Consider the following 46,542-nt stretch of genomic DNA (forward strand, 5'->3'; position numbering starts at 1 on the left):
CAGTCGACGGTCACGGCGCCGTCTTCGTCGTTGCGGAAGCTTTTGATCAGGTTGAAGAGTTTCATGATAGTCCCCTCGAAATTGAGTTGCTCGTTTCGCGTCACCGCTTCGGGTCTTTGTCGGCCGCCCTCTGCATGGCCTCCCGCTTCGGCATGACTGCATAAGGCCCGCGAATCGTGGCGACACTAGGGCGCCAGTCGTACATTTTCTGGGGGTGGCAAGAGGCCGGGGAGCCTGTTCGCAAGCAGTTGATTACTATTGAGGATGCGCCGTTCTCGGGCGGCTTGACGCGGGGCGTGCGCGGTGCCGATGGCGGGCTGGCCGGGGGCGGGTGGGGAAATTGTGGTATTTCGGTCGGATTCCTGAGATAGCTTGAACAGAGATCCGAGGCAGGCGGGACCGCATGAAGAGGCATCTGGGGCTGGCGATGATTCTGGCGACGGCGCTGGCAGGCGCGGCCGGGGCGCAGAGCGCGGCCGAGGGTGCCGTGGCGCCGGCGCCGGGTCAGGTCGCCGCCGATCGCCCGCCGGGCGGGTTCACCTTCCACATGGTCAAGCCGCCCAAACCCGGGGCCACGCGCCGGATCATGGTCCAGGTCGATCCCGAGGTCCAGCGCCGGTGGATCGAGAACGCGCCCGACGTGGCGACCCACAAGACGAAGGACCCGACCCAGACGCCGGTGACGACGCCCGACCAGGCTCCGGCGGGCGCGGTCGCCAAGACCGAGACCGTGCCGGCACCGCAGCGCTACGGCTGGTTCTGGCAGGCGATCTCGCCCAAGATGGGCCAGGGCAACGGCCGCCTGCAGAAGGCGCTCGACGTGCTGTCGGGGCCGCCGGGCGGCAACAGGGTCGCGGCGCCCCGGCTGCAGCACATGCAGGACATGGCGCGCAAATGGGGGCAGAAGATCCTCAAGGCGACGCTGGGCACCCGGGTGTCGCCGGCGCTGGTGCTGGCGGTGATGGGGGTCGAATCGGGCGGCCGGCCGCAGGCGGTCAGCCCAAAGGGCGCCCACGGCCTGATGCAGCTGATCCCGGCCACCGCCGACCGCTTCGGCGTCGACGCCACCGATCCCAAGCAGAACATCCAGGGCGCGGTGGCCTATCTCGACTGGCTGATGGGCGAGTTCAACAACGATCCGCTGATGGTGCTGGCGGCCTACAATGCCGGCGAGAACGCGGTGAAGGCGGCCAGCGGCGTGCCGGACTACGCCGAGACCCGCGATTACGTGCCCAAGGTGCTGGCGGCGTGGAAAGTGGCGCGCGGCCTCTGCGCGACGCCGCCCGACCTGATCTCGGACGGCTGCGTCTTCAAGGTGATCGCCGCCGGCGACAAGCAGGCCGGGGCGGACGGAACCGGGGCGGCCGCGGACGGCGCCCCGATTCGCAAGGTCAATTGACGATCGTCGCCTGCGTTGCGGCGCGAATCTCGTCCTCGGTCACGCCGTCGGCGCATTCGACGATCTTCAGCCCGCCCTCGACCACGTCGAGCACGCCGAGATTGGTGATGATGCGGTCGACCACGCCGGCGCCGGTCAGCGGCAGGGTGCAGGCCTTCAGCACCTTGCTGTCACCGTGCTTGTTGGTGTGGTCCATCACCACGATGACGCGGCCGACGCCGGCGACGAGGTCCATCGCCCCGCCCATGCCCTTGACCAGCTTGCCGGGGATCATCCAGTTCGCCAGGTCGCCGTTCTCGGCCACTTCCATCGCCCCCAGGATCGCCGCCGCGATCTTGCCGCCGCGGATCATCGCGAAGCTCTGGGCGCTGTCGAAATAGGCGGTGCGCGGCAGCTCGGTGATGGTCTGCTTGCCGGCGTTGATCAGGTCCGGGTCCTCGTCGCCCTCGAAGGGGAAGGGGCCCATGCCCAGCATGCCGTTTTCCGACTGCAGGGTGATGTCCTTGTCGCCGACATAGTTCGCCACCAGCGTCGGGATGCCGATGCCGAGGTTGACATACATGCCGTCTTCCAGCTCTTGCGCCGCCCGCGCGGCCATCTGGTTGCGGTCCCAAGCCATCAGAGATCCTCCCCTTGCGCGGACGAGCCGGTGGCGGCCGGCCGCGTGGTGCGCTGTTCGATACGCTTCTCGTGCTCGCCCTGGATCAGGCGGTGGACATAGATGCCGGGCAGGTGGATGTGATCGGGATCGAGGCTGCCGGTCGGCACGATTTCCTCGACCTCGACGACGCAGACCTTGCCGCAGGTCGCCGCCGGCGGATTGAAGTTGCGCGCGGTCTTGCGGAACACCAGGTTGCCGGTCTCGTCGGCCTTCCAGGCCTTGACGATGCTGAGGTCGGCGAAGATCCCCTGTTCGAGGATATAGGTCTCGCCGTTGAACTCCTTGTGCTCCTTGCCCTCGGCGATCACCGTGCCGACGCCGGTCTTGGTGTAGAAGCCCGGGATGCCCGCGCCGGCGGCGCGCATGCGCTCGGCCAGGGTGCCCTGCGGGTTGAACTCGAGCTCGAGCTCGCCCGACAGGTACTGGCGCATGAACTCGGCATTCTCGCCGACATAGGACGAGATCATCTTCTTGACCTGCTTGGTCTCGAGCAACAGCCCGAGCCCGAAACCGTCGACGCCCGCATTGTTCGAGGCCACCGTCAGATCCTTGGTGCCCGCTTCGCGGATCGCCGCGATCAGCAATTCGGGAATGCCGCACAGGCCAAAGCCGCCCGCCGCGATCGTCATGCCGTCGAACAGAAGCCCGTCGAGCGCCTCCGCGGCACTGCCGTAGACCTTCTTCATGGGTTCTCCCCCTTTGTCGCGTTCGCAACGGTTTGTGACGCGGGCGGGGTGGGGAGTCAACGGCTGCGCCGCGCTGCGGCAAGGGCGCGGGCGCTAACAGGTATTTCCACCTATGCGCGCCGCGCGCCGCTCATCGTCTTGCGCCGGAAACTCTTCGCGGTCCCCGGCGAAGAGCACCCTCAGCCCAGCGTCACCAGCGCGTGGCGTTTCTTGCCGGCGGTCAGCTTGACCGGATTGGCCAGCCGGGCGGCGTCGATCATCAGCCCGGCATCGGTCAGCGGCGCGTCGTCGATCCGCGCCCCGCCATCGGCGATCAGCCGCTTGGCCTCCTTGCCCGACTTCGCCAGCCCCGAGCGCACGATGAGTTGAACCACCGAGATGCCGTCGCCGAGGTCGTCGGCGGTCAGTTCCAGCGTCGGCAGGTCGTCACCGACGCCGCCCTTCTCGAACACCTCGCGCGCTGTCGCCTCGGCATGCTCCGCCGCCGCGCGGCCGTGCAGCAGCGCCGTGACCTCGTTGGCCAGCACGATCTTGGCCTCGTTGATCTCCTGCCCCTCCAGCGCGCCCAGCCGCTCGCATTCCTCCAGCGGCAGCTCGGTATAGAGCTTGAGGAAACGGCCGACATCGGCGTCGGTGGTGTTGCGCCAGAACTGCCAGAACTCGTAGGAGCTCAGCATGTCGCCGTTGAGCCAGACCGCGCCGGACTGGCTCTTGCCCATCTTCTTGCCGTCCGAGGTGGTCAAGAGCGGCGAGGTCAGGCCGAAGATCTCGGTGTCCAGCACCCGCCGGGTCAGGTCGATGCCGTTGACGATGTTGCCCCACTGGTCCGAGCCGCCCATCTGCAGCAGGCAGCCGTAGCGCCGGTTCAGCTCGAGGAAATCGTAGGCCTGCAGGATCATGTAGTTGAATTCGAGGAAGCTGAGCGACTGCTCGCGGTCGAGCCGGCTTTTCACGCTCTCGAAGCTCAGCATCCGGTTGACGCTGAAATGGCGGCCGATATCGCGCAGGAAATCGAGGTATTTCAGGTCGTCCAGCCATTCGGCGTTGTTGACCATGATCGCGTCGCTCGCGCCGTCGCCGAACGAGACGTAGGAGGCGAACACCTGCTTGATGCCGGCGATGTTGGCGTCGATCTGTTCCGGCGTCAGCAGCGGCCGCTCGTCGGCGCGGAAGCTGGGGTCGCCCACCTTGGTAGTGCCGCCACCCATCAGCACGATCGGCTTGTGGCCGGTCTTCTGCAGCCAGCGCAGCATCATGATCTGGATCAGCGACCCGACATGCAGCGACGCCGCGGTGGCGTCGAAGCCGATATAGGCCGGAACGACACCCTTGACCAAAGCCTCGTCAAGCGCCTGATAGTCGGTGCAGTCGGCCAGGAAGCCGCGCTCGATCATCACGCGCAGGAAGTCGGATTTCGGATGGTAGGTCATCGGGATCTGGTCCATTCTTCGGCGGGTCATGCAACGCACGGCGCCTTCTATATCGGCGCAGGGGGGCAAGGGAAAGCGGGATGACGCAGTCTGAGGCAATCTGGGCGCTGGGCGCGATGTCGGGCACTTCGCTCGACGGCGTCGACGCGGCGCTGGTCGAGACCGATGGCGAGACGATCTTCGCCTTTGGCAATACCGATTACCGGCCCTATGGCGAGGACGAGCGCGAGGTGATCCGCGCCGCGCTGGGCCGCTGGCCGGGCGAGGACGGGGTGCAGGAAGCGGCCGAGGTGGTCGAGACCGCCCATGCCGAACTGCTGTCGCGCTACGAGTTCGAACTGGCCGAACTGGTCGGCTTCCACGGCCAGACCCTGGCCCACGATCCGCAGGGCCGCGGCACCCACCAGGCCGGCGACGGCGCGGTGATGGCCGAGGTGCTCGGCCTGCCGGTGGTGTGGGATTTCCGCTCTTCCGATGTCCAGCTCGGCGGCCAGGGCGCGCCGCTGGCGCCGTTCTTCCACTTCGCCTGCGCCCGCTACATCGGCGCCGAGGGGCCGATCGCCTTCCTCAATCTCGGCGGCGTCGGCAATCTGACCTGGGTCGATCCGACCAAGGCGAAGCCCGAGGCCGAGGGGGCGCTGCTGGCCTTCGACACCGGCCCCGCCAACGCCCCGGTCAACGACCTGATGCGGGCCCGGCGCGGCGCCTGCCATGACGAGAACGGCGCACTCGCTGCCGAGGGTGAGATCGACGAGCGGGTGCTGTCGAAATTCCTCGACCATCCCTATTTCTACCGCATGCCGCCCAAGTCGCTCGACCGCGACGCCTTCGCCGGCCTGTCCGCCGCCGTCGCCGAGCTGAGCGACGAGGACGCCGCCGCGACGCTCACCGCCGCCGCGGCCGCCGCCGTCGCCGCCGGAGTCGAGCATTTCCCCGCCCCGCCGGCCTTCCTGCTGGTTACCGGCGGCGGGCGCCACAACGCGACGCTGATGGACCTGCTCGCCGGGCAATTGCCGTTCCCGGTCAGGCCGGTCGAGGCGGTCGGGCTCGACGGCGACATGCTCGAGGCCCAGGCCTTCGCCCATCTCGCCGTCCGCGTGCTGCGCGGCTTGCCGACCTCCTGCCCGGCGACAACCGGCGTCGCCGCCGCGGCCGGCGGCGGCCGCATCAGCCGCCCGGAGGCCTGAGCCGGCGCTTCCGGTGGGAGGCTTTGGCAAAGAAGAAGCCGGCAACAGCTGTTTCATCTTCGCCGGAATATCCCGGGGTCCGGGGCAGCGCCCCGGCCATTTCCTCTATTGCGCGCGCGGGATGTCGAAACTGGGGACGGCCAGTTCGAAGCCCTCGAAACGGAAGCCGGGCGAGACGGTGCAGCCGACCAGCGTCCAGTCGCCCGTCGTCCGCGCCGCCTGCCAGTGGTCGGGCGGGACGATGCCCTGCGGGCTCTGCCCGGCATCGAGGTCGGGGCCCAGCAGCATGTCGCGGGCCGGCCCGGCCGCGGTCCCGGCGACCGACAGCACCAGCGGCGCGCCGGCGTGGAAATGCCAGATCTCGGTGGCGTCGACCCGGTGCCAGTGGCTGCGCTCGCCCGCCTTAAGCAGGAACAGGATCGCCGTGCCGCTCGGGCGCTCGCCCTCCGCGGCTTCGGCGCGCCAGGTCTCGCGGAACCAGCCGCCCTCGGGATGCGGCGCCAGATCCAGCGCGGCGATGATCTCTTCTGCGGTCATGTGCGGCCTTTCCCTGTCGCGATGCGCCGCCTAGGCTCGGGGGAAACGACAGGGAGTGCAAGGCGATGGCGGGGGTTCAGGGGCGCGTGGCGCTGGTGACGGGCGCGGGCAGCGAAAGCGGGATCGGTTTCGCCTGCGCGAAGCTCTTGCAGGCGGCGGGGGCGCGGGTGGCGATCACCTCGACCACCGGGCGGATCTTCGACCGGCAGAAGGAACTGGGCGGCAGCTGCCACGCCGCGACCGCCGACCTGACCCGGCCCGAGCAGGTGGCGGCGCTGGTCGCCGAGGTCGAGGCGGAGGTCGGTCCGATCGACATCGTCGTCAACAATGCCGGCATGGTCCAGACCGGCCACGACCTGCCGGGCACGCCTTTGCGCGAGACCAGCGACGAAGCGTGGAATTTCGGCCTCGCCATCAGCCTGACCTCGGCCTTCAACGTCACTCGGGCCGTGCTGCCGGGGATGCGGGCGCGGCGCTACGGCCGCATCGTCCAGATGTCGAGCGTCACCGGCCCGGTGGTCGGCATCGCCGGCAGCTCGACCTATGCCGCCGCCAAGGCCGGGATGCTGGGCATGACCCGGGCGCTGGCGATCGAGGAGGGCGGCCACGGCATCACCGCCAACTGCATCGGCCCGGGCTGGATCCAGACCGGTTCGAGCAGCGAGGACGAGATCACCGCCGGCCGCTACACCCCCGTCGGCCGCCCCGGCACGCCCGAGGAGATCGGCCATGTCGCCGTCTTCCTCGCCAGCGAGGAGGCGAGCTACCTCACCGGCCAGATGATCGTCGTCGATGGCGGTAACACGATCCAGGAATACAAGGTCGCGCTCTGATCTCAGCGCAGCGGTGCGCGGCTGCGGTCCGGGGTCAGGGCCAGCGCCGCCACCGCGACGGCGGCGGCGACGATCAGGTAGAGCGCCAGCGCCATCGCCGAGCCGGTGGCGGCGATCAGGCTGGTGGCGATCATCGGGGTCAGCCCGCCGAAGATGCCGACGCCGATATTGAAGGCGACCGAATAGCCCGACAGCCGGTCGGATTCGGGAAACATCTCGACGAACAGCGCCGGCCCCGAGCCGAGCGGCACCGACAGCAGCGCGAAGGCGATGGCGTGGCTGGTCAGGATCGAGACCAGCGAGCCGCCCGAGGCCAGCATCCAGTGATGCAGCGGCCAGGCGAGGGCGCCGAGCGCGAACAGCGCCAGCCCGATCCAGCTCCGCCGCGGCAGCAGCCGGTCGCCGACCAGCGCCGTCAGCGGCATCAGCGGGATGACGATGAAGGTCATCGCGGTGTTGATCGCCAGCGCGGGGCCGCGCGCCATCAGCCCCTGCGCCGACAGCCATTCGGGCAGGTAGACGAAAGCGATGTAGTAGCAGGTGCCGTAGGCGGCGGCGAAGCCGAGCGCCAGCAGGGTCTCGCGCCGGTTGGTGGTGAAGGCCTGCAACAGCGGCGAGCTGTCCTCGCGCCCCGCGTGATGCTGCTGGAAACGCTCGGAATTGTGCAGGTTGCGCCGGATCCAGATCGCCGTCGTCCCCAGCAGCGCGCCGCCGAGGAAGGGCAGGCGCCAGGCCCAGGCCGAGACGGCCTCGGGCGGGAAGAGGTTGGTGACCAGCGCCGCCGCGCCGACGCCGAGCAGCGAGCCCGACATCGAGCCGATATTGGCCCAGCTCCCGGTCAGGCCGCGCCGGCCCTGCGGCGCCGTCTCGACCAGGTAGGTGGCCGAGGACGAGAACTCGCCACCCACCGACAGGCCCTGCAGGATGCGCACCAGCACCAGCAGCACCGGCGCCAGCAGCCCGGCGGTGGCATAGGAGGGCAGCAGGCCGAGCAGCAGCGTCGGCAGCGCCATCATCGCCACCGATATCTGCATCGTCCGTGCCCGGCCGTAGCGGTCGCCGAACCAGCCGAAGACGGCAGCGCCCAGCGGCCGCATGAGGAAGCCGGCGGCGAAGATGCCGTAGGTGGCGATCAGCCCGGCGGTGGGATTGCCGGCGGGGAAGAAGACCGGGGCGATGACCCCGGCAAGGTAGCCGTAGAGGGCGAAGTCGTACCATTCGACCACGTTGCCGATGAACCCGGCCATGATCCGGTGGCGAAGTTCCGGCGCTGCGATCGCGGCTTCGGCCATCCTGTCCCCTCCCCTGGCTGCGGCTTCTCGCTGGATAGCCGCCGCCCGGGCCGCGCGGCAAGGCGTTGCGCGCGGGCCGGGGCGACTGGAGGACGTCTCGCGGACTGGCCGGCGTCAGGCCGCGCGCTACCTTCCTTCTTGTCGGATAAGGCCCTGCCGCGGTGTCGGAACGGCGTGCGGATTGAGGCAGATCAAGGCAGCTCGGGGTGGTGAGAGCGAGGCTTCTCACGTCATCGTGAAATCGGAAAGGAGCCGGCCATGCCAGTCACCGAACGTCAGGCGGAGCTGATCCGCGCGGGCTTTGCTCAGTTGCGCCAGCGCCTCGAGCCGGCCTCGGTCGAATTCTACGAGGCGCTGTTCCGGCGCCGCCCCGACCTGCGCGGCATGTTCCGCGAGGACCTGGCGGGACAGGGAATGAAGTTCATGACCACGCTCGACACCGTGGTCCAGAGCCTCGATGCGCCCGAGGCGCTGACCGAACCGATGAAGGTGCTCGGCCACACCCATGCTCAGCTCGGCGTCAAGGCCGAGCATTTCGCGCCGATGGCCGAGGCGCTGATCGAGGTTCTGAGGAGCAACCTGGGAGGCGAGTTCACCGCCGAGGCCGAAGCGGCCTGGCGCACCGCCTATGACGACCTTGCCAGGATGCTGATCGCCGGCGGGATCGACTAACCCGCGGCTGCGGGCGGCTCGGTTCCCGGGCTCAATTCCCGCTGCTGCTCCGCACCGCGCTTTGCATCTGCTTGACGGTCTGCGCCGCGTGCTTTTCGGCGGCGGGGCTGATGGTCGAGATCACCGCCCCGGTGATCGAGAGGACGGCCGCGGTCAACGCCACCCAGTTGACCGTCACCGCGCCCTCTTCCGATGCCTTGTGGTGGCGCCAGGCACGCCACAGAGCCTGCCGCCAGCCGGCCCCACTTTCCCAGGTCCCCATTCCATCGCCCCTTCGATCCCGTTCCGCCCCGATCCTTCGCCTGGGATTGCGGCGAATTTCGGGGCCGGGCTGCGGCGGCGCCAAGGCGTTGCCGTGGCGGCCGGAGGGGGGGATTCGTGAAAGCAGAGCGGAGGAAACGCGGTTATGACCGGGGCGCGCCGCTCAGGCGCGGCCGGCCGCGGCCGAGAGGGTGAGCGCCTCGATCCCCATCGTCTTGAGCGCCAGCTCCCACTTGGTGGCGTCGTCGGGGGCGAAGACGATGGCGCTGCTGGCGTCGCAGGTCAGCCAGCCGTTCTGGGCGATCTCGCCCTCCAGCTGACCGGGCCCCCAGCCGGCATAGCCGAGCGCCAGCAATGCCTCGTCGGGGCCGGTGCCGGCCGAGATGTCCTCGAGCACGTCGAGCGTCGCCGTCATCGCGAATTCCGCGTCGACCCGCAGCGTGCCCTCGCTGCCCGGGTAGCCGGCGGAGTGCAGCACGAAGCCGCGCCCGTTCTCGACCGGGCCGCCGAAATGCACCCGGATCTGGCGGGCGCCGGGGCCGACCGGGATTTCCAGCTGTTCGAGCAGCTTGGAAAAGGGCAGGTCGGGGATCGGCTTGTTGACGATCAACCCCATCGCGCCCTTGTCGGAATGCTCGCAGACGAAGATCACGCTGCGATCGAAGCGCGGATCGCCCATGCCGGGCATGGCGATCAGCAGCTTTCCGGTCAGTTCGATGGAATCGGGGCTGGTATCCATAACAATAGAATGTGGGGCGGCGGGGGCTCTGCGCAAGAGGGCGCCACGGCCAGCCGGCGGGATTCGCCCGAATGTGACTTTTATTTGCGCCGGCGATACCTATCTTTGCCGGGATGACACCGAACCGCCGCCCCTCCCGCCTGTTTGCCGCCGCTCTCTCGGCCGCCGCCGTCCTGTTGGGCGGCCTCGCCTGTTCGCTGCCCGCCCGGGCCGAGGGCTTCTCGCCCGACAAGGTCGTCAAGGCCGAGGTGCTGCCGGGCTGGCGCATGGCCGACGGCCAGCGCATGGCGGCGCTGCACCTGCGTCTCGCCGATGGCTGGAAGACCTATTGGCGGGCGCCGGGCGAGGCCGGGATTCCGCCGGTCTTCGACTGGAGCGGTTCGACCAACCTCGCCTCGGCCCGGGTGATCTGGCCGCAGCCGCATGTCTTCGACGCGGGCGGCATGCGCTCGATCGGCTACAAGCACGACGTGGTGCTGCCGATCGAGGTCACCGCCGCCGATCCGTCGAAGCCGGTCGCGCTGAAGGCCAAGGTCGATATCGGCGTCTGTCGCGATATCTGCGTGCCGGTGGCGCTGAACCTCTCGGCCGACCTGGCCGGCAAGGGCGCGCCCGACCCGGCGATCCGCAAGGCGCTGGCGGCGCAGCCCGAACCGGCGCGGAAGGCGGGGCTGACCTCGGCCGCCTGCGCCGTCGAGCCGATCGCGGACGGGCTGCGGCTGACCGCACAGCTCGACCTGCCGGCGCAGGGCGGGGACGAGACCACGGTCTTCGAGCTGCCGGACAAGACGATCTGGATTTCCCAGGCCACGACCCGGCGCACCGGCAAGCACCTGACCGCCACCGCAGATCTGGTGCCGGCGACGGGCGCGCCCTTCGCGCTTGACCGCTCCAAGGTGAAGATCACCGTGCTGGGCGCGGGCAAGGCGGTCGAATTGCTGGGCTGCCCGGCAAGCTGAGCTTGACCCGGGGATCTGGCCCGGGGATCTGGGTCGGGGATCAGGGTCGGCGTTCCAGCGCCCGCCGCAGCACGGTGTCGACATCGGCGCTGAGCGCCAGCCGCCCGGCGAAGACATCCGAGAACTCGACCCAGCTTGCTTCCGACACGTCGTCGGCGGCTTCGGGCGTGCCCGAGACGTAGCGGCACAGCACGGCGGCGAGCAGGAAATGGTGGCGCAGCCTGCCGTCCGCGTCGTGGCGGATGACGTCGATATTGTCGAGATAGCCCCGCGGCTCGGCGATCACCGAGGTTTCCTCGCGCAGCTCGCGCGCGGCGGCCTCCAGCGCCGTCTCGCCCGGCTCGACATGGCCGCCGGGATAGCCCCAGAGCCCGGCATCGGGCGGGTTGCGCCGCCGCACCAGCAGGACGCGGTTCTCATGCAGCGTGACGGCCAGGGCGGCGAGCGTCGGGCGGATCATTTGCGCCGTTTGTGTTCTTCGAGCCGGGGGAAGATCTCGACGAAGTTGCAGGGCAGGTGGCGGTAATCGAGCTGCCAGCGCAGGATCTCGTCCCAGGCGTCGCGGCAGGCGCCGGGGCTGCCGGGCAGGGCGAAGAGATAGGTGCCCTGGGCGACACCGCCGCAGGCGCGGCTCTGCACCGCCGAGGTGCCGATCTTCTGCATCGAGACCATGGTGAAGACGGTGCCGAAGGCCTCGATCTCCTTCTCGTAGACGTCGCGATGGGCCTCGACGGTGACGTCGCGCCCGGTCAGCCCGGTGCCGCCGGTCGTGAGCACGACGTCGATCTCGGGATCGGCGCACCAGTCGCGTAGCTGGGCGGCGATCTGCTCGCGCTCGTCGGGCAGGATGGTGCGGGCGGCGAGGATATGCCCCGCCTCCTCGATCCGCCCGACAAGGGTGTCGCCCGAGCGGTCCTCGGCCAGGCTCCGGCTGTCCGAGACGGTGAGCACCGCGATGCGCACCGGGATGAAGTCCTTGCTTTCGTCGATCCGGTTCATCTGTCGTCCTTCAGGAGATTTCGCGCAGCTTTGCCTGCAGCGCCAGCAGGTCGGCCCAGGCCTCGCGCTTGGCGGCGGGGTTGCGCAGCAGGTAGGCGGGGTGGAACATCGGCAGCACCGGCAGGCCGAGCGCCTCGGTCCAGCTGCCGCGCATCCGGGTGATGCCGCGCTTGCCCAGAACGGCGGCGCAGGGGGTATTGCCCATCAGCACCAGCACCTCGGGCGCCGCCAGTTCGACATGGCGTTTGACGAAGGGCATCATCATGGCGATCTCGGGCGGGGCCGGGTCGCGATTATGCGGCGGCCGCCAGGGCAGGATGTTCGAGATGTAGAACGCGTGTTCGAGATCGGGCGCATCGCGCGACAGGCCGATGGCGGCGAACATCCGGTCGAGCAGCTGACCGGCGCGGCCGACGAAGGGCTTGCCCTGGATGTCCTCGTCGCGGCCGGGCGCCTCGCCGAGGATCATCACCCGGGCGCCGGGCCGGCCATCGGCGAAGACGGTGGTCTTGGCGCCCTTCTTCAGCTCGCACAGGTCGAAAGCCTCGATCGCGGCCCGGAGCGCGTCGAGATCGGGCGCCCGCGCGGCGGCCTCGCGCGCCACCTCGACCGCGTCGGGGCCCTCGGCCTGGGCCGGCGCGGGCATCGGCGCGGCGCCGGCCGGCGCGGGCGCCGTTCCGGCAGGCGCTTGGGCGGGGCGCGGCGCCTCGGCCTTCTGCGGCAGCTCGTAGCGGTTGACCGGGGCATCGCCGATTGCCTCGTCGGCGCCCAGCTCGACCTGCCAGTCGAGCAGCGCCAGCGCGGTGTCGAAGTCGATCTCTGAGTCCCGGCCGATATCCATGCAGGCAAGCTAGTGCCGATCGCCGGGATTGTGAATGAGTCGCGTGGGAGCACTGGCGAGAAGGGCGGCGCCCGACCCCGGGTGGGCGCTTGCGACGCCGCTCTTGAGCGATGTCGGTCGCATCGCTCCATGGCCCGTGCCCCGCGACCGCTCCTGGAATGCGCCCTCCCGGGGGGGGAGGGTCGGGCGCCGCCCGGCGTTGCCGCCGGGCGAAAGTCCGGGGCACCTGCGTCCCTCGCGGCCCTTGTCCCGCCGCCCCCCGCTTCCTATAAGCGGGCAAACCGGACCGGAGGGGCCATGACGTTCCGCGCAAGACATCTTCTGGGCATCGAACATCTCGCGCCGGAGGAAATCAAAACCCTCCTCGATCTGGCCGAAACCTATGTCGATCTCAACCGCCGCACGATCAAGAAGACCGACGTGCTGGCCGGGATGACGCAGATCAACATGTTCTTCGAGGCCTCGACCCGGACCCAGGCCAGCTTCGAGCTTGCCGGCAAGCGGCTGGGGGCGGACGTGATGAACATGGCCGTCGCGCAGTCGAGCGTGAAGAAGGGCGAGACCCTGATCGACACGGCGATGACGCTGAACGCCATGCACCCGGACCTCCTCGTGGTGCGGCACCAGAGTTCGGGCGCCGTCGACCTGCTGGCGCAGAAGGTCAATTGCGCCGTGCTCAATGCCGGCGACGGCAAGCACGAGCACCCGACCCAGGCGCTGCTCGACGCGCTGACCATCCGCCGCGCCAAGGGCCGGCTGCACCGCCTGACCGTGGCGATCTGCGGCGATATCGCCCATAGCCGGGTGGCGCGCTCGAACCTGATCCTGCTGGGCAAGATGGAGAACCGCATCCGCCTGATCGGCCCGCCGACGCTGATGCCCTCGGGCGTCGCCGAGCTGGGCGTCGAGGTTTTCGACGACATGCGCGCCGGGCTCGAGGGCGCCGACGTGGTGATGATGCTGCGGCTGCAGAAGGAGCGGATGGACGGCGGCTTCATCCCCTCCGAGCGCGAATACTATTTCCGCTACGGTCTGGACGCCGAGAAGCTGGCCTATGCCAAGGACGACGCCATCGTCATGCATCCCGGCCCGATGAACCGCGGGGTCGAGATCGACGGCACGCTGGCCGACGACATCAACCGTTCGGTGATCCAGGACCAGGTCGAGATGGGCGTCGCGGTGCGGATGGCGGCGATGGAGCTCTTGGCGCGCAACCTCAAGGCCGAGCGCGGTCGCGTCGCGGCGGAGGGGCTGGCGTGAGCACGCCCGATGGCTGGGAAGGCATCCTTGAACCGGGGGAGAAGATCCTCTGGCAAGGCCGGCCCGACGGCAATCTCCACGTTCCCCGGATCGAGCCGGCGCGGCTCCTGTTCGGCCTCGTCTTTCTCGGCTTCGCGCTGTTCTGGACCTTCGGCGCCGCCCGCTCGGCGACGGGCGACGGGGTGATGGGCGTGGTGTTCCCGGCCCTCGGGCTGCCCTTTGTCGTGGTCGGCGCCAACATGGCCGGCGGCAGTTTCCTGTGGCAGGCCTACCTGCGCCGCCACAGCTGGTACACGCTGACCGACCGCCATGCCTTCGTCGCGACCTCGGTGCTGGGACGGCGCAGCCTGAGAAGCTGGCGCATCGACCCGGCGACCATCGTCGATTTCGAGGACGGGGCGCTGGGCAGCGTCTATTTCACCGGCTCGCGGCAGGCGCAGGACCGGCGCCGGGGCGGGTTCGAATATATCGCGGAGGCGCCGCGGGTCCTCGACCTCGTGCGCCGCGTCCAGAGGGGACAGGCATGACGATCTTCTTGGAAAACGCCCGGATCATCGACCCCGCGGCGGGCGAGGAGCGGCAGGGCAACCTGGTGCTCGACGGCGGCAGGATCGCCGCCATCGGCGATATGGCGGCGCCGAAAGGGGCGCGGGTGGTCGATTGCGGCGGCAAGTGCCTGGCGCCGGGGATCGTCGATCTTGGCGTCAAGGTCGGCGAGCCGGGCGAGCGCCACAAGGAGAGCTTCCGCTCGGCGGCGCTGGCGGCGGCGGCGGGCGGGGTGACGACGCTGATCACCCGGCCCGACACCGCGCCGGCCATCGACAGTCCCGAGACGCTGGAATTCGTCATGCGCCGGGCGGCCGAGGCCGGGCCGGTGCGCATCCGCCACATGGCGGCGCTGACCAAGGGCCGCGAGGGCCGCGAGATGGTCGAGATCGGCTTTCTCATGGATGCCGGGGCGGTAGCGTTTTCCGATTGCGACAACGTCGTCGCCAACACCAAGGTGATGTCGCGCTGCCTGACCTATGCCCGCAGCCTCGGCGCGCTGGTCATCGGCCACCCGCAGGACCCGGGCCTGTCGGCCGGCGCCGCCGTCACCTCGGGCAAGTTCGCCTCGCTGCGCGGCTTGCCCGGCGTCAGCCCGATGGCCGAGCGCATGGGCTTCGACCGCGATATGGCGCTGGTCGAGATGACCGGCGCGCGCTACCACGCCGACCAGATCACCTGCGCCCGCACCCTGCCGGCGCTGGAGCGGGCCAAGGCCAACGGCTTCGACGTCAGTGCCGGGGTCTCGATCCACCATGTCACGCTGAACGAGTTCGACGTCGGCGATTACCGCACCTTCTTCAAGCTGTCGCCGCCGCTGCGGCCCGAGGATGACCGCAAGGCGGTGGCCGAGGCGCTGGCCTCGGGGCTGATCGACATCCTGTGCTCGATGCACACGCCGCAGGACGAGGAATCCAAGCGCCTGCCCTTCGAGGAGGCGGCGGCCGGCGCGGTGGCGCTGGAGACCTTCCTGCCCGCCGCGATGCGGCTCTACCACGACGGCACAATGACCCTGCCGCAGCTGTTCCGCGCGATGTCGCTGAACCCGGCGAAGCGGCTCGGCCTCGACGGCGGCCGGATGGAAGAGGGCGCGCCGGCCGACCTCGTCCTGTTCGACCCCGACGCGCCCTTCGTCCTCGACCGCTTCACCATGCTGCATTCGAAGTCGAAGAACACGCCGTTTGACGGCACCCGCATGGAGGGTAAGGTGCTGGCGACTTTCGTCGGTGGCGAGCAGGTCTTCGCGGCCGACGCGCGGAAGGAGTGACGATGCCCGAGATCACGACCTCGCTGCCCCTGCTGGGGCTGGTGGCGCTGCTGGCCTACCTGCTTGGGGCGGTGCCCTTCGGCGTGGTGATGGCGCGGCTGTTCGGGCTGGGCGACCTGCGCCGGATCGGCTCGGGCAATATCGGCGCCACCAACGTGCTGCGGACCGGCAACAAGCTGGCGGCCTTCCTGACCCTGATCCTCGACGCCGGCAAGGGCGGCTTCGCGGTGCTGATCGCCGGCGCGCTGGTGGGCAAGGACGCCGCCCAGGTCGCCGGCCTCGCCGCCTTCCTCGGCCACATCTACCCGGTCTATCTGGGCTTCAGGGGCGGCAAGGGCGTCGCCACCTTCCTCGGCACCCTGCTGGCGCTGGACTGGCGCGTCGGTCTGGCGGCCTGCGCCACCTGGCTGGTGACGGCCGCGGCCTTGCGCTATTCCTCGCTCTCGGCACTGATGGCGGCGGCGCTGTCGACGCTGTGGATCATCGTCTTCGCCCGTGGCGACCTGTTCTTCCTGATCGTGATCCTGACGGTGCTGATCTATGTCCGCCACGCCGCCAATATCGCCCGCCTGCGCGCCGGCACCGAGCCCCGGATCGGCCGCAAGAAGGACTAGGGCCGTCCCCGACCGCCGGGGCGCCCGGTAGACAAACAGGCTTTCGCCGCGCATCCTGCCTCCGCCCGCACGGGGATATTCAGAGGAGTGCGCCGGATGGATTTCAAGACTGCCGTTCTGACCTGCTTTCGCAAATACGCCATTTTCACCGGCCGGGCCGCGCGGCCCGAATTCTGGTGGTTCATGCTGTTCGGTTTCCTCGGCAACCTGATCCTGGGCTCGCTCGACCGGACGATTTTCGGCGGCGCCATGTATCCGATTCCCGGGCTATGGATGCACGGCATGCACGGCTACCAGGGGCCGCAACTGTTCGGCGGGCTGTTCGGGTTGGCGATGCTGCTGCCGTCGCTGGCGGTCGGCGCCCGGCGGCTGCACGATACCGGTCGCTCGGGCTGGTGGCTGCTGCTGCTGTTCATCCCGGTGATCGGGGCGCTGGTGCTGATCTACTTCAACGCCCAGCCGGGCGAGGCCCGGGGCAACCAGTACGGCGCCCCGCCGAAGTGAGGCCGGCCCGGACCCGGGCCGTGGCCGTTCAGTAGCTGTATTCGGCGTAGATCCGGGTCAGATCGCCGTTCCAGTCGCCGTGGTAATGCTCCAGCAGCTCGTCGGCCGGGGTCTTGCCGCTGTCGACGGTCTCCTTCAGCGCGTCGAGGAAATGGGTCTCGTCCGGGATCAGCCCGGCGGCGCCGGGGCGGGCGCGGGCCTTGAGCCCGGCCTCGGCGATCTCGAGCACCTCGCGCGCCAGCGCCTTCATCTTCACCCCGCCGGCCTCGGCCTCCAGGCCCTGAACGCTGGCGCCGACACGCAGCCCCTCGCGGGTCTCGACGTCCCAGCCCTTGACCAGGTCCCAGGCGGCATCGAGCGCCGACTGGTCGTAGAGCAGCCCGACCCAGAGCGCCGGCAGGGCGCAGAGCCGGCGCCACGGGCCGCCATCGGCGCCGCGCATCTCGATGTATTTCTTCACCCGCGCCTCGGGGAAGACGGTGGTCATGTGGTCGGCCCAGTCGCTCAGCGTCGGCTTCTCGCCCGGCAGCGCCGGCAGCTCGCCCTTGAGGAAGTCGCGGAAGGATTGGCCCAGCGCGTTGATGTAATGGCCGTCGCGATAGACGAAATACATCGGCACATCGAGCACGTAATCGACCCAGCGCTGGAAGCCCATGCCGTCCTCGAAGACGAAGGGCACCATGCCGGTGCGGGCGGCGTCGAGGCTGCGCCAGATGCGCGAGCGCCAGGACTTGTGGCCGTTCGGCTTGCCCTCGAAGAAGGGCGAGTTGGCGAACAGCGCGGTCGCCACCGGCTGCAGCGCCAGCGCGACGCGCATCTTCTGCACCATGTCGGCCTCGGAGGCGAAGTCGAGGTTGACCTGCACGGTGCAGGTGCGCCGCATCATCTGCGTGCCGTGGGTGCCGACCGTCTGCATGTAGTCGTTCATCAGCTTGTAGCGGCCCTTGGGCATCAGCGGCATCTGCTCATGCGTCCAGATCGGGGCGGCGCCGAGGCCGATGAAGCGGGCGCCGATCTTGTCGGCGACCTGATGGACCTCGCGCAGGTGCTCGTTCACCTCGTCGCAGGTCTGGTGGATGTTCTCGAGCGGCGCGCCCGAGAGTTCGAGCTGCCCGCCGGGTTCGAGCGAGATATTCGCCCCGTCCTTGGTCAGGCCGATGAGGTTGTCCTGCTCAAGCACCGCCTCCCAGCCGAAGGCGTCGCGCAGGCCCTCCAGCATCGCCTTGACCGAGCGCGGCCCGTCATAGGGCAGCGGCAGCAGGCTGTCCTCGCAATAGCCGAATTTCTCGTGCTCGGTGCCGATGCGCCAGTCTTCGCGGGGCTTGCAGCCCTCTTCCATGTATTCGGCAAGTTGCTCGAACCGTTCGATCGGCCCGCCGCCGGATTGAGGAATGGACATCAGCTGGCTCCGATCTGTCGCGCGTCAGGGCACAGACCTGTCGCGCGAGCGTGACCAAGTCAAGGGCACTCAGTGAAGAAGTCGCGGCCGGTGGCGCCGCCAGACGATATGCGCGGCCCCCGGCGGCGCGTCCAGCGCGGCCAGCAGCGCCTGCATGTCGATGCCGGGCAGAGCGGCGAAGGCGTCGAAAAGCGCCTCCGATCCGGTGGCGGCGACGGGCACGAACAGCACCGTGCCGTCGCTTTGCCGCAGCCGCCAGGCGCGCTCGCCATGCCGGCTCATCAGCACCAGTTCGCTCATGTCGGCCAGCGCGACATAGCCGCCGTGCAGCGGCCCGAAATAGGCGACCTGGCCCTCGTCGACCTCGACCATGCCGGGGCCGTTGCCGCCGCGGGCAAAGCGCAGGCGGCGCCAGCCGATCACGGCCAGCCCGGCGCCGACGGCGACGGCGCCGCCGCCGAGCATGGCGAAGAACGGCCCGCCGAAGGAGATCACCCATAGCCCGAGCAGGGCGGCGCCGGCGCCGGCCAGCGGCTCGCGCCAGCGGTGCAGGGTCTCGGCGGCTTCGGGACGCAGGAACGACATGGCTCAGCCCCCGATCAGCACGGCCGGGGTGTAGAGGACGAGGCGGTAGTCGCCGATGCGGCGGAAGCCGATGCCCTGATAGGCGCGGGCGGCGGCCTCGTTGGCGGCGAAGAGCACGGCGCGGAGCACGCCGCGGGCGCGGGCCTCCTGCAGCATCAGCGCCACGGCGCGGCGGCCATGGCCGCGCCCGCGCAGCTCGGGCGGGGTGAAGACGGCGCCGACCTGGACCCGGTGCGGCAGCGCCGCGTTGAAATTGCACATCGCCACCGGCTGGCCGTCCCGCTCCAGCACCCTTGCGTGGCCGGCGGTCAGCATCGCGCCCAGCTGCGCCGCCGCGCTGGCCGCGGTGTCGGGCCCCGGCGCGTTCCCCATCGCCTCGACCAGATAGGCCATGCGCCATGGCGTCAGCGGGCCGATATCGGCCTGCGCAAGGGGCCGCAGCGTGGTATCGCCCGGCGGCATGGCAAGATCAGCGAGATCGAGGCCGAACAGCGGTTCGACCCGGTCGAGCGTGGCGGCGCGGCGGCCGAGGCCCAGCCCGTCGAGCGCGGCGGCGACCTGCTCCGGCGGGCCGTTGACGCCGTGGCAGGGCCGGGCGGACAGGCGGCGGCGCAGCTTGGCCCAGTCTTGCGGCGCGACTTGTTCGGCCTGGGTCAGGAAATAGCCCGAAGGGGCGAGCTGGACGACGCCCGCGACCGGGTCGCCGACCACCCACATGCCCGGCGTGCCGCGGGCATGATTGACGGCAAGGAACATCGAACTGTCCGCCCGGGCCTCGAGCAGCGCGTCGAGCGCGGCGATGTCGCGCAGCCGCGCCGGCCGGATCACCGCCAGTCCCCGAGCTGGTCCTGCCACAGCGTCAGCGCGGCGACGGCGGCGGTATCGGCGCGCAGGATGCGCGGGCCGAGGCTGACCGGCACCGCCTGCGGCAGCGCCTTGAGGCGGCTGCGCTCGACCTCCGAGAAACCGCCCTCGGGGCCGATCAGGATCGCCCAGGGGCCGGCTGCGCCATCGGGCAGCCCGGCCGAACCGCCGACCAGCGCCTCGTCGCACCACATCAGCCGCCGGTCCTCGGGCCAGTCGGCCAGCAGCCGTGACAGCGGCACCAGATCGGCGACCTCGGGCACGAAGGTACCGCCGCATTGCTCGGCCGCCTCGACGGCGTGGGCTTGCAGCCGGTCGCGGCGGATGCGTTCGGCATTGGTGAACTCGGTCTGCACCGGGACGATCCGCGCCGCGCCCATCTCGGCCGCCTTCTCGACGATGAAGTCGGTCCGCGCCTTCTTGATCGGCGCGAACAGCAGCCACAGGTCGGGCGGCAATTGCAGCGGTCTTGTCTGCTCTTCGCAGCTCAGCAGACCGCCGCGCTTGCCGGCTTCGGTCACCGTCGCCAGCCACTCGCCGTCGCGGCCGTTGAACAGCAGCACCGGCGCCCCGGCGCCCTGCCGCATCACCCCGAACAGGTAATGCGCCTGGTCGCGGTCCAGAGGAACCGATTGCCCCGCCCCGAGCGGGTGATCTACATAGAGCCTGATCTTCGCCATCGACATGAGGCCGAACTTATGCGCCAGCCAGAGCGAACGCCAGAGCCCGCAACCACCGGATCGGGGGCTTCCGGACAGGTCGCCGACGCCTATAGCGACAACTGGGTCGACCGGCTGGCTCCGGGCTGGAGCCGGCCCTACCTGCGCCTGTCCCGCGCCGACAGGCCGATCGGCACCTGGCTGCTGCTGCTGCCCTGCTGGTGGGGCGTGGCGCTGGCGGCCGCCGCCGATCCCGCCAGCGCCGGCTGGCGCGACCTGTGGATCGCGCTGGCCTGCGGGCTGGGCGCCTGGCTGATGCGCGGCGCCGGTTGCACCTGGAACGACATCACCGACCGCGACATCGACGCCGCCGTCGCCCGCACCCGCTCGCGCCCGATCCCCTCGGGCCAGGTCAGCGTCCGGCAGGCCGTGGCCTGGATGGGGCTGCAGGCGCTGATCGCCTTCGGCCTGCTGCTGACCTTCAACGCCGCCGCCATCGCGCTGGGCGTGCTGTCGCTGCTGCCGGTCGCCGTCTATCCCTTCGCCAAGCGCTTCACCTGGTGGCCGCAGGTCTTCCTCGGCATCGCCTTCAACTGGGGCGCACTGCTGGCCTGGACCGCGCATGGCGGCAGCCTCGGCTGGCCGGCGGTGATCCTCTATTTCTCCGGCATGGCCTGGACGCTGTTCTACGACACGATCTATGCCCACCAGGACAAGGAGGACGACGCGCTGATCGGGGTGAAGTCGACGGCGCGGCTGTTCGGCGACAACACCCGGCCCTGGCTGCGCGGCTTCCTCGCGCTCTCGGTGCTGCTGATGACGCTGGCCATCGTGCTGGCGCTGCTGCCGGCCGCGACGCCGCTGGCGCTGGTCGTCGCGCTGGGCGGGGCCTGGGGATTCGGCTGGCACATGGCCTGGCAACTCGGGCGACTGGATATCGACGATCCCGATACCTGCCTGTCACTTTTCCGTGCCAACCGGGATACCGGGCTGATTCCCGCGCTGTTTCTTGCCATTGCCGTGTTCGTCTGATTGATCCCGGCCGCTCTGCCTTTTAAGCAGGACGGCATCGCACTGACAGAAGACAGAATATGCGCCACACCCAGAGCCTGCTCGCCCTCGCCGCTTTCCTCCTGGCGGCACTGATGTGCTATTTCGGGGCGGTCCAGGCGGTGAATCTGGTCGAGGCGCGCTCGGCCGAGCTGGTCAAGCAGCGGCTGTCGCAGGCCGGGATCGACTGGGCCACGGTGCGCGCCGACGGGCTGCAGATCCATCTCTACGGCACCGCACCGACCGAGGCGATTCGCTTCCGCGCCATCTCGGTCGCCAGTTCCGAGGTCGATCCGGCCCGAATCCGCGACAACATGGAGGTCACCCCGGCCAAGGAGATCGCGGCGCCGCGCTTCTCGGTCGAGCTCTTGCGCAACGAGGACGGCATCTCGCTGATCGGGCTGGTGCCGACGGCGACGGGCCATGCCCCGATTGTCGCCCGGGTCCGGCCGCTGGCAGCCGACGGCAAGGTCACCGACATGCTCGAGACCTCGGACTATCCCAAGCCCGAGCATTGGGACGATGCGCTCAATTTCGGCCTCGCCGCGCTCAAGGCCCTGCCGCGTTCGAAGATCTCGATCGCCGCCGACCGCGTCGCCGTGACCGCGATCACCAAGAGCGCCGACGAGAAGCGCCGGATCGAGGCCAACCTGTCCCGCATCGCCCCGCAAGGGGTCAGGACGGTGCTCGACATCTCGGCGCCGCGGCCGGTCATCGCCCCGTTCACCCTGCGCTTCCTGATCGACGCGGACGGCGCCCGCTTCGACGCCTGTTCGGCCGACAGCGACGCGGCGCGGGACCGTATCCTCAAGGCGGCGCGGGACGCGGGGGCGGCGGGCAAGCTCGACTGCACCGTCGGCCTTGGCGTGCCGACGCCGAAATGGGCCGATGCCGCCGTCGAGGCGATCAAGGCGGTCAAGGCGCTTGGCCGGGCCTCGGTCACCTTCTCGGATGCCGACATCACCCTGCTCGCCGCCGACAGCGTGCCGCAGGACACCTATGACCGGGTGGTCGGCGATCTCGGCGCGCAATTGCCCGATGTCTTCTCGCTCAAGGCGACGCTGGCCGAGAAGCCGAAGCAGCAGAACGATCACGGCCCGGCCGAGTTCACCGCCACGCTCAGCCCCGAGGGGCAGGTGCAGCTGCGCGGCCGGTTGAGCGACGCGCGGCTGCGCGACGCCGTCACCAGCTTCGCCCGGGCCGAGTTCGGCGCCGACAACGTCTACAACGCCGCCCGGCTCGACTCCCAGCTGCCCGACGGCTGGCCGGTGCGGGTGCTGGCCGGGCTGGCGGCGCTGTCGCACCTGCATCACGGCGCGCTGCTGGTTCAGCCCGACACGGTCAAGGTCACCGGCGTGACCGGGGACAAGGAGGCCAAGGACGCGATCTCGCGCGTGCTGTCCGACCGGCTGGGGCAGGGGCAGGCCTTCAGCATCGCGGTGAAATACGACGAGAAATACGACCCGATCGCCAAGCTGCCCAGCCCGCAGGAATGCGTCGACAAGATCAACGGCATCCTGTCGAAGAAACAGGTCACCTTCGATCCCGGCTCCGACCGGCCCGATACCAGTTCGACCAAGACGCTGGACGCCATCGCCGACGCGCTGCGGCCCTGCACCCGGGTCAAGATGGAGGTCGCCGGCTATACCGACAACCAGGGTCGGACCGAGATGAACCTGCAGCTCAGCCAGGACCGGGCCGAGGCCGTGCTGAAGGCGATGCTGGCGCGGCGGGTGCCGATCTCGAACCTCACCGCCAAGGGCTATGGCGAGGCCGACCCGATCGCCGATAACGGCACCGAGGCCGGGCGCGAGGCCAACCGGCGCATCGAGTTCTCGCTGATCACGCCCGAGAGCGAGGCCAAGGCCGCCGCGGCGGCAGGCGACGACCAGGCGGGCGATGGCGGCGATAGCGGCGATAGCGGCGACGGCCCGGCGGTGGCGCCCGACAACCTGCCCGAGGGCCAGGGCGGCGACAGCCCGCTGGACGGGGCGACGCAGGACGGCGCTGCCGCGGACAAGACGGCGGCGGACGCGGCCGGGGACGCGACCGGAGACGGGACCGGGGACGCGACCGGGGACGCGACCGGGGACGCGACCGGGGANGGGCGGCGGAAACGCCCTATGATTCCGCCGCGCCCAAGGAAATGACGATCCGGCCGAAGCCGCGGCCCTGAACAGGCGCAACAGACCCGGAGCAGACCGGAGGGGACAATGAACCGCACCGAATTCATCTTTGCCACGGCGATCATCCTCTTCGTGGCCTTCGCGCTGGGCTGGTTCGCCAACTGGCTGGTGCATCGCTTCACCCGCGTCAGCCAGGCCGATATGGGCGAGCTCGACAAGATGGCGAAGTCGCTGCACGAGGCCGAGGAGGCGCGCGACCAGGCGATCACCTATGTCCAGCAGCGCGAGGCCGAACTGACCAACCAGCTCAGCCAGACCGAGGCCGAACTGCGCGCCGCGATGGACGGGCTGCGCGAGGCGCGGGCCGAGGCCGAGGAGATGCGCGCCTATATCGAGCGGATGAACGCCGGCTAGGCAAGGGCGCCGCCCGCCACTCGGCGCTTGACCACCCGTTCACGAAATGGTGACTGAGGGGGTGATCTCAGCACCGAGGCGATGATGCGTTCTTCCCATTCCGGCCCGCGCGCGGGCCGCTTTCTCCGCGGCGCCGTCCTGTCCCTTGTCCTGTCGGCTGTGATGGTCCCGGCGCCTCCCGCCCGGGCCGAGCCCGTGCTCGACCTTGCGCGCCTCGGCCTGACCGCGCGCGAGACGTCCAGCATCGCGCGCGACCCGGCCGCCAGCCTGCGCCGCTTCTATACCACCGCGCTGGGGCTGTCGCCCGACGGGACCATCAGCCAGCAAGTCATCGAGAGCCGCGACCGGATCTCCCGGGCACGGCTGCGCGGCGGCCGGATCGGCGCCGTGCTGGGCTATGACCTGAATGACGACGGGGCGATCTCGTCCGAAGAAATCGCGGCGGTTCTGGATACTCTGACAGGCCGGCGGCGCGCCGATCTGCTGATCCTGCGCGACAGCGGCGACGGCAACGGCGACGGCCGGATCGACATGGCGGAAATCCGCGCCTACGCGGCCCGGCAGCAACGGACATCGCTGCTGACTGCGCTGTCCGCGCGCCGCTACCAGACCCTGCTGAAGATGGATGTCGACGGTGACGGCAAGGTCACGCTCGAAGAGATCCGCATGGTGGTCGCGGCCATCGCGGCCCAGCGCGGAAAAACGGGGATCGCGCCGCCGACCAAGCTCTAGGGGCGCCTACCAGCGCCCCAGTGCGGCCTCGTCCTCGTCCTTGGCCGCCACCCAGCCGGCGCCTTCGGCGGTGATTTCCTTTTTCCAGAACGGCGCGCGCGACTTGAGGTAGTCCATCAGGAACTCGGCCGCGGCGAAGGCGTCGCCGCGATGCGGGGCGGCGGTCGCCACCATCATGATCGGCTCGCCCGGCGCCAGCCTTCCGTGGCGGTGGACGACAAGGCAGTCGAGCAGATGCCAGCGGCTGACCGCCTCGGCCTCGATCGCGGCGATCGCGCTTTCGGTCATGCCGGGGTAATGCTCGATCTCCATCGCCTGCAGCCCGCCTTCCGGCAGGTCGCGGACGACGCCGGTGAAGGTGACGACGGCGCCGACACCGGGTTCGGTGCCGAACCCGGCCACCTCGGCGGCGAAATCGAAGGTCTCGCTCTGGACGCGGACGGTCATGTCGGCCCCCTCAGCCGCCGGTCATCGGCGGGAAGAAGGCGACCTCGCGCGCGCCGTCCAGCGCGGCGTCGAAATCGGTCAGCTGCTGGTCGACGGCGACGCGCAGGGCGCTCAGGTCGGCGAAGGCGGCGTCGTAACGCTCCTCGCGGCCGCGCAGCTCTTCCACCAGCTCGGCCACGGTGGTGGCCGAGGTCTCGATCCGCTCCTTCGGCATGCCGATCCGCTCGCGCACCCAAGCGAAATAGAGAACGTCAATCATTCTTCGACCCCTTCAGATGCGGCAGCGCCTTGAGGAAGTAGTCGAGCCCGGTGATGAAGGTCAGCACCGCAGCGATCCAGATCAGCACCAGCCCGGCCTGGGTGGCCTCGGACGAGGTCCAGCGCAGCACCCGCTGGTGGGTATCCTCAACATAGCCCAGCCCGGTGCCGAGGAACAGGACCGCGATGGCAATCATCTGGGCGGTGGTCTTCCACTTGGCCAGCTTGGTGACCTTGAGCAGGCTGGCCTTGGCGCCGAGATATTCGCGCAGGCCCGAGACGAAGACCTCGCGGAACAGGATCACCGTGGCGGGCAGGATCAGCCAGGGATTCATGCCCGAGTAGCCGGTGATGACGACCAGCGCGATCACCACCATCGCCTTGTCTGCGATCGGGTCGAGCATGGCGCCGAATTTCGATTCCTGCTTCCACAGCCGGGCGAGGTAGCCATCGATCCAGTCGGTCAGCGAGGCCAGCACGAACAGCGCCAGCGCCAGCCAGTCGGCGGCCGGACGGTGGAAATAGAGGAACATCACCGGCACGCCGGGCGCCGCGAGCAACCGCAGAACGGTCAGGGCATTGGGAATCCACCATCTCATGGCGCTTTCGTAGCCCGTCCGGTGGCAATGGGGAAGAGGCGGCGGACCGGCTGCAACTTCGTGCCACAGAACGTGATCGCGGGGACGCAGAGCGGGACAGGCGTCACGACCCCGGCCCTTCGCCCGGCGGCATGCCGGGCAGCACCCGCCCCTCCCCCGGGGAGGGCGCATCCGCGATCGGCCAAGGGGCGCGTCCGATGGGCTCGTGGAAAGGCAGGGGGCAAGGCGTCGGCGGAGCGAGCGCCCACCCAGGGTCGGGCGCCGCCCTTTGTGCCCTGTTCCGAGACCGGGCCTACGCCGCCTTGCCCTTCGACGAGGTCAGGGCGACGAAGACATCCTCGAGATCGGCCTCCTCGCTGGCGACGTCGCGGATGGTGATGCCGGCGCGGCGCACCGCGTCCAGCACCGCCTCGGCCGAGGTCTTCTCGCGCGAGTAGCTGAAGGCCAGCGCGCCGCCGCGCCGCCGTTCCAGCGTCACGCCCTCGGGCAGGGCGATCGCGGCCGGCGCCGGGGCGTCGGGCTGGATCACCAGCGTCTTGCCGTCCATCCGCGCCAGCAGCGCCTCGGTCCGGTCGCGCACCACCACCTCGCCGTGGTTGATGATCGCGATCTCGTCGCACATCTCCTCGGCCTCTTCGAGGTAATGGGTCGTCAGGATGATCGTCATCCCCTGCTCGTTGAGCCGCCGGACATTGGCCCAGAGCATCTGCCGCAGCTCGATATCGACGCCGGCGGTGGGTTCGTCCAGCACCAGGATCTGCGGCGCATGGACCAGCGCCTTGCCCAAGAGCAGCCGCCGCCGCATCCCGCCCGAGAGCGAGCGGGCATAGGCCTCGGCCTTGTCGGTCAGGCCGATCAGCTCGAGGATCTCGTCGGTGTGGCGCTGCGATTTCGGCACGCCGTAGAGCCCGGCCTGCACCTCCAGCGCCGCGCGCGGGGTGAAGAACGGGTCCATGTTCAGCTCCTGCGGCATGACCCCGATGGCGGCCCGGCTCTGGCGCGGGTTCACGTCCTGGTCGAAGCCCCAGATCTTCACTTTGCCGGAGGTCTTCAGCACCAGCCCGGCGAGGATGTTGATCATCGTCGACTTGCCGGCGCCGTTCGGGCCCAGCAATCCGAAGATCGAGCCCGCCGGGATCGTCAGGTCGACGCCCTTCAGCGCCTCTTTCGGCGGCTGGCCCGCCTGGGCACGGTAGACCTTGCGCAGCCCCTCGATCTCGATCGCGTTCGTGGCCATGCGGCTCTCCTTCCCGGCAGTCTATCCGCGCCGTTCACTCCGCTTTGCAGCCGGAGGGCTTGACGCTACCATGCGGCCCGACTTATGCCGCATCGGCCGATGCTTCAAGGAAGGGAGCCCTCCATGACCACGCAAGTCCCCGAAACCGAGGTTGTCAGCAGCTGGAAAGTGGCCTGCGACGGCGGCGAGGGCGCGCTGGGCCATCCCCGCGTCTGGCTGACCATCCCGCATGACACCGGCTTCGTCGAATGCGGCTACTGCGACAAGCGCTACATCCACGAGAGCTTCAAGGACAAGTTGTTGGGCGAAGGCGCCGAGGGCTGAGGGCGCAGGCAGGGCGAGGGGCCGTCTGCCCCTCGCGCTCCCCGAGGATATTTCTAAGCAGAAAGTGAGGGGGAAGAGTCTTCTCCCGATTTCTCGCCTGAGAGTATGCCTGTCGGCGACCGCCGGGCGATCCGCCCGCAACTCCTGTCTGGAAGCCCGCCCCGCTTCGTGGCATGACTCCGGGACATCACGGGGCAGGCCAGAGAGGAGCGCGGCGCATGGGGTTCGGCAAGGGGTGTCACCTTCACCTGATCGACGGCTCGGCCTTCATCTTCCGCGCCTATCACGCCCTGCCGCCCTTGACGCGCAAGTCCGACGGGCTGCCGATCGGCGCCGTCGCCGGCTTCTGCAATATGCTGTTCAAGTATGTCGAGGGCTGGAACGGCAATGACGCGCCGACCCATGCGGCGGTGATCTTCGACTATTCGTCCAAGACCTTCCGCAACGAGATCTATCCCGAATACAAGGCCAACCGGCCCGAGCTGCCCGAGGATCTGCGGCCGCAATTCCCGCTGACCCGCGAGGCCACCCGCGCCTTCAACATCGCCTGCATCGAGCGCGAGGATTACGAGGCCGACGACATCATCGCCACCCTGGCCCGCGAGGCGCGCGAGGCCGGCGGCCGGGTGACGATCATCAGCTCGGACAAGGACCTGATGCAGCTGGTCGGCAACGGTGTCGAGATGCTCGACGCGATGAAGAACCGCCGCATCGGCGTCGACGAGGTGGTCGAGAAATTCGGCGTCAAGCCGGACAAAGTGGTCGATGTCCAGGCCCTGGCCGGGGATTCGGTCGACAACATCCCCGGCGCGCCCGGCATCGGGGTCAAGACCGCGGCGCTGCTGATCCAGGAATACGGCGACGTCGAGAACCTGCTCGCCCATGCCGAGGAGATCAAGCAGCCCAAGCGGCGCCAGACCCTGATCGACAAGGCCGAGCAGATCCGGATCTCGCGCAAGCTGGTCGAGCTCGACGCCCATACGCCGATGGACGAGAAGCTGGACGATCTCGAGGTCCAGGACCCGAAACCCGAGGAGCTGCTGACCTTCCTGGCGCAGATGGAATTCCGCACCCTGTCCAAGCGGGTGGCCGAGAAGCTGGGGGCGGAGCCGCCGGTGATCCCCGAGCCGAGCGCCGCGGCCCCGGCGGCGGATGCCGCGCCGCTGCCGGAACAGGCGCCGATCGACCCCGAGAAATACGAACGCGTCGGCGATGCCGAGGCGCTGAACCGCTGGGTCGAGGTGATCCGCGAGCGCGGCTGTGTCGCCGTCGATACCGAGACCACCAGCCTCGACGAGATGGTGGCCGAGCTGGTCGGCATCTCGCTCTGCGTCGAGCCGGGGCAGGCCTGCTATATTCCGGTCGGCCACCGCGCCGTCGGCGGCGAGGCGGCGGACGACCTGTTCGGTTCGGACGAGCTTGCCGAGGGCCAGATGGCGCTGGAGGAGGCGCTGGCGATCCTCAAGCCGGTGCTCGAGGACGATGCGATCCTCAAGATCGGCCAGAACATGAAATACGACGCCAAGATCTTCGCCCGCCACGACGTCGCGGTGGCGCCGATCGACGACACGATGCTGCTGTCCTACGCCCTCAATGCCGGCAAGCACGGCCATGGCATGGATGTGCTGTCGGAGCGTTATCTCGACCACAAGCCGATCCCGATCAAGTCGCTGCTCGGCTCGGGCAAGGCGGCGATCACCTTCGACCGGGTGGCGATCGGTGACGCGGTGAAATACGCCGCCGAGGATGCCGATATCACCCTGCGGCTGTGGCAGCTGTTCAAGCCCCAGCTCCACCGCGCCCGGGTCACCACGGTCTACGAGACGCTCGAGCGGCCGCTGGTGCCGGTGCTGGCCGAGATGGAGATGAACGGCGTGCTGGTCGACCGCGACACGCTGAGCCGGATGTCCAACGCCTTCGCCCAGAAGATGGCCGGGCTCGAGGCCGAAATCCACGAGCTGGCGGGCGAAAACTTCAATGTCGGTTCGCCGAAACAACTGGGCGAGATCCTGTTCGACAAGATGGGCCTCGAGGGCGGCAAGAAGGGCAAGACGGGCGCCTATGCCACCGGCGCCGACGTGCTGGAAGACCTTGCCGCCGAGGGCCACGCCCTGCCGGCGCGGGTGCTCGACTGGCGCCAGCTGTCGAAGCTGAAAAGCACCTATACCGACGCGCTGCAGGAGCATATCAACCCCGAGACTGGCCGCGTCCACACCTCCTATGTCCAGACCGGGGCCAATACCGGCCGCCTCGCCTCGACCGATCCGAACCTGCAGAACATCCCCGTCCGCACCGAGGAGGGCCGCCGCATCCGCGAAGCCTTCGTCGCCCCGGAGGGCAAGGTGATGCTCAGCCTCGACTACAGCCAGATCGAGCTGCGCATCCTCGCCCATGTCGCCGGCCTGGCCGAGATGAAGCAGGCTTTCCGCGACGGGCTCGACATCCACGCGATGACCGCGTCGGAGATGTTCAACGTGCCGATCGAGGGCATGGACCCGATGGTCCGGCGCCAGGCCAAGGCGATCAATTTCGGGGTGATCTACGGCATCTCGGGCTTCGGCCTCGCCCGCAACCTGCGCATCCCGCGCAGCGAGGCGCAGGGCTTCATCGACCGCTATTTCGAACGTTTCCCCGGCATCAAGGCCTACATGGACGACACCACTGCCTTCGCCAAGGAACACGGCTACGTCCAGACCCTGTTCGGCCGCAAGATCCACACGCCCGAGATCAATTCCAAGGGGCCGACCGCCGGCTTCGCCCGCCGCGCCGCGATCAACGCCCCGATCCAGGGCGCCGCCGCCGACGTCATCCGCCGCGCCATGATCCGCATGCCCGCGGCGATCGACGGCCTGCCGGCGAAGATGCTGCTGCAGGTCCATGACGAACTTCTGTTCGAGGTCGACGCGGATGCGGTCGATCCCGTCATCGCGCGGGTGAAAGAGGTCATGGAGGGCGCCGCCGAGCCGGCGGTGAAGCTCGACGTGCCGCTGACCGTCGATGCCGGCCAGGGCGCGAACTGGGCCGAGGCGCATTAGAGGGGGCGCTGCCCCCGTCGCCACAGGCGACTCCCCCGGAGTATTTTCGCAAAGGTGAAATGCGGAGGGGCGCCGCGCCCCTTTCACCTGAGTGAAAATATCCCACGGGGGTCCGGGGGTGTGAAACCCCCGGCTTGGGTCAGAACTTCTCGACCCAGGGTCGGACCGAGATCTCCTCGGACCAGGCCGAGCGCGGCTGCTCGACCAGGGCGAGGTAGGTCTGGGCGATGGCGTCGGGGTCGAGCATCGAATCCGGCGCCTCGGTCGGTTCGACCCGGCCGGGATTGCGGATCATGCCGTCGATATTGATCCAGGCGACATGGATGCCCTGCGGGTGCAGCTCGCGCGCCATCGACTGGGCGAGGCCGCGGCTCGCGAACTTGCCCATCGCGAAGGAGGCCGATTGCGGGTAGCCCTTCACCCCCGCCGAGGCGCCGGTGAACAGGATCGTGCCGCGGATGCCGTCCTGCGGTGCGGCCGCCAGCATCGCCCGCGCCGCCGCTTGGCCGGTGAGGAAGGCGCCGAAGGCGGTGACGTCGAGCGCCTTGCGCACTTCGGCCGGGTCGACCTCGGCGATCGGGCCGCGGACCCGGGCCGAGGGGTTGTAGACCACTACCCGCGGCGGCGCCTCGAGCCCGGCGAAGAGGGCGGCGACCGAGGCCGGGTCGGCGGCGTCGCAGCGTGCCGTCGCGGCGCCGGTCTCGGCCGCCAGCGGCGCCAGTTTCCCGGCGTCGCGCGCGGCCAGGACCGGGCGGTAGCCGGCTTCGGCGAAACGCCGGGCCAGCGCGGCCGACAAGCCCGTTCCGACCCCGACGATCAGTGCCAATGGTTGGGCCATGGTCCTCTCCCGTTCAGATGCGTTCGAGAGGGAAGCTGGACCGGCAGGCGCGGGATGTCAAAGGGCGGGGTAGGCCGAGGGCGCCGGTCAGCCGTGGCCGATGGCGGCGGGGTTGGGGCAGCTGTCCTCGGGGCTCTCGATCTGCAGCGTGGCGTGGCGGATGCCGAAATCCTGCGCAAGAAGCTGGCGCACCGCCTCGGGCGCGCGGCTGCCGGCGCGGACGACCAGGTGGGCTTCGAGCGAGCTTTCATGCTCGTCGATCTGCCACAGGTGCAGGTGGTGGACGCCGGCGACGCCGTCGACGGCGGCGATCCGGTCGAGCAGCGTTTCGGCGCCGATTTCGGGCGGGGCGCCGAGCATCAGGATGCGGATCACCGGGCCGATCTCGGCCACCGCGTGCCACAGGATCCAGGCCGAGATGCCCAGCGTCACGATCGGGTCGACCAGGCGCCAGTCGTAGAGCAGGATCAGCGCCCCGGCGACGACGACGGCGACCGAGGTGGCGGCGTCGGCGAGGTTGTGCAGGAAGGCGGCGCGGATGTTCATGCTGTCTTTCGCCAGCGCGTAGGTCAGCGCCGCCGTCGCGCCGTTCACCACCAGCGCCAGCCCGGCGAGGATGACGACGGTCCAGCCTTCGACCTGCGGTGGATCGAGGAAGCGCATCACCGCCTCGGCTGCCAGCCAGAGCGAGATCAGGATCAGCGAGGTATAGTTGATCAGCGCCGCGACGATCTCGGCCCGGCCGTAGCCGAAGGTCATTTCCGGGTCGGCCGGGCGGCGGGCGATGCGGCGGGCGGCGAAGGCGATGATCAGGGTCGCGGCGTCCGACAGGTTGTGGATCGCGTCGGCGATCAGCGCGACCGAGCCCGAGAGGATGCCGCCGACGATCTGCGCCGCGGTCAGGATCAGGTTCACCGCCACCGCCGCGGCCACCCGGCGGTCGCCGCTGCTCGGGTCGAGGTGATGGTGGTGATGATGATGGGCGTGGTCGTGCGGCATCCGGTCCTTTCGGCGGGCGCTCAGCGGAATTTCGGCGCCCGTTTTTGTATGTTGGCCATGACCATTTCGATCTGGTTCGCGCCGCCGATGATATCGGCCTGGAGCCGGGCTTCAAGGGCCAGTCCGGCGCCCGGCGGCAGGGTCCAGCCCTGTTCGACCAGTGCCTTGGCCCCGGCCAGCGCGTCGGGCGAGCGTTGGGTCAGGTCGGCGGCCAGTTGCCGCGCCGCCGCCAGCGGGTCGTCGGCCAGCCTTGTGACCAGGCCAAGCTCGAGCGCCTCGGGCGCCTCGAGGATGCGGCCGGTCATCATCAGGTCCTTGGCGAGGTCGGCGCGGATCAGGCGCGGCAGGCTCTGGCTGATGCCCATGTCGGGGATCAGGCCCCAGCGGGCCTCCATGATCGACAGCCGCGCCTCGGGGGCGCAGATGCGGAAATCGGCGCCCAAGGCGAGCTGCATGCCGGCGCCGAAGGCGACCCCGTCGATCGCCGCGATCACCGGCACCGGCAATTCGGCCCAGGCGGTGACAGGCTGCTGGAAGCGGTTGGCGGCGCGGCCCTCGGGCGGGGCCAGCATCTCGGATTTCACCGCCGAGAGGTCGGCGGCGAAGCCCTGCAGCACCGACAGGTCGATGCCCGACGAGAAGCAGCCGCCGGCGCCGCGCAGGATCACCACCCGCAGCCCGTCGCGCCCTGCCAGATCGGCCGCCGCCGCCGCCAGCCCGTCGAAGACCGCCAGCGTCCAGGCGTTCTTCTTCTCGGGCCGGTTGAGCACCACCTCGGCCAGCCCGGCCGCGTCGACTGTCACCTGAACCGGATCGTCCATCTCTGCCTCCCTCGGGTTTGGCGGCAGTATGGGGCGGGTGTGCTCCGGGGCCAAGGGCGACGCCGGGTCAGGGCGGCGGGCCTTCCGGCGGTAGTATTGGGGCAAAGAAGAAATCCAAGTGAAGGCGGCATCGCGCTTCCGCGCGTCCCGTCAGAGCTCTCAAGGCGATGAAGTTTTGCGCCTGCACCCCTACCGCCCGGTGCGCGCGTGAAACGCGCAGGGCGAGCGCCTGCCCGTCCGGGCGGGCTGGCGCTTTGGCCACCCGCGCGCGCCGCTCACATTGCGGAGGAACTTGGCGGCCATAAAGCGCGCCGCTCAGCCGTTGCGAGCGCCATCCCACGGGCAGGCGCCCGCCCCGCGCAGGCTGCGTCTCCGGCCGAAACGGTCCGAATTCCCAGCCTCAGCCCAGCTCGGCCGAGGGAATCACCGGGAAGAATTCCCCGCCCGACCAGAGGCCGAACCAGCTTTCGCCACCGCGCTCCTCGTGGCGGCCCAGCTCGATCAGGCGGTAGAAGCTCTTGCGGTCGATCAGCGCCTCGAGATTGGCACGGATCAGCACATAGGGCGACGGTTCGCCGGTCTCGGGATCGCGGGCGACGCGGATCGGGTGCTCGGCATCCGCCGTCACCCGGTCCTCGACATTGGTGACGAAGCTCAGGCGCTGGTCGCGGCCCGCGCCCTCGGCCTCGAAATCGACCGCGACGAAGGGCGCGTCGTCGACCATGATGCCGACCTTCTCGACCGGGGTGACGAGGAAATAATCCTCTCCGTCCTTGCGGATGATCGACGAGAACAGCTTGACCAGCCCGTGCCGGCCGATCGGCGTGCCGAGGTAGAACCAGGTGCCGTCGCGGGCGATGCGCATGTCGAGATCGCCGCAGTAGGGCGGGTTCCACAGATGCACCGGCGGCGGACCCTTCTTCGCCGCCTTGGTCGCGGCGGTTGCGAGGCTTTCCGCCGAGGGGGGGACGATCTTTTCCGGGTTGCTGCGTTTTGTCATTTGTGCCGCGCGCCTTACTTGGGTCTAATGACCCTATATAGCCGCGAAGGGAGCATTGTCATGACCGAGGACGCCGCGCTGGTGGGGGAAATCGAGGCGCTGGGCGAACGCCTGTCGCTGGCCCGGGCCTCGATCGAGCGCCGGTTCATCGGCCAGGACCGGGTCGTCGGGCTGGTGCTGTCGGCGCTGCTTTGCGGCGGCCACGCGCTGCTGATCGGCCTGCCCGGGCTGGGCAAGACCCGGCTGGTCGACACCCTGTCGACGGTGATGGGGCTCAAGGGCAACCGGATCCAGTTCACCCCCGACCTGATGCCGGCCGACATCCTCGGCTCCGAGGTGCTGGAAACGGCGGCCGACGGCTCGCGCGCCTTCCGCTTCATCGAGGGGCCGGTGTTCTGCCAGCTCTTGATGGCGGACGAGATCAACCGCGCCTCGCCCCGGACGCAATCGGCGCTGCTGCAGGCGATGCAGGAGCGCGAGGTGACGATCGCCGGCCAGCACCGGCCGCTGGGCGCGCCCTTCCACGTCCTCGCCACCCAGAACCCGATCGAGCAGGAGGGCACCTATCCGCTGCCCGAGGCCCAGCTCGACCGTTTCCTGGTCCAGGTCGATGTCGACTATCCCGACCGCGCGGCCGAGCGCGACATCCTGCTGGCGACGACGGGTGTCGAGGAGGCGCAGTCGGAACAGGTCTTCACCGATGCCGAGCTGCTGGCGGCGCAGACCGTGCTGCGGCGGATGCCGGTGGGCGAGGCGGTGCTCGAGATGATCCTCGATCTGGTCCGTGCCTGCCGGCCCGGTGAGCCGGAGGCCGGCGCCCAGGTGGGCGAGTCGGTGGCCTGGGGCCCGGGGCCGCGCGCGGCGCAGGCGCTGATGCTGACGGTGCGGGCGCGGGCGCTGCTCGACGGCCGGCTGGCGCCCTCGGCCGAGGATGTCGCGGCGATGGCGCGGCCGGTGCTGAGCCACCGCATGGCGCTGAACTTCGCCGCCCGCGCCCGGGGCGAGAGCCTGTCCGGCCTGATCGACAACGTCGCGGCGCAGGTGACCCGGGTCGAGGCCGCCGCGTGAGCGATCCGGCCGCCCCCACGGCCCTGCGGGGCCGGGCCGAGGGCCTTGCCGGGGCGCTGCCGCCGCTCTTGGCCGAGGCCGAGCACCTGGCGGCCTCGGTGATGCTGGGCGAGCATGGCCGCCGGCGTGCCGGGCTGGGCGACGAATTCTGGCAATACCGCGCCGCCCATGCCGGCGACGAGGCGCGGATGATCGACTGGCGCCGCTCGGCCCGGTCTGACGCCCATTACGTGCGCGAGAAGGAGTGGCAGGCGGCGCAGTCGGTGGTGTTCTGGGTCGACGGGGCGCGGTCGATGGCGTTCAGCGGCGACGCCAGGGCGCGGCCGGACAAGGGCGACCGGGCGCGGCTGATCGCCCTGGCGCTGGCGGTGCTCTTGGTCCGCGCGGGCGAGCGGGTGGGCCTGACCGGCAGCGCGCTGCCGCCGCGCTCGGGCCAGCTGCAGCTGCTGCGCCTGGCGCAGGCGATGGCGGCCGAGGCGGCGGCGGACTACGGCACGCCCGACGCCTCGGTGCTGCCGCATCACGGCCGGGCGGTCTTCGTCTCCGATTTCCTCGGCGATCCGGCGTCGATCGAGGCTGCGCTGACCCGGGCGGCCGACCACGGCGTCAAGGGGGCGCTGCTGCAGGTGCTCGATCCGGTCGAGGAGAGCTTTCCCTTCGATGGCCGCACCATCTTCGAGAGCATGACCGGCGCGCTGCGGCACGAGACTTTGCGGGCGGGCGACCTGCGCAGCCGCTATCTCGACCGGCTGGCCGAGCGCAAGGACCGGCTGGCGGTCCTCGCCCGCGCCACCGGCTGGCAATATCTCTGCCACCATACCGGCCAGCCGGCGCTGACCGCGCTGCTCTGGCTCTACCAGGCGCTGGAGCGCACGCGCTGATGTGGGTGCTCGGTCCCATAGGCTTCACCACGCCGTGGCTGCTGCTCGGCCTCGCCGCGCTTCCCTTGCTGTGGATCCTTCTGCGCGCCGTGCCGCCGGCGCCGATCCGGCGGCGCTTTCCCGGTGTGGCGCTGCTGCTCGGGCTGAAGGATGACAGTGCCGAGACCGACCGGACGCCTTGGTGGCTGTTGCTGCTGCGGATGCTGGCGATCGCGGCGGCGATCGTCGCCTTTGCCGGGCCGGTGCTGAACCCCAAGGTGCAGCACCCGGGCCAGGGGCCGCTGCTGATCGTCTTCGACGGCAGCTGGGCCAGCGCCCGCGACTGGCAGCGGCGGCTGGACCGGGTGACGGGCCTCCTCGAGGACGCGGGCAATGCCGGCCGCCGGGTGGCGGTGGTGTCGCTGACCGACCTGCCGGAACAGGCCCGCGACGGTGACGGAGCGCCGCAATTCATGGCCGCCGATGCCTGGCAGAGCCGCCTGCCCGGCATCAAGCCGGTGCCGTGGGCGCCAGATGACGCCGCGGTCGAGGCCTGGGCCAGGGGCCTGACAGGCCGCTTCGATACGTATTGGCTGTCCGACGGGCTGGCGCGCGACAGCCGGCCGGCGCTGCACCGGGCGCTGGAGGCGCATGGGGCGGTGACGGTGTTCGAAAGCCCGCGCCCGGCACTGGCGCTGCGGCCGCCGGTCTTCGCCGACGGCGCCATCCAGCTCACCGCCCTGCGCGCCCTCACCGGCTCGGACGCCAAGGTCGACATCACCGCCCAGGGCACCGGCCCGAACGGCGGCGAGCGTCAACTTGCCACCGTCTCGGCCAGCTTCCCGGCCGGGGCGGACACGGCCGAGGTCAAGCTCGGCCTGCCGCCCGAGCTGCGCAACCGCATCAACCGCTTCGAGATCGCCGGCCAGCATTCCGCCGGCGCCGTCAGCCTGACTGACGACGCGCTCAAGCGCCGCAAGGTGGCGCTGATGGCCGGCAGCCGCGACCGCGAGGGGCTGCAACTGCTGTCGCCGCTGCATTACCTGCGCGAGGCGCTGAAGCCGACTGCCGACATCATCGAGGGCAATTTCGAGGATATCCTGCTGGCCAGCCCGGACGTCATCATCCTCGCCGATGTCGCCAAGCTCAGCCCGCAGGAGAGCAAGGAGCTGCTCGACTGGACCGACAAGGGCGGGCTGCTGCTGCGCTTCGCCGGGCCGCGGCTGGCGGCGAGCGACATCTCGCGCGACAGCGAGGACCCGCTGATGCCGGTGCGACTGCGGATCGGCGGCCGCACAGTCGGCGGCGCGATGAGCTGGGGCGAGCCGAAGAAGCTGCGCCCCTTCGCCAAGGGCTCGCCCTTCTACGGGCTCACCATCCCCGGCGACGTCACTGTCAACGCGCAGGTGCTGGCCCAGCCCGACCCGACCCTGGCCGCCCGCACCATCGCCAGCCTCGCCGACGGCACCCCGCTGGTGACGCGCAAGCCGGTGGGGAAAGGGCAGGTGGTCCTGTTCCACGTCACCGCCAATGCCGAATGGTCGACGTTGCCGCTGTCGGGGCTGTTCGTGCGCATGCTCGACCGGCTGGCGGTCTCGACCCGGCCGGCGCGGCCGACGGCGGAGGAGCTCAAGGGCACGACCTGGGTGCCGGCCAAGCTGCTCGACGGCTTCGGCGCGCTGCGCGATGCCGGCCAGACCGCCGGGATCGCCGGCGAGGCGCTGGCCGCGGCCAAGGCGGGGCCGGAGACGCCGCCGGGCCTCTACCGCAGCGACGACCGGCGGGTGGCACTGAACATCATCGGTCAGACGGACGTGCTGACCCCTGCCGCCTGGCCCGCCGGCACGGTGATCGAGGGGCTGGCGGCGGCGCGCGAGACGGCGCTCAAGGGGGCCTTCCTGTCGGCGGCGCTGCTGTTGCTGCTGCTCGACCTGATCGCCTCCTTGCTGCTTTCGGGCCGGCTGCGCGGGGCGCGGGCCGGCGCGGTCACGGGCGCGGCCGCCGTGGTCCTGTTGGCGCTGGCGCTACCGGGGCAGGTCCGGGCGCAGGACGGCACCCCGGCCGGCGACGCCTTCGCGATCCGGGCGACCAGCGGCGTCGTCCTGGCCCATGTCGTCACCGGCAATGCCGAGGTCGACCGCATCGCCCAGGCCGGGCTGCAGGGCCTCTCGGACGTGCTGACCCAGCGCACCTCGGTCGAGCCGGAAACCCCGATGGCGGTGGATATCGAGAAAGACGAACTGGCCTTCTTCCCCTTCCTCTACTGGCCGGTGACGGCGGCTGAGCCGCTGCCGTCGCAGGCGGCCTATGTCAAGCTGAACGACTACCTGCGCACCGGCGGGATGATCCTGTTCGACACCCGCGACGCCGATATCGCCGTCGGCACCACCACCACCCCCAACGCCCGCCGCCTGCAGCAGATCGCCGCCGGGCTCGACATCCCGGCCTTGGCGCCGGTGCCGCCGGACCACGTGCTGACGCGCTCCTTCTACCTGATCCAGGATTTCCCCGGCCGCTACTCGGGCGGCAAGCTCTGGGTCGAGGCGGCGCCGCCGGGGGCGAAGAAGGTCGAGGGGATGCCGTTCCGCAACCTCAATGACGGGGTGACGCCGGTGGTGATCGGCTCGAACGATTACGCCGCCGCCTGGGCGGTGGACGGTCAGGGCCGGGCAATGTTCCCGATCGGCCGCGGCTATGGCGGCGAACGCCAGCGCGAGCTGGCCTACCGCTTCGGCGTCAACCTGATCATGCATGTGCTGACCGGCAACTATAAGTCCGACCAGGTCCACGTGCCCGCCTTGCTGGAAAGGCTGGGGCAATGAACTGGGGCACGGTCATCTTCGCGCCTTTCCTGCCCTGGCCGGTGCTGTGGGCGGCGCTGGCCGTGGCGGTGGTCACGGTCATGTTCGCCGGCTGGCGCGGGCTGTCGGGCTGGGGACTGCGCGGGCTGACGGCGCTGGTGCTGCTGACCGCGCTGGCCAACCCGTCGCTGCAGACCGAGGATCGCCAGCCGCTGTCGGACATCGTGCTGCTGGTCACCGACCGCAGCGCCAGCCAGAAGATCGGCGACCGCGAGGCCCAGACCTCGGCGGCGGTGGCGGCGGTGAAGGCGAAGATCGCCGCCCTGCCCAATACCGAGCTGCGTCAGGTCACCGTCGGCGACGCGCCGGGCGATGGCGGCACGCTGGCGATGGGCGCGCTGTCCGGGGCGCTGGCGGAAGAGCCGCGCGGCCGGGTGGCGGGCGAGATCGTGATCTCGGACGGGCAGGTCCATGACATGGCCCAGACGCCCGACCTGCCGGCGCCGCTCAACCTGCTGATGACCGGGCACGAGACCGACTGGGACCGGCGCCTGACGATCAAGGACGCCCCCGCCTTCGCGATCATGGGCGAGCCGGTGACGCTGACGCTGCGGATCGAGGATCAGGGCAAGGTGCCCGCCGGGCTGGGCAAGAGCGCGCCGCTGGAGGTCTCGATCGACGGCGGCGAGCCGCAGAGCTACGACGTGCCGGTGGGCGAGGATATCTCGGTGCCGGTGACGCTGCCCCATGGCGGGATGAACGCGCTGCAGTTCCGCGTCGCGGCGCAGCCCGGCGAGCTGACCGACCGCAACAATGCCGCCGTGGTCCAGATCAACGGCGTCCGCGACCGGCTGCGCGTGCTGCTGGTCTCGGGCGAGCCCCATGCCGGCGAACGGGTCTGGCGCAACCTGCTGAAATCCGACAGCTCCGTCGATCTGGTCCATTTCACCATCCTGCGGCCGCCGGAAAAGCAGGACGGGGTGCCGGTCTCGGAACTGTCGCTGATCGCCTTCCCGACGCGCGAGCTGTTCATCGACAAGATCGACCAGTTCGACCTGATCATCTTCGACCGCTACCGCCGGCGCGGCATCCTGCCCTCGGCCTATCTCGATAACGTCAAGAACTACGTCGAGAACGGCGGCGCGGTGCTGGTGGCGGCGGGGCCGGAATTCGGCTCGGCCGACAGCCTGTGGCGTTCGCCGCTGGCCGATATCCTGCCGGTGACGCCCTCGTCGCGGGTGCTGGTGCAGGGCTTCAAGCCCGAGATCACCAAGCTGGGCCAGCGCCATCCCGTCACCGAGGGGCTGGCCGCCTTCGGCCCGAAACCCAAGCCGGGCGAGAAGGGGCCGGGCTGGGGCCGCTGGTTCCGCCAGATCGAGATGGAGGCGCGCGGCGGCCAGACCGTGATGTCGGGCATCGACGGCAAGCCGCTGCTGGTGCTCGACCGGGTCGGCAAGGGCCGGGTGGCGATGCTGGCCTCCGACCAGGCCTGGCTGTGGAGCCGGGGCTACGAGGGCGGCGGGCCGCAGCTGGAACTGCTGCGCCGGCTGGCGCACTGGATGATGAAGGAGCCCGAGCTCGAGGAAGAGGCGCTGACCGCCACGGCCGAGGGCCAGACCGTGACCATCACCCGCCGCTCCTTGAGCGAGGGGCACGACGCGGTGACGATCACCGGGCCGGACGGCAAACTGGTGACGGTGCCGCTGACAGAGACCGAGCCGGGCAAGTTCACCGCGACCTGGACCGCGCCGGACATGGGGCTCTACCGGCTGGCCGAGGGCGACCAGAAGGCGGTGATCGCGGTCGGCCCCTCGGCGCCGCGCGAATTCGCCGAGACCATCGCGACCAGCGACAAGCTGGCGCCGGCGCTGGCGCAGCATCGCGGCGGGGCGGTGCGGTTGGAAGACGGGATGCCGGATATCCGCCAGGTCGGCGAGGGCCGGGTGGCGGCCGGGCGCGGCTGGATCGGCATCACCCCGCGCCATGCCTATGTCACCCGCGACCTGCGGGTGATGCCGCTGTTGCCGGCCTGGGCGCTGCTGCTCCTTGCCGCGCTGCTCGCCATCGGCGCCTGGCTGCGCGAGGGGCGGCGGTAGGCTTCGATACATGGCGAAAAGGGCGGCGCCCTAGTGCGGAATCAAGGCCACAGGCCGCCGCGCGAGCGCCGGACCGTCCCGGCGGTCTGGCGCTTTGTCAGAGCTGGCGCGACGTGCGTATGTCGTCCGGACTTGGCTGACATGAAGCGCACCGATCAGACGTTGCGGCGCCAGCCCACGGTCCGGCGCTCGCGCAGCTTGTTCTGCGGATCGCACGGGAGCAGTTTGCCGAAATGGCCGGTCGATCGGCTTGAGGGTATTGCTGAAGCTAGGCGCCAAAGGGCGGGAAAGACGCAGTCCTACACCGGGTTCGACAGCTCCCGTCCGTCGTCGAAGGCGATCAGGTTGTCGACCGCCATCATTCCCATCGACGTCCGCACCTCGAGCGCGGCGGTGCCCAGATGCGGCAGCAACACCACGTTGTCGAGCCTCCGCAGCGCCTCGGGCACCTTCGGCTCGAACTCGTAGACGTCGAGGCCGGCGCCGGCGATGCGGCCCTCGGCAAGGGCCGCGATCAGCGCCGCCTCGTCGACGATGTCGCCGCGGGCGATGTTGACCAGGTGGCCGGTGGGCTTCATCGCCGCCAGCGCCTCGGCACCGATCAGGTGGTGGGTCGCCGGATTGGCCGGCACCGCGATCACCACCACATCGGCCGCCGCCATCACCTCGGCCAGGTTGTCGAGCTGCCGCGCCGGCACGCCCGGCTCGGCCACTTGCGAGCGGTTGAAGAACACCACCTCCATGTCGAAGCCATGATGCGCCCGCCTGGCGATCGCCTTGCCGATCCGGCCCATGCCGACCACGCCCAGCACCTTGCCGGTCAGGTGCAGCCCCAGCATCTGGGTCGGGTGCCAGCCCTGCCATTCGCCCGAACGCACCAGCCGCTCGCCCTCGCCGGCACGGCGGGCAGACATCAGCATCAGCGTCAGGGCGATATCGGCGGTGGCATCGGTGACGGCGCCCGGCGTGTTGGTCACCGCAACCCCGGCCGCCTGCGCCGCGGCGACGTCGATATGGTTGTAGCCGACGCCGAAATTGGCCAGCAGCTTGCAGCGCGGTTCCGGCACGGCGGCGAAGGCCTCGGCATCGAACCTGTCGCCCAGCGTCGGCAGCACCAGATCGTAGTCGCGCAGTGCCGTCGCGAGTTCGTCGCTGCTCAGCGGGCTGGTGTCGTCGCGCAGGGTGACGTCGAACCGCGCCTCGGCGGCGGCGATCACCGGGTCGGGCAGCCGCCGCGTGATCAGGAGCTTGCGCATCAGTAGAGCCTCCCGCCCACGGGCACATTCTTGTCCGGCGTCAGCAGCACGACCTCGCCGTCATCGTCCGGCACCCCCAGCACCAGCACCTCGGATTTCACCGGCCCGATCTGGCGCGGCGGGAAGTTCACCACCGCCATCACCAGCTTGCCGGGCAGCTCCTCGGGCGTGTAATGCCGGGTGATCTGGGCCGAGCTTTTCTTCTCGCCGATCTCGGGGCCGAGATCGACCCAGAGCTTGATCGCCGGCTTGCGCGCCTCGGGGAAGGGTTCGGCCCGGGTGATCCGGCCGACGCGGATGTCGACTTTCAGGAAATCGTCGAAGGAGATGGTCTCGGTGCTCATTGCGCCAGCTCCCGGCTGCGGTCGGCCGCCGCCTTCACCGCCTTCTTCAGAAGCGCCGGGAACCCGCTATCGGGATCCATCAGCACCTTGAGCGCGGCGGCGGTGGTGCCGCCCGGCGAGGTGACGTTGACGCGCAACTGCGCCGGGCCTTCCTCGGCCTCCATCGCCAGATGGCCGGCGCCGGCGACCGTCGCCTTGGCCAGCGTCATCGCCAACTCGGCCGGCAGCCCCTCGGCCTCGCCCGCCGCCGCCAGCGTCTCGATTAGGTGGAAGACATAGGCCGGGCCAGAACCCGAGACGGCGGTCACCGCGTCCATCTGGTGTTCGCCTTCCAGCCGAACGGTCTGGCCGACGGCCGCCAGCAGGGTTTCGGCCAGGTCCAGATCGGTGTCGGAGGCGCGGGCATTGCCGGTCAGCGCGGTGATGCCGCGGCCGACCGCCGCCGGGGTGTTCGGCATGGCGCGGATGATCGGCGTTCGATCGCCCAGCGTCTTTTCGTAGAAGGCGATCGGCGTGCCGGCGGCGACCGAGAGGAACAGGGTGGCGCCGTTGCCTAGCGGCGCCAGCCGGGGCAGCGCCTCTGCCATCATCTGCGGCTTGACGGCGACCAGCACGATCGCCGGATCGTCCGGCAGGTCTGCATTCAGGTGCAGCCCCTTTTCGGCCAGCCCCTGCAGCCAGTCCGACGGGTGCGGGTCGAGCACCCAGACGGCCTCGGGTGCCAGCCCCCGGCCCAGCCAGCCGGCCAGCATCGCCGATCCCATCTTGCCGCAGCCCAGCAGCACCAGCCCGCGCCGGCTTACCGTCTCCAAACTCATCGCGTTGTCCTCCGGCCTTCTTGTCCGGCCGGCAGACTAGAGCGCAACGGCCGTGGTTGAAACCGGCTTTTCAGCAGGGCGGGAGCGAATGACGAAGGTCCGGAAAACCGGCGGCGCCCGCCCTTCTCCGGGTCGGACGCCGCCTCCGTGCGCACTGCTCTTCAGGTCCCTCGCACCGCACTTAATTCGTCTCGGCCCCGCGGCCGCTTCGGCCGGCCCCTTCAGGCGTGGCCGTAGGCCTCGGCAATCGCCACCTTCATCGCCTCGGCCGGCGCCTCGTTGCCCCAGGCGACCAGCTGGAAGGCGGGGTAGAAGCGTTCGGCCGTCAGCACCGCGGTGGCGATCAGCCGGTCGATCTGCTCGGGCCCGGCCACCTGGCCACCGGCCAGAACCAGCCCGTAGCGCCAGACCATCAGCCGTTGCTCGGACCAGTAGGTGAAGGCGCCGGCCCAGCAGGTATCGTTGACATGGTTGAGCGTTTCGTAGATTTCCGGCATCCGCGCCTCGGGCGGCTCCATCTCGAAGGTGCAGATCAGGCGCAGGGTTTCGTCATGGCCCGACCAGGCGAGCGTGATCGAATAGGTCCGCCATTGACCTTCGACCGCCATCGCGATCTGGTCGTCGGTGATGCGGTCGAAATCCCACGCATGATGCTCTGCCAGCGTCTCGACGATGTCGATCGGGTGCAGCTCATCGGAGGTGAGGAACTCTTCGGATAGCGACATGCCCTGGCTCCTGGAAATTAGCCTCCGGCGAGCAAATGCCCACTAAAAGCTGGGTGCCCTTACAAGGGTCGGCGTGTATTCGTGTCCGCCCTTACTAGATATGGTGTGGGCAAAGCGATAGTCTGTAAAGCTATATTTTCGGAAAAAAGCTGTGGAAAACTCTTCATGTTGTAGCTCGCCACAAAATCTTGCAAATTTCGACGGCGGGGCTTGCGATGGCGCGGTTCGGCGCTGAAGACATGGGCAAGCCCCGGGCCGGGCAGGAAACCAGCGGCCGTGGCGGCCAGGCCCAGCGACCGGGGGAAGTCCGCTTCAGCCCATCTGCCCGAAGCGGTCCGGCGGCGTCACGGTGACGGTGCCGCCCTGCCCGTCATCCGCCTGGAACGGCGTCCGGTCATAGACGGCATCGTAGAGCGCGACCATGCCGGCATCGGTGAAGAGCGCGGCATAGACCGTGTCGGGCGTGCCGGGGCCGGCATAGGGCGCCCGGGCGAGGATGGTGACGCCGGGCGCGGCCGCCCAAGTCGTCATTTCGGCGGACGGCACCCGGACATAGACCAGCCCGGCATCGCCGGTGAAATGCGTCGGCGTCCGGTCGAAGCCGATGATGGTCTGGCCGTCCGCGGCAAGATGCCCGGGCGCGGTGGTGGCGAACCAGGCGACCAGGTCGGTCACCGAGGCGATGTGAAGGACGGCGTCGGTGCGCGGGATCATGCGGTCAGCTCCTGCAGGTCGGCGTCGGGCAGGCGGCGCGGGTAATAGACGAGAGAGCTGATATGGCCGTTGAGATGGTCGCCGGTCGGCCCTGTCCCGAGGGACAGCTTTGTCACGGCAGGGACCGTGCCGGACGCCTCCGTCGCCGGGGGGGCGCCATCGAGCGCGACAGCGAAGTCGTTCTCGGCAAAAGATGCCGCAGCCTTGAAACTGCCGTCGGATGCGACCGGGTTCGCCGTTGCGGGGCTGGCCTGAACACTCCCCCCATCCGCGACGTCGAGGGTAAGCTGCCTGTTCGGTTGTGGCGCAATGAACGCGTCGATCCGGCTGCCGCTGCCTGAATTCAGGCTGAGAATGCGCGAAATTCCCGCCCCGGAGGTATCCGCTGTGTCCCCGATGACGACGGCCGTGCCGGCGACGGCATCATATTCCGGCCCAAGCGTTCTGTCGGCCAGGTCTGCCGCTCGGGTCACGGCCGCGCCGGTGGTCGGGATGTAGCTGCTGGCGAAGCCGCCGGCTTCGAGCTGGACGCCCCAGAGATGGACACTGCCCGAATTGTCGACAGCATTCGACGGGTAGAGGTAGGTCACCAGGCTCGTTTCGGTCGTCGAATTGAACGCTGCCGACAGGCGAAACCAGCCGCCGCCGATGGCGGCAATGGTGGGGGGAGACAAGAGATTCGTGCTGGAGGTCACCGTTGCGGCAATCGGGTCGAAAAGCACAGCCCCCAACGTTCTCGTGCCGGCGCCGTTGAGGATGCGAAGCCAGACCGCATTCGAAGACCCGGCAAAGAAGAACAGCGACATGGTGTAGTCGGTGCCCGCGCTGATCGCCGTCGTCTGGCGTATGTGCTGGCCGGTGGTGCCGGCAGTCGAGGCCACGAGATCTGCGCTCGCCGCCCCATCCGGCGCCACAACCGCATTGGCCGTGACGGCGACATTGCTCTTGATCCATGCCGCGTTGTCCAGCTGCTCCGAATGGAGCTCCAGGTTGGTCCGGCTTTCCTCGATCACCAGCCCGAGCGCGGCGCCCGTGATCGGGTCGTGGTCGAAGCGCGGCATGTCGACTGCAGCGGCCCGAAGCGTGCCGGCGGCGTCGAAATAGGTCGCCGTGCTACCGCGGCTGAAGGTGACCAGCTCGGCAAAGCTGGCCGCGCCATAGAAGCCGGCCGCGAAATCCAGCACCAGCGAGGGCGGCGCGATCGGGTGGCGCGGCCGGAAGGGCGCGGTGGTGGCCGTCAGATCCGCGACCAGCTTCATGCCAGCACCATCGCGTGGATGCCGCCGGCGGAGGTGCCGGTCTGGTTCACCCGCCGGACGCCGACCGGCAGGATCGAGAAGTCGACGACGGTCACGCTGCGGCTCTGGCCGGCTTCGGTCACGATCGACAGCGTGCCGCCGGTCTCGACATAGAGCGCCAGCGCCACCTGGCCGAGATCGGTGGCGTCGGACGGCGTCACTGGCACGATATCGGTGGCGGGGCCTGACAGGGCCGGCTCGCGCCCGGCAAAGGGGTTGGACATGGGAACTCTCCTCGATTGGCGAAGGCTGCGCGGCACTGTGCCAGCGATCTCCAAACGGGACGTAACCGGGGCGCGCGCATCCGCGGCGGGACCCGCAACGGGAGAGGGGCGGTCTGGACCGTGCGGCCTTGCCGAGGAGTGCGGCTTTCACCCTGTCGTCGACGAAGCGGCGTTCGCGGAGGCGGGCGGCCGCCGCGCCGGCCCGGGCGTCAGGCGCCCGCCCGGCTAGGTCACGCACTCATAAATGACTGGCACCAATTTAGG

The 46,542-nt window shown here is 69.8% G+C and carries 49 protein-coding genes; 20 read left to right on the forward strand and 29 right to left on the reverse strand.

Annotation, left to right across the window (positions count from 1 at the left end; all coding sequences use genetic code 11):
• Positions 1-427 precede the first annotated feature (427 nt).
• Positions 428-1,399, forward strand: a complete 972-nt coding sequence (locus ACFOES_RS20000; protein WP_377835398.1) for a lytic transglycosylase domain-containing protein — start codon at positions 428-430, stop codon at positions 1,397-1,399.
• Here the strand turns inward: ACFOES_RS20000 and ACFOES_RS20005 are convergent.
• The 3 genes from ACFOES_RS20005 to tyrS form a co-directional block, all read right to left on the reverse strand.
• Complete coding sequence (locus ACFOES_RS20005; RefSeq protein WP_377835304.1) at positions 1,392-2,018, reverse strand: CoA transferase subunit B; 627 nt, start codon at positions 2,016-2,018, stop codon at positions 1,392-1,394. The genes ACFOES_RS20000 and ACFOES_RS20005 overlap by 8 nt on opposite strands.
• Entirely contained in the window at positions 2,018-2,746 is a 729-nt protein-coding gene (locus ACFOES_RS20010) for a CoA transferase subunit A (protein WP_377835306.1), read from the reverse strand. Before ACFOES_RS20010 ends, ACFOES_RS20005 begins: the two co-directional genes overlap by 1 nt.
• Positions 2,747-2,925: 179 nt before the next feature.
• Positions 2,926-4,176: a tyrosine--tRNA ligase gene (gene tyrS / locus ACFOES_RS20015; RefSeq protein WP_377835400.1), complete on the reverse strand. Its 1,251-nt coding sequence runs from the start codon at positions 4,174-4,176 to the stop codon at positions 2,926-2,928.
• A gap of 80 nt (positions 4,177-4,256) precedes the next feature.
• Between tyrS and ACFOES_RS20020 the strand changes: the two genes are divergently transcribed.
• Positions 4,257-5,363, forward strand: a complete 1,107-nt coding sequence (locus ACFOES_RS20020) for an anhydro-N-acetylmuramic acid kinase (protein ID WP_377835308.1) — start codon at positions 4,257-4,259, stop codon at positions 5,361-5,363.
• 105 nt (positions 5,364-5,468) lie between these two features.
• On the opposite strand, the gene ACFOES_RS20025 is transcribed toward ACFOES_RS20020, so the two are convergent.
• Complete coding sequence (locus ACFOES_RS20025) at positions 5,469-5,900, reverse strand: cupin domain-containing protein (protein WP_377835310.1); 432 nt, start codon at positions 5,898-5,900, stop codon at positions 5,469-5,471.
• Between the two features lie 65 nt (positions 5,901-5,965).
• Between ACFOES_RS20025 and ACFOES_RS20030 the strand changes: the two genes are divergently transcribed.
• The gene (locus tag ACFOES_RS20030; RefSeq protein WP_377835312.1) at positions 5,966-6,733 is read left to right on the forward strand and encodes an SDR family NAD(P)-dependent oxidoreductase; all 768 of its coding nucleotides are present in this window, start codon (positions 5,966-5,968) and stop codon (positions 6,731-6,733) included.
• A gap of 2 nt (positions 6,734-6,735) precedes the next feature.
• Here ACFOES_RS20030 and ACFOES_RS20035 read toward each other — a convergent pair whose 3' ends face one another.
• Positions 6,736-8,025, reverse strand: coding sequence for an MFS transporter (locus ACFOES_RS20035; protein WP_377835314.1), 1,290 nt, complete (start codon positions 8,023-8,025; stop codon positions 6,736-6,738).
• A gap of 258 nt (positions 8,026-8,283) precedes the next feature.
• Here ACFOES_RS20035 and ACFOES_RS20040 point away from each other — a divergent pair, with 258 nt between their 5' ends.
• Entirely contained in the window at positions 8,284-8,697 is a 414-nt protein-coding gene (locus ACFOES_RS20040; RefSeq protein ID WP_377835317.1) for a globin domain-containing protein, read from the forward strand.
• Positions 8,698-8,728: 31 nt separating this feature from the next.
• Here ACFOES_RS20040 and ACFOES_RS20045 read toward each other — a convergent pair whose 3' ends face one another.
• Both ACFOES_RS20045 and ACFOES_RS20050 read right to left on the reverse strand, forming a co-directional pair.
• Positions 8,729-8,959: a hypothetical protein gene (locus tag ACFOES_RS20045; RefSeq protein WP_377835319.1), complete on the reverse strand. Its 231-nt coding sequence runs from the start codon at positions 8,957-8,959 to the stop codon at positions 8,729-8,731.
• A gap of 162 nt (positions 8,960-9,121) precedes the next feature.
• The gene (locus ACFOES_RS20050; protein WP_377835321.1) at positions 9,122-9,697 is read right to left on the reverse strand and encodes a YqgE/AlgH family protein; all 576 of its coding nucleotides are present in this window, start codon (positions 9,695-9,697) and stop codon (positions 9,122-9,124) included.
• A 113-nt stretch (positions 9,698-9,810) separates the two neighbouring features.
• On the opposite strand from ACFOES_RS20050, the gene ACFOES_RS20055 reads away from it, so the two are divergent.
• Positions 9,811-10,656, forward strand: a complete 846-nt coding sequence (locus tag ACFOES_RS20055; protein ID WP_377835323.1) for a protein-disulfide reductase DsbD domain-containing protein — start codon at positions 9,811-9,813, stop codon at positions 10,654-10,656.
• 40 nt (positions 10,657-10,696) lie between these two features.
• On the opposite strand, the gene ACFOES_RS20060 is transcribed toward ACFOES_RS20055, so the two are convergent.
• From ACFOES_RS20060 to ACFOES_RS20070, 3 genes are read right to left on the reverse strand one after another with little or no spacing between them, the layout of a single operon-like run.
• Positions 10,697-11,116, reverse strand: coding sequence for an NUDIX hydrolase (locus ACFOES_RS20060; RefSeq protein ID WP_377835325.1), 420 nt, complete (start codon positions 11,114-11,116; stop codon positions 10,697-10,699).
• Positions 11,113-11,655, reverse strand: coding sequence for a molybdenum cofactor biosynthesis protein B (moaB, locus tag ACFOES_RS20065; protein WP_377835327.1), 543 nt, complete (start codon positions 11,653-11,655; stop codon positions 11,113-11,115). The genes ACFOES_RS20060 and moaB overlap by 4 nt, the downstream gene beginning before the upstream one ends.
• Positions 11,656-11,665: 10 nt before the next feature.
• Complete coding sequence (locus ACFOES_RS20070; RefSeq protein ID WP_377835329.1) at positions 11,666-12,496, reverse strand: uracil-DNA glycosylase; 831 nt, start codon at positions 12,494-12,496, stop codon at positions 11,666-11,668.
• A 297-nt stretch (positions 12,497-12,793) separates the two neighbouring features.
• On the opposite strand from ACFOES_RS20070, the gene ACFOES_RS20075 reads away from it, so the two are divergent.
• From ACFOES_RS20075 to ACFOES_RS20095, 5 genes are all read left to right on the forward strand, one after another.
• Positions 12,794-13,756, forward strand: coding sequence for an aspartate carbamoyltransferase catalytic subunit (locus ACFOES_RS20075; protein WP_377835331.1), 963 nt, complete (start codon positions 12,794-12,796; stop codon positions 13,754-13,756).
• Complete coding sequence (locus ACFOES_RS20080; RefSeq protein WP_377835333.1) at positions 13,753-14,283, forward strand: hypothetical protein; 531 nt, start codon at positions 13,753-13,755, stop codon at positions 14,281-14,283. The genes ACFOES_RS20075 and ACFOES_RS20080 overlap by 4 nt, the downstream gene beginning before the upstream one ends.
• Positions 14,280-15,569 (forward strand): dihydroorotase, encoded by a 1,290-nt coding sequence (gene pyrC / locus ACFOES_RS20085; RefSeq protein ID WP_377835335.1) that lies wholly within the window; start codon positions 14,280-14,282, stop codon positions 15,567-15,569. The genes ACFOES_RS20080 and pyrC overlap by 4 nt, the downstream gene beginning before the upstream one ends.
• A 2-nt stretch (positions 15,570-15,571) precedes the next feature.
• Entirely contained in the window at positions 15,572-16,183 is a 612-nt protein-coding gene (gene plsY, locus ACFOES_RS20090) for a glycerol-3-phosphate 1-O-acyltransferase PlsY (protein WP_377835337.1), read from the forward strand.
• 96 nt (positions 16,184-16,279) lie between these two features.
• A complete protein-coding gene (locus ACFOES_RS20095) occupies positions 16,280-16,687 on the forward strand; it encodes a DUF805 domain-containing protein (RefSeq protein ID WP_377835339.1) in 408 nt (135 codons plus the stop codon).
• 28 nt (positions 16,688-16,715) lie between these two features.
• Here ACFOES_RS20095 and ACFOES_RS20100 read toward each other — a convergent pair whose 3' ends face one another.
• From ACFOES_RS20100 to ACFOES_RS20115, 4 genes are all read right to left on the reverse strand, one after another.
• Positions 16,716-18,086 carry a glutamate--cysteine ligase gene (locus tag ACFOES_RS20100; RefSeq protein WP_377835341.1) on the reverse strand — a complete coding sequence of 457 codons (1,371 nt, stop codon included), beginning with the start codon at positions 18,084-18,086 and terminating at the stop codon, positions 16,716-16,718.
• Positions 18,087-18,155: 69 nt separating this feature from the next.
• Entirely contained in the window at positions 18,156-18,671 is a 516-nt protein-coding gene (locus ACFOES_RS20105; protein ID WP_377835343.1) for a hypothetical protein, read from the reverse strand.
• 3 nt (positions 18,672-18,674) lie between these two features.
• Positions 18,675-19,499 carry a GNAT family N-acetyltransferase gene (locus ACFOES_RS20110; RefSeq protein WP_377835344.1) on the reverse strand — a complete coding sequence of 275 codons (825 nt, stop codon included), beginning with the start codon at positions 19,497-19,499 and terminating at the stop codon, positions 18,675-18,677.
• Positions 19,496-20,221, reverse strand: a complete 726-nt coding sequence (locus ACFOES_RS20115) for a 16S rRNA (uracil(1498)-N(3))-methyltransferase (protein ID WP_377835346.1) — start codon at positions 20,219-20,221, stop codon at positions 19,496-19,498. Before ACFOES_RS20115 ends, ACFOES_RS20110 begins: the two co-directional genes overlap by 4 nt.
• Positions 20,222-20,233: 12 nt before the next feature.
• Here ACFOES_RS20115 and ubiA point away from each other — a divergent pair, with 12 nt between their 5' ends.
• From ubiA to ACFOES_RS20135, 4 genes are all read left to right on the forward strand, one after another.
• Positions 20,234-21,226 carry a 4-hydroxybenzoate octaprenyltransferase gene (gene ubiA / locus ACFOES_RS20120; protein WP_377835348.1) on the forward strand — a complete coding sequence of 331 codons (993 nt, stop codon included), beginning with the start codon at positions 20,234-20,236 and terminating at the stop codon, positions 21,224-21,226.
• A gap of 497 nt (positions 21,227-21,723) precedes the next feature.
• Entirely contained in the window at positions 21,724-23,394 is a 1,671-nt protein-coding gene (locus ACFOES_RS20125) for an OmpA family protein (RefSeq protein ID WP_449222441.1), read from the forward strand.
• A gap of 63 nt (positions 23,395-23,457) precedes the next feature.
• Positions 23,458-23,784 (forward strand): hypothetical protein, encoded by a 327-nt coding sequence (locus ACFOES_RS20130; protein ID WP_377835352.1) that lies wholly within the window; start codon positions 23,458-23,460, stop codon positions 23,782-23,784.
• A 162-nt stretch (positions 23,785-23,946) separates the two neighbouring features.
• Positions 23,947-24,516, forward strand: coding sequence for a hypothetical protein (locus ACFOES_RS20135; protein WP_377835354.1), 570 nt, complete (start codon positions 23,947-23,949; stop codon positions 24,514-24,516).
• Between the two features lie 6 nt (positions 24,517-24,522).
• On the opposite strand, the gene ACFOES_RS20140 is transcribed toward ACFOES_RS20135, so the two are convergent.
• The 4 genes from ACFOES_RS20140 to ACFOES_RS20155 all read right to left on the reverse strand — a co-directional run bounded on the left by ACFOES_RS20140 (position 24,523) and on the right by ACFOES_RS20155 (position 27,057).
• A complete protein-coding gene (locus tag ACFOES_RS20140; protein WP_377835355.1) occupies positions 24,523-24,963 on the reverse strand; it encodes a molybdenum cofactor biosynthesis protein MoaE in 441 nt (146 codons plus the stop codon).
• A 10-nt stretch (positions 24,964-24,973) separates the two neighbouring features.
• The gene (gene moaD / locus ACFOES_RS20145; RefSeq protein ID WP_377835357.1) at positions 24,974-25,222 is read right to left on the reverse strand and encodes a molybdopterin converting factor subunit 1; all 249 of its coding nucleotides are present in this window, start codon (positions 25,220-25,222) and stop codon (positions 24,974-24,976) included.
• Positions 25,215-25,820, reverse strand: a complete 606-nt coding sequence (gene pgsA / locus ACFOES_RS20150; RefSeq protein WP_377835359.1) for a CDP-diacylglycerol--glycerol-3-phosphate 3-phosphatidyltransferase — start codon at positions 25,818-25,820, stop codon at positions 25,215-25,217. Before pgsA ends, moaD begins: the two co-directional genes overlap by 8 nt.
• 292 nt (positions 25,821-26,112) lie before the next feature.
• Positions 26,113-27,057 carry an ABC transporter ATP-binding protein gene (locus tag ACFOES_RS20155; protein ID WP_377835362.1) on the reverse strand — a complete coding sequence of 315 codons (945 nt, stop codon included), beginning with the start codon at positions 27,055-27,057 and terminating at the stop codon, positions 26,113-26,115.
• Between the two features lie 123 nt (positions 27,058-27,180).
• Here ACFOES_RS20155 and ACFOES_RS20160 point away from each other — a divergent pair, with 123 nt between their 5' ends.
• Positions 27,181-27,381 carry a zinc-finger domain-containing protein gene (locus ACFOES_RS20160; protein WP_377835364.1) on the forward strand — a complete coding sequence of 67 codons (201 nt, stop codon included), beginning with the start codon at positions 27,181-27,183 and terminating at the stop codon, positions 27,379-27,381.
• 218 nt (positions 27,382-27,599) lie between these two features.
• Entirely contained in the window at positions 27,600-30,416 is a 2,817-nt protein-coding gene (polA, locus tag ACFOES_RS20165; RefSeq protein WP_377835366.1) for a DNA polymerase I, read from the forward strand.
• A gap of 139 nt (positions 30,417-30,555) precedes the next feature.
• Here the strand turns inward: polA and ACFOES_RS20170 are convergent, their stop codons facing one another.
• The 4 genes from ACFOES_RS20170 to ACFOES_RS20185 all read right to left on the reverse strand — a co-directional run bounded on the left by ACFOES_RS20170 (position 30,556) and on the right by ACFOES_RS20185 (position 34,074).
• Positions 30,556-31,254, reverse strand: coding sequence for an SDR family NAD(P)-dependent oxidoreductase (locus ACFOES_RS20170; protein WP_377835368.1), 699 nt, complete (start codon positions 31,252-31,254; stop codon positions 30,556-30,558).
• A gap of 87 nt (positions 31,255-31,341) precedes the next feature.
• Positions 31,342-32,253: a cation diffusion facilitator family transporter gene (locus ACFOES_RS20175; protein ID WP_377835370.1), complete on the reverse strand. Its 912-nt coding sequence runs from the start codon at positions 32,251-32,253 to the stop codon at positions 31,342-31,344.
• 20 nt (positions 32,254-32,273) lie between these two features.
• Positions 32,274-33,074, reverse strand: coding sequence for a crotonase/enoyl-CoA hydratase family protein (locus ACFOES_RS20180; RefSeq protein ID WP_377835372.1), 801 nt, complete (start codon positions 33,072-33,074; stop codon positions 32,274-32,276).
• Positions 33,075-33,474: 400 nt separating this feature from the next.
• The gene (locus ACFOES_RS20185; protein ID WP_377835374.1) at positions 33,475-34,074 is read right to left on the reverse strand and encodes a DUF1285 domain-containing protein; all 600 of its coding nucleotides are present in this window, start codon (positions 34,072-34,074) and stop codon (positions 33,475-33,477) included.
• Positions 34,075-34,134: 60 nt separating this feature from the next.
• Between ACFOES_RS20185 and ACFOES_RS20190 the strand changes: the two genes are divergently transcribed.
• From ACFOES_RS20190 to ACFOES_RS20205, 4 genes are read left to right on the forward strand one after another with little or no spacing between them, the layout of a single operon-like run.
• Positions 34,135-35,142: an AAA family ATPase gene (locus tag ACFOES_RS20190; RefSeq protein ID WP_377835376.1), complete on the forward strand. Its 1,008-nt coding sequence runs from the start codon at positions 34,135-34,137 to the stop codon at positions 35,140-35,142.
• Positions 35,139-36,023 (forward strand): DUF58 domain-containing protein, encoded by an 885-nt coding sequence (locus ACFOES_RS20195; protein WP_377835378.1) that lies wholly within the window; start codon positions 35,139-35,141, stop codon positions 36,021-36,023. The genes ACFOES_RS20190 and ACFOES_RS20195 overlap by 4 nt, the downstream gene beginning before the upstream one ends.
• Positions 36,023-38,824, forward strand: a complete 2,802-nt coding sequence (locus tag ACFOES_RS20200; RefSeq protein ID WP_377835380.1) for a DUF4159 domain-containing protein — start codon at positions 36,023-36,025, stop codon at positions 38,822-38,824. The genes ACFOES_RS20195 and ACFOES_RS20200 overlap by 1 nt, the downstream gene beginning before the upstream one ends.
• Complete coding sequence (locus ACFOES_RS20205; RefSeq protein WP_377835382.1) at positions 38,821-40,899, forward strand: glutamine amidotransferase; 2,079 nt, start codon at positions 38,821-38,823, stop codon at positions 40,897-40,899. The genes ACFOES_RS20200 and ACFOES_RS20205 overlap by 4 nt, the downstream gene beginning before the upstream one ends.
• 299 nt (positions 40,900-41,198) lie before the next feature.
• On the opposite strand, the gene ACFOES_RS20210 is transcribed toward ACFOES_RS20205, so the two are convergent.
• From ACFOES_RS20210 to ACFOES_RS20240, 7 genes are all read right to left on the reverse strand, one after another.
• The gene (locus ACFOES_RS20210) at positions 41,199-42,155 is read right to left on the reverse strand and encodes a 2-hydroxyacid dehydrogenase (RefSeq protein WP_377835384.1); all 957 of its coding nucleotides are present in this window, start codon (positions 42,153-42,155) and stop codon (positions 41,199-41,201) included.
• Positions 42,155-42,499, reverse strand: coding sequence for a tRNA-binding protein (locus ACFOES_RS20215; protein WP_377835386.1), 345 nt, complete (start codon positions 42,497-42,499; stop codon positions 42,155-42,157). Before ACFOES_RS20215 ends, ACFOES_RS20210 begins: the two co-directional genes overlap by 1 nt.
• A complete protein-coding gene (gene proC, locus ACFOES_RS20220) occupies positions 42,496-43,317 on the reverse strand; it encodes a pyrroline-5-carboxylate reductase (RefSeq protein WP_377835388.1) in 822 nt (273 codons plus the stop codon). The genes ACFOES_RS20215 and proC overlap by 4 nt, the downstream gene beginning before the upstream one ends.
• Positions 43,318-43,538: 221 nt before the next feature.
• Positions 43,539-44,042, reverse strand: coding sequence for a type III secretion system chaperone family protein (locus tag ACFOES_RS20225; RefSeq protein ID WP_377835390.1), 504 nt, complete (start codon positions 44,040-44,042; stop codon positions 43,539-43,541).
• 312 nt (positions 44,043-44,354) lie between these two features.
• Positions 44,355-44,756, reverse strand: a complete 402-nt coding sequence (locus tag ACFOES_RS20230; protein WP_377835392.1) for a hypothetical protein — start codon at positions 44,754-44,756, stop codon at positions 44,355-44,357.
• The gene (locus ACFOES_RS20235; protein WP_377835394.1) at positions 44,753-46,015 is read right to left on the reverse strand and encodes a phage head spike fiber domain-containing protein; all 1,263 of its coding nucleotides are present in this window, start codon (positions 46,013-46,015) and stop codon (positions 44,753-44,755) included. Before ACFOES_RS20235 ends, ACFOES_RS20230 begins: the two co-directional genes overlap by 4 nt.
• Positions 46,012-46,278, reverse strand: a complete 267-nt coding sequence (locus tag ACFOES_RS20240) for a spike base protein, RCAP_Rcc01079 family (RefSeq protein ID WP_377835396.1) — start codon at positions 46,276-46,278, stop codon at positions 46,012-46,014. Before ACFOES_RS20240 ends, ACFOES_RS20235 begins: the two co-directional genes overlap by 4 nt.
• Between the last annotated feature and the right edge of the window lie 264 nt (positions 46,279-46,542).

This window comes from Acidimangrovimonas pyrenivorans, from assembly GCF_042643245.1.
Lineage (GTDB): Bacteria > Pseudomonadota > Alphaproteobacteria > Rhodobacterales > Rhodobacteraceae > Acidimangrovimonas > Acidimangrovimonas pyrenivorans.

Coding starts and splice junctions, on each gene's coding strand:
- ACFOES_RS20135 (WP_377835354.1), top strand. CDS start 23,947: ATGGTCCCGGCGCCTCCCGCCCGGGCCGAGCCCGTGCTCGACCTTGCG.
- ACFOES_RS20095 (WP_377835339.1), top strand. CDS start 16,280: ATGGATTTCAAGACTGCCGTTCTGACCTGCTTTCGCAAATACGCCATT.
- ACFOES_RS20215 (WP_377835386.1), bottom strand. CDS start 42,499: ATGAGCACCGAGACCATCTCCTTCGACGATTTCCTGAAAGTCGACATC.
- ACFOES_RS20055 (WP_377835323.1), top strand. CDS start 9,811: ATGACACCGAACCGCCGCCCCTCCCGCCTGTTTGCCGCCGCTCTCTCG.
- ACFOES_RS20175 (WP_377835370.1), bottom strand. CDS start 32,253: ATGCCGCACGACCACGCCCATCATCATCACCACCATCACCTCGACCCG.
- pyrC (WP_377835335.1), top strand. CDS start 14,280: ATGACGATCTTCTTGGAAAACGCCCGGATCATCGACCCCGCGGCGGGC.
- proC (WP_377835388.1), bottom strand. CDS start 43,317: ATGAGTTTGGAGACGGTAAGCCGGCGCGGGCTGGTGCTGCTGGGCTGC.
- ACFOES_RS20005 (WP_377835304.1), bottom strand. CDS start 2,018: ATGGCTTGGGACCGCAACCAGATGGCCGCGCGGGCGGCGCAAGAGCTG.
- ACFOES_RS20045 (WP_377835319.1), bottom strand. CDS start 8,959: ATGGGGACCTGGGAAAGTGGGGCCGGCTGGCGGCAGGCTCTGTGGCGT.
- moaD (WP_377835357.1), bottom strand. CDS start 25,222: ATGATTGACGTTCTCTATTTCGCTTGGGTGCGCGAGCGGATCGGCATG.
- ACFOES_RS20025 (WP_377835310.1), bottom strand. CDS start 5,900: ATGACCGCAGAAGAGATCATCGCCGCGCTGGATCTGGCGCCGCATCCC.
- ACFOES_RS20225 (WP_377835390.1), bottom strand. CDS start 44,042: ATGTCGCTATCCGAAGAGTTCCTCACCTCCGATGAGCTGCACCCGATC.
- ACFOES_RS20240 (WP_377835396.1), bottom strand. CDS start 46,278: ATGTCCAACCCCTTTGCCGGGCGCGAGCCGGCCCTGTCAGGCCCCGCC.
- ACFOES_RS20200 (WP_377835380.1), top strand. CDS start 36,023: ATGTGGGTGCTCGGTCCCATAGGCTTCACCACGCCGTGGCTGCTGCTC.
- ACFOES_RS20075 (WP_377835331.1), top strand. CDS start 12,794: ATGACGTTCCGCGCAAGACATCTTCTGGGCATCGAACATCTCGCGCCG.
- ACFOES_RS20115 (WP_377835346.1), bottom strand. CDS start 20,221: ATGTCGATGGCGAAGATCAGGCTCTATGTAGATCACCCGCTCGGGGCG.
- ACFOES_RS20235 (WP_377835394.1), bottom strand. CDS start 46,015: ATGAAGCTGGTCGCGGATCTGACGGCCACCACCGCGCCCTTCCGGCCG.
- ACFOES_RS20155 (WP_377835362.1), bottom strand. CDS start 27,057: ATGGCCACGAACGCGATCGAGATCGAGGGGCTGCGCAAGGTCTACCGT.
- ACFOES_RS20185 (WP_377835374.1), bottom strand. CDS start 34,074: ATGACAAAACGCAGCAACCCGGAAAAGATCGTCCCCCCCTCGGCGGAA.
- ACFOES_RS20050 (WP_377835321.1), bottom strand. CDS start 9,697: ATGGATACCAGCCCCGATTCCATCGAACTGACCGGAAAGCTGCTGATC.
- ACFOES_RS20100 (WP_377835341.1), bottom strand. CDS start 18,086: ATGTCCATTCCTCAATCCGGCGGCGGGCCGATCGAACGGTTCGAGCAA.
- ACFOES_RS20060 (WP_377835325.1), bottom strand. CDS start 11,116: ATGATCCGCCCGACGCTCGCCGCCCTGGCCGTCACGCTGCATGAGAAC.
- ACFOES_RS20170 (WP_377835368.1), bottom strand. CDS start 31,254: ATGGCCCAACCATTGGCACTGATCGTCGGGGTCGGAACGGGCTTGTCG.
- polA (WP_377835366.1), top strand. CDS start 27,600: ATGGGGTTCGGCAAGGGGTGTCACCTTCACCTGATCGACGGCTCGGCC.
- ACFOES_RS20000 (WP_377835398.1), top strand. CDS start 428: ATGATTCTGGCGACGGCGCTGGCAGGCGCGGCCGGGGCGCAGAGCGCG.
- ACFOES_RS20130 (WP_377835352.1), top strand. CDS start 23,458: ATGAACCGCACCGAATTCATCTTTGCCACGGCGATCATCCTCTTCGTG.
- pgsA (WP_377835359.1), bottom strand. CDS start 25,820: ATGAGATGGTGGATTCCCAATGCCCTGACCGTTCTGCGGTTGCTCGCG.
- tyrS (WP_377835400.1), bottom strand. CDS start 4,176: ATGACCTACCATCCGAAATCCGACTTCCTGCGCGTGATGATCGAGCGC.
- ACFOES_RS20205 (WP_377835382.1), top strand. CDS start 38,821: ATGAACTGGGGCACGGTCATCTTCGCGCCTTTCCTGCCCTGGCCGGTG.
- moaB (WP_377835327.1), bottom strand. CDS start 11,655: ATGAACCGGATCGACGAAAGCAAGGACTTCATCCCGGTGCGCATCGCG.
- ACFOES_RS20040 (WP_377835317.1), top strand. CDS start 8,284: ATGCCAGTCACCGAACGTCAGGCGGAGCTGATCCGCGCGGGCTTTGCT.
- ACFOES_RS20210 (WP_377835384.1), bottom strand. CDS start 42,155: ATGCGCAAGCTCCTGATCACGCGGCGGCTGCCCGACCCGGTGATCGCC.
- ACFOES_RS20020 (WP_377835308.1), top strand. CDS start 4,257: ATGACGCAGTCTGAGGCAATCTGGGCGCTGGGCGCGATGTCGGGCACT.
- ubiA (WP_377835348.1), top strand. CDS start 20,234: ATGCGCCAGCCAGAGCGAACGCCAGAGCCCGCAACCACCGGATCGGGG.
- ACFOES_RS20010 (WP_377835306.1), bottom strand. CDS start 2,746: ATGAAGAAGGTCTACGGCAGTGCCGCGGAGGCGCTCGACGGGCTTCTG.
- plsY (WP_377835337.1), top strand. CDS start 15,572: ATGCCCGAGATCACGACCTCGCTGCCCCTGCTGGGGCTGGTGGCGCTG.
- ACFOES_RS20035 (WP_377835314.1), bottom strand. CDS start 8,025: ATGGCCGAAGCCGCGATCGCAGCGCCGGAACTTCGCCACCGGATCATG.
- ACFOES_RS20180 (WP_377835372.1), bottom strand. CDS start 33,074: ATGGACGATCCGGTTCAGGTGACAGTCGACGCGGCCGGGCTGGCCGAG.
- ACFOES_RS20070 (WP_377835329.1), bottom strand. CDS start 12,496: ATGGATATCGGCCGGGACTCAGAGATCGACTTCGACACCGCGCTGGCG.
- ACFOES_RS20140 (WP_377835355.1), bottom strand. CDS start 24,963: ATGACCGTCCGCGTCCAGAGCGAGACCTTCGATTTCGCCGCCGAGGTG.
- ACFOES_RS20105 (WP_377835343.1), bottom strand. CDS start 18,671: ATGTCGTTCCTGCGTCCCGAAGCCGCCGAGACCCTGCACCGCTGGCGC.
- ACFOES_RS20190 (WP_377835376.1), top strand. CDS start 34,135: ATGACCGAGGACGCCGCGCTGGTGGGGGAAATCGAGGCGCTGGGCGAA.
- ACFOES_RS20230 (WP_377835392.1), bottom strand. CDS start 44,756: ATGATCCCGCGCACCGACGCCGTCCTTCACATCGCCTCGGTGACCGAC.
- ACFOES_RS20030 (WP_377835312.1), top strand. CDS start 5,966: ATGGCGGGGGTTCAGGGGCGCGTGGCGCTGGTGACGGGCGCGGGCAGC.
- ACFOES_RS20160 (WP_377835364.1), top strand. CDS start 27,181: ATGACCACGCAAGTCCCCGAAACCGAGGTTGTCAGCAGCTGGAAAGTG.